The following is a 56,330-nucleotide window of genomic DNA, read 5'->3' on the forward strand; positions in this document are numbered from 1 at the left end:
AGGTGCGGCAATCAGTAGGACTTGGGCAATCCCAGGACCTTCTCGGCGATGTGGCACATGATGAGTTGCGGGCTGACCGGCGCCAGGCGCGGAATCCAGCTTTCACGCAGGTAGCGTTCGACCTGGTACTCCTTGGCGAAGCCCATGCCACCCAGGGTCGCCACCGCGGTCTGGCAGGCCTGGCTGCACGCCTCGGCCGCCAGGTACTTGGCGGCGTTGGCCTCGGCGCCGCAGGGCTGCCCGGCGTCGTAGAGGCTGGCGGCCTTGTAGACCATCAGCTGCGCGGCCTCCAGCGCCATCCAGGCCTGCGCCAGGGGATGTTGGATACCCTGGTTCTGCCCGATCGGGCGACCGAACACGACGCGTTCGCGCGCATAGTCCACCGCCCGCTGCAGGGCCACCTGCCCCAGGCCCACCGCTTCTGCCGCGATCAGGATGCGTTCGGGGTTCAGGCCGTGCAGCAGGTACTCGAAGCCCCTGCCCTCTTCACCGATGCGGTCCTCCTCGGGGACCTCCAGGCCATCGATGAACAGCATGTTGGAATCCACCGACTTGCGGCCCATCTTGTCGATCTCGCGCACCTCGACCCGCTCGCGATCCAGGCGGGTATAGAACAACGACAGCCCCTGGGTCGGCTTGCTCACCTGCTCGCGCGGCGTGGTGCGGGCGATGACCAGCATGCGGTCGGCGACCTGGGCGGTGGAGATCCAGATCTTGCGGCCATCCATGACGTAGCCACCGGGCACCTTGCGGGCGAAGGTCCTGAGGTTGGTGGTATCCAGCCCGGTGTTCGGCTCGGTGACCGCGAAGCAGGCCTTTTCCTCGCCGCGGATCAGCGGCGGCAGGAAGCGCTGTTTCTGTTCGGGGCTGCCGAACACCTGCACCGGGTTGAGCCCGAAGATATTCATGTGCACCGCCGATGCCCCGGAAAGCCCCGCGCCGGAGGCACTGACGGTCTGCATCATCAGCGCCGCCTCGAAGATCCCGAGCCCCGCGCCGCCGTATTGCGGGTCCATGGCGATCCCCAGCCAGCCCTGCTTCGCCAGGGCCCGGTACAGCTCCTGGGGGAAGCGTCCATCGGCGTCCCGCTCCAGCCAGTACTCATCGCCGAATTCGCCACAGATGCGCTGGATCGCATCCTTGATTGCCATCTGGTCTTCGCTGAATTGGAAGTTCATCGGTGTCTCCGCCGTCTCGCGCCAAAGCGCTTGCTGTAATTAATTCACAACCATGAAGAATAATTTATGTATGTGAATTTTTAAGCGCAAGCTTTTTCTCCTGGAAAAGGCGCAGGCGCGACTGCCCCTACCCGCAGGAGGCATTGGTTTTCTTAGGAACGGTCAGCCAGGAATCAGGCGGGGTCGACTTCCGCGACGATCCGCGCAACGCAGGCGAGCAAGGGCGCGGGGAATGCCTGCCAGCGCTGGCGCATGCGCGGCAGGGGGCCGGCTACGGATACCGCATACCACTCCCCGGAGAAGTTGAAGGCACAGGCCAGGGCGGCCAGATCGTCCGAGCTTTCGCCGAGGTTCTCGCTCCAGCCGCGCTCCCGTACGGCGGGCAGCCTGGCCAGATAGTCATCGACCGTACACAAGGTGAGCTCGGTGAAACGCCGCATCTCCAGGCCGCCAAGGATCTCCCGGGCCTCGGCCTCGGGCAGACGCGCCAGGATCGCCTGCCCGATGGAGTTGGCGTGCAACGGGCGCAGCTCCCCCACCTGGGTGGAGTAGCGGATCGGCTGGGAGGACTCGACCACGCAAAGGTAGAGCACCCGGCCGCCTTCCAGCTTGCCCAGGACCACGGTCTCATCGACCTCCCGCTGCAGGAGGTGGAGATGCTCCTCGACGAGGCTGACCAGCGGATCGCCGCTGTCGATCCGCGTCGCCGCCGCCAGCAGCCGCTTGGTGGGGTAGTAGCCACCCCGCTTGCGCACCTCGTAGAGATAGCCGCGCGCATGCAGCGTACGGATCAGTCCGAGGCAGCTGGACATGGGGATGTCCAGCAGGCGCGCGAGTTCGGTCAACGACAGCGCCCGCCGCTCCTGGGCAAAAACCTCGATGAGATCAAGGGTGCGGGCTACCAGTTTGACTTCCATGCGGGCTCTGCGGGTCTGTCGGGAAAAGATGCAGAGAGTAGCGCCTGCCTCGTTCCCACCTCAAGCGATGCCGCCTGCCCGATAGCCGGGGGAGTCGCGATACCCGGCGGCGTCGCGACTGCTTTCCTCTCCGTTCCCTCTACCAGAGCGGCAGCGTGTAGCTGACGATTACCCGCGTCTCATCGACATCATTGCCGAAGTCGCTGCGGAAGCTGCCGTTGCGCACCTTGAAGCCCAGGTTCTTCAGCGGCCCGCCCTGCACCACGTAGCCGATGTCGGTGTCGCGCTCCCATTCCTTGCCGTTGCCCTGGCCGTTCAACAGGTCGATGTTGTCGCCGCGCAGGTAGCGCGTCATGAAGGTCAGCCCGGGCAGGCCGATGGCGGCGAAGTCGTAGTCATAGCGCAGTTGCCAGGAACGCTCGTCCTTGTTGGCGAAGTCGCCGATCTGCACGAAGTTGGTCAGGTAGGGGTCGGTGCCGGCCAGATAGGCGTAGCCGGTGTCGCCGGACATGCGCTGGTAGCCCAGGCCGAAACCGTGGCCGCCCAGGCGGTAGGTGAACAACGCGTTTAGCGCGCGGTTGTCGACGTTGCTGCCACCCTCGTCGGTGGAGCGCGCCCAGCGGATGTCGGACTTCAGCGACTGGTCCCTGGCGATCGGCAGGACGTGCACCAGGCCCAGGTAGTGCTGGCGGTAGAAGTCCTCCAGGTTGCCGTAGTGGTAGCTGGTGCTCAGGTTGTCGTTCCAGCGGTAGGTGCCGCCGGCCAGGTTGAAGCGGTCGCTGGAAGTATGCCGCCCAGGCAGGATGTTGCGCTTGTTGCCGCGGGTGATGCTCATGTCCTCGGCGTTGCTCGAATCGCGCTGCTTGACCTGGCGCAGCTGGCCGAGCTGCACGGCCAGGCCGTCGATCTCGCCGATTTCCGCCAGGCCGCCCTGGAAGGTCTGCGGGTGCAGGCGGGTGTCGTTGTACTGCACCACCGGCAGCCTGGGCGTCAGGGTGCCGACCTTCAGGGTGCTCTTCGAGGCGCGCAGCTTGGCGGTCAGGCCCAGGTCGGAATAGTCGTCGGCGGCGCGCCTGTCGCTGGCCGAATACGGCAGCAGGCCGGAGCCGGAGCGGTCCGGGCTGGAGTCCAGCTTCAGCCCGAGCAGGCCCAGGGCATCGACGCCCACGCCGACGGTGCCGTCGGTGTAGCCGGATTCGTAGCGCAGCAGGAAGCCCTGTGCCCATTCCTCCGAATACGACTGGCTGGCGCCGGACTGGCGGTAGTCGCGGTTGAAGTAGAAGTTGCGCAGTTCCAGGCTGGCCTTGCTGTCGCCGATGAAGTCGGCCTGGGCGAACAATGGCAGGCAGGCAGCGGCCGAGGCCAGCGCCCGTGCGGGAAGATTTTTCATTGTTGTTGTCTCTTCGTTCGGATGAGGTGAGGCGGCGCCCTCCTGCGACGCCGCGTGGGGAATGGCGGTCAGTCGCCGAGCATGCCCTCCAGGCGCTGGCGCACCAGGGCCCGGGCCTGCTCGACGATGCCGCGCAGCAGCTCGGCGCAGCCCGGCTCGTCATCGATCAGGCCCTGGACCATGCCCGCCGACCAGATGCCCAGGTCGGTGTCGCCCTGCTCGTACACGGTGCGCCCGCGCTGGCCGCTGACCAGCGCGGCGATGTCGGCGTAGGTGGCCCCGCCGCGCGCCTCGATCGCCCGCACCTCCTGGCTCACCGCGTTGCGCGCCACCCGCGCGGTGTTGCGCAGGCTGCGCATGATGAGGTCGGTGGAGCGCTCGTCGGCGGCGCGGATGGCCGCCTTCACCTGCGGGTGGATCGGGCATTCGCGGGTGCTGAGGAAGCGCGTGCCCATGTTGATGGCGTCCGCCCCCAGCGCCAGCGCCGCCACCAGCCCGCGGCCGTCGGCGAAGCCGCCGGAGGCGATGATCGGCACCCGCAGGCGGTTGGCCGCCACGGGGATCAGCACCAACCCGGGGATGTCGTCCTCCCCCGGGTGGCCGGCGCACTCGAAGCCGTCGATGGACACCGCGTCCACGCCCAGTTGCTCGGCCTTGAGCGCATGGCGCAGCGAGGTGCACTTGTGGATCACCTTGACGCCGTGGCGGCGCAGCTCGGCGATGTGCTCGCCGGGGTTGTTGCCGGCGGTCTCGACGACGCCGATGCCGGCCTCGACGATCACCGCGCGGTACTCGGCGTAGGGCACCGGCTTCTGCGTCGGCAGCAGCGTCAGGTTGACGCCGAAGGGCCTGTCGGTCAGCTCGCGGCAGCGGGCGATCTCGCCGGCCAGCGCTTGCGGCGTCGGCTGCGTCAGCGCCGACAGCGTGGCCAGGCCACCGGCGTTGGCCACCGCCGCGGCCAGCTCGGCGCGCCCCACCCACTGCATGCCGCCCTGCATGATCGGGTGCTCGACGCCGAAGGTCTCGGTGAAACGGGTCTTGAACACGCTCATGGCTGGCCCCCGCGGCTCAGATCGGGTCCCAGGAGAACACGTCCGGGCTGCGCGCCAGGTCCATGAAGCTGCCGCGCAGCGCCGGCATGCCGTGCTCGGCGATGCTCTGCGGGGTCCAGCCGTGCTCGCTGTGCACGCTGCGCAGCGGGCGGCTCTGGCTCATCAGGAACAGCTCGTGGTTGCGCGCGGCGAACACCTGGCCGTTGACCTCGCGGGCGGCGTCGGAGGCCAGGTACACGGCCAGGGGCGCGTTCTTCTCCGGGGTCATGCGCTGCAGCTTTTCCACCCGCGCCTTCTGCTCCGGGGTCTGGGCCGGGATGGAGTCGGTCATGCGGCTCCAGGCGAAGGGCGCGATGCAGTTGGAGCGCACGTTGTAGCGCTGCATGTCGAGGGCGATGGACTTGGACAGGGCGACGATGCCCAGCTTGGCCGCCGAGTAGTTGGCCTGGCCGAAGTTGCCGATCAGCCCCGAGGTGCTGGTCATGTGCACGAAGGCGCCGCTGCCCTGCTCGCGGAAGCGCTCGGCGGCGGCGCGGCTGACGAAGAAGCTGCCGTTGAGGTGGACGTTGATCACCGACAGCCAGTCCTCGGCGCTCATCTTGTGGAAGATGGCGTCGCGCAGGATGCCGGCGTTGTTGACCACGATGTCGAGCCGGCCGAAGGCGTCCAGGGCGCTGGCGACGATGCGCCGGGCGCTGTCCCAGTCCGCCACGCTGTCGGTGTTGATCGCCCCCTCGCCGCCGCGCTGGCGGATCAGCCCGAGGGTCTCCTCGGCCGGCGAGGCGGAGCCGCCCTCGCCACCCAGGGACACGCCGATGTCGTTGATCAGCACCTTCGCCCCGCTGTCGGCCAGGGCCAGGGCGACTTCGCGGCCGATGCCGCCACCGGCGCCGGTGACGATCGCTACCTTGCCTTCGTTCAGTCGTTCGGTCATCGCACTTTCCTCTCGTATGGATTCGCTGGGCGGCCCGGCAATGGCCGGGCCGCAAGGGGTTCAGCCCGGCAGGCCGAGCAGGCTCTTGGCCAGGATGTTGCGCTGGATCTCGTTGGTGCCGCCGTAGATGGTGGTGGGCCGCGACTGGATGAAGATGCCCGCCGGGTGCAGCTCGGGGTCGTCGGCGAAGGGCTGCAGCAGCGCCGAGTCGGGGCCGGCGATCTCCAGGCCCAGCTCGCTGATGCGCTGGTACAGCTCGGACTGGTGGATCTTCAGCATGGACACGTCCGGCCCCAGGCTCTCGCCGCGCCGCAGGCGCTCGGCGAAGCGCTCGTACAGCGCCTTGTGGCAGTCCAGGTCCATGCTCAGCGCGGCGAAGCGCTGGGCGAACGCCGGGTCGTCCCACAGCCCCTGGTGGCGGGCCAGGCGCACCAGGCGTTCGAGGGCGAAGGTGGCCTGCTTGGGCGAGCCGAGGAAGATGCGCTCGAAGCCCAGCAGCGCCTTGGCCATGCTCCAGCCCTGGTTGACCTCGCCCACCAGGTGGTCGGCCGGCACCCGCACCTCGTTGAAGAACACCTCGCAGAACTCGCCCTGCAGCTCCAGGTTGAGGATCGGCCGCACCTCCACGCCGGGGCTGTCCATGGGCACCAGCAGGAAGCTGATGCCCTGCTGCGGCTTGCCGCCGCGCTCGGTGCGCGCCAGCACGAAGATCCAGTTGGCCTCGCTGCCCATGGTGGTCCAGGTCTTCTGGCCGTTGATCACCCAGTGGCCGTCCCGCAGCACCGCCTCGGTGCGCAGGCTGGCCAGGTCGGAGCCGGCGTTGGGTTCGCTGTAGCCCTGGCACCAGATGTCCTCGCCGCTGAGGATGCGCGGCAGGAAGCGCCGGCGCTGGGCGTCGCTGCCGTAGCGGATGAGCAGCGGGCCGAGCATGGTGATGCCGCTGTCGGGCAGGCGCGCGCAGCCGTAGTTCTCCATTTCCTCGATCATGATCAGCTGCTTGCCGGCGCTCAGGCCCATGCCGCCGTATTCCACCGGCCAGCCGGGGCACAGCCAGCCCTGGCGCGACAGCGCCTGGTACCACTCCCAGGTGTCGTCGCGGCCCAGGCGGTGGGCCGGGTTGCGGATGCGTTGCGGGTAGTTGGCGGCGATCCAGTCGCGCACCACCAGGCGGAATTCGCCATCGCCCAGGGCGTTGTAGTCGGTCATCTCAGTGTCCTTCGAAGTGGGGGGTGCGCTTGGCCAGGAAGGCCGCCTTGCCTTCGGCATGGTCGGCGCTGAGGAACAGCTGGCTCTGCAGCTCGCCCTCGCGCTCCAGCAGCAGGTCCAGGCCCTCGGCCAGCAGGGCCTTGGTCATGGCCAGCGGCAACGGCGCCTGCTGCTCGACCAGGGCCGCGCGCCGCAGCGCCGTCTCCAGGGCCGCGCCGGGGGCGCAGAGCTGGTCCACCAGGCCGATGCGCTGCGCCTCCTGCGCCTCCAGCACATCGCCGAACATCAGCAACTGCCGCGCGCGGCCGTGGCCGATGCGTGCCGGCAGGCTGTGCAGCAGGCCCAGGTCGGCGAGCAGGCCGACCTTGCCGAAGCCGGCGGCGAAGCGCGCCGTGGCGCCGCACACCAGGCTGTCGCAGGCCAGGGCGATGGACAGCCCGGCGCCCACCGCCCAGCCCTCGATGGCGGCCACCAGCGGCTTGCCCATGCGCACCATCTGCCGCACCAGGCGGGCGTTGGCCTGCATCCGCGCGCGGCCGGCGCCGAGGGTTTCCACGCGCATGTCGCCCAGGTCGCCGCCGGCGCAGAACACTTCCGCGCTGCCGGTGAGCACCACGCTGCGCACGGCGGCGTCGCGCTCGGCCTCTTCCAGGGCGCCCAGCAGTTCCATGCGCAGCGCCGGCGACAGGGCGTTGCGCCGCGCCGGGTTGTTGAAGCACAGCAGGCGCACGCTGCCGTGGGTCTCTTGCAGCAGGAGCTCGCTCATCAGGCCACCTCCCCGTGCAGCAGGGCGATGTAGCGCGCCCGGTGGAAGGCCAGCGAACCCTGGGCGTTGAGCAGCACCATGGCGCGGCGCAGGAACAGGCCGATGTCGGCCTCGTCGGTGTAGCCGATGCCGCCGTGCAGCTGGATCGCCTGGCGGGTGACCAGCAGCGCCGCCTCGCTGGCGCGCACCTTGGCGGTGGACACCAGGCGCTGCACCTGGTCGGTTGGCGCACCGGCGTCGATGGCCGCGGCGGCCTCGGCGACCATGGCGCGGGCCAGCTCGATCTGGATCTTCAGGTCGACCATGCGGTGCTGCAGGGCCTGGAAGCTGCCGATGGCGCGGCCGAACTGGCTGCGCACGCCGAGGTACTCGCGGGTGCGCTCGAAGGCGGCGTCCATCGCCCCCACCAGGTAGGCGGCGCAGGCCAGCGCGGCTTCGTCCAGGGCCGGCGGCGGCGCCTGCAGCAGGCGCGCCGGGGTGCAGTCGAAACGCAGGCGCGCCAGGTGGCCGCCGTCCTGGGCCGGCTCGCTGCGCAGCTCCAGGCCCTCGGCGTAGCTCTCCACCAGCGCCAGGCCCTGGTCGCAGGCCACCAGCCAGGCGTCGGCGGCGGCGCCCAGGTGGACGTGGGCGACCTCGCCGCGCAGCGCGCCATCGCGCCATCGCGGCCGCGCGGCGGCGCCCTCGTAGCCGATGCCGGCCGGCAGGATCAGCCGCTCCCCGGCCAGCAGCGCGTCGCGCTCGGCCTGCGGCAGCAGCGGCGCCACCAGGCTGGCCTCGATCAGCGGCTCGGGCAGCAGGCCGCGGCCCAGTTCCTCCAGCAGCGCGGCGTACTCGGCCATGCCCAGGCCGCTGCCGCCCTGCGCCTCGGCCAGGCGCAGGCCCGGCCAGCCCATGGCGCAGACCTCGGCCCAGGCCGCGCGGTCCACCCCCGGCGCCTGGAAGCGCTGGCGGCGCACGCGGTTCAGGTCGCCATCGCGCGGCACCAGGGAGGCGGCGCTGTCGCGAATCAGCCGCAGGCGCTCCTCGCGCTCGCCGGCCATCTCGGTGTTCTCGGTCATCTCGTCATTCTCGTGTCGGTTGAACGGCTCCGGCCTGGGCGGGCCGGTACTTGAAGCTGCCGGTGGCGGTGGCGACCAGCTCGCCCGCCTCGTCGCGGATCTCCGCTGCGCAGAAGCACAGGGTGCGGGTACGCCGCAGCACCCGGCCGACGGCGTTCAGCTCGCCGCGGGTGCTGCCCATGAAGTGCGTGGCCATGTCGATGGTGACCATCGAGCAACCCGGCGAGCAGATGCGGATGGCCCCGGCCATGGCGGCGTCGAGCACGCTCATCAGCACGCCGCCGTGGAAGTGCCCGAGGTAGTTCATCAGCTCCGGGCGGTGCCTCAGGCGGATGCGCGCCACCTCGCCCTCGGCCCAGCGCTCCAGGCCGAGGAACTCCTGGAAGGTGAAGCGGCCGGTGGGAAACACGCTCGCGGGCTCGGCCGGGGCGGCCGCCAGGGTCGGATCGTTCATCGCAGGGGCTCCGTCATGGGTTCAGGCCTTGAGCGGCCGCGGCTCGGCGGCGTCGGCACGCGCCGGGGCGGGCCCGGGCGTGGCGTCGGCATCGCTCGCCGCGCGGTTCGGGTCGTACAGGCGGTCGGGGATGAACAGCGCCGGGATCAGGCCGGTGATCACGTAGGTGATGCCCATCACCAGGAAGCCGGCGCCGATGGAGACGTGCGAGGCCAGCAGGCCGATGGCCGCCGGCGCCACCGCCGCGCCGACGCGGCCGAGGTTGTAGGCGGTGCCCACGGCGGCGCCGCGCACCCGGGTGGAGAAGCTCTCGGTCATGTAGGTGGCCAGCACGCCCACCGGCACGCCGTAGATGAAGCCGAACAGCGCGAGGATCCAGACGATGTTGTCCGGCGTGTGCCAGAACACGATCAGCGGCATGAAGATGGCGCTGCCGATGGCGCCGGCGGCGAAGGTGGCGCGGCGGCCGAAGTAGTCCGAGGCCATCCCGGCGACCACCTTGCCGAGGATCATCGCGGTGTAGGTGCCGACCATGTAGCCGGTCATGGACTTGAAGTTCATGCCCAGCTCGCTTTCCAGGTACGAGGGCATCCAGTTGTTGGTGCCGTAGTAGCCGAACAGCAGGAAGCACGAGGTCAGCGCCCAGAGCAGGAACATGCGGCGCGTGGCCGGCTCGCCCAGCAGGCCGCGCAGGCCGCCGCCGGCGGCGGGTGCGGCGCGCACGCCGGCCGGCTGCTGGCGGCGCTGGGCCCGGGCCGCGAGCCAGGACGGCGACTCCGGCACCCAGGGGCGCAGCGCCAGGCAGACCAGCGCCGGGGCCAGGGCGGTGAAGAACAGCGCGCGCCAGCCGAAGTCGGGGATGATCTGCCCGGCGAGGATGGTCGCCACCAGGTAGCCCACGGTCCAGCCGGCCTGCATGGTCGCCAGGATGGTGGTGCGGTACTTCGAGGTGACGAACTCGGACATCAGGATGTTGCAGGCGACGAACAGCGAGCCCAGGCCCAGGGAGGACAGGAAGCGGATCAGCGCGAACTGCCAGTAGTTGTGGGTGAGCCCCAGCAGCGCGGTGCCGACCGAGAAGATCACGATGGTCCAGGTCACCACCCGCACCCGGCCGAAGCGGTCGCAGCACCAGCCGCCGTAGATGCCGCCGACGGCCATGCCGGCCAGGGTGATGCTGCCCAGCGAGCCGGCCTCGAAGTTGCTCAGGCCGAACTCGGCCTTGAGGCTGTTCAGGCTATAGGCGAGGAACATCAGGTCGACGCCGTCGGCGAGCAGCCCGAGGAAGCAGAAGAAGAAAGCGATGACCAGCGTACGCCGGGAAAACACGGGGCCCTGGGGAGGGCTCAGGGATGCGTTCATTGTTCTTGTTCTCGCAGGTAGGTTGAGGTGGGGTCGCGCCGTGCCGCCCGGGTCAGTTGCCGGCCTCCGGGGTCAGGCGCACGCGGCCGTTGTCCAGCACCACCACATCGCGCTCGACCACGCGGGTGCGGAAGGAGCCGTCGTTCCAGATTTCCGTGCGCAGGGTCTCGCCCGGGAACACCGGCGCCGAGAAGCGCACCTGCAGTTGCCCGAAGCGCTCGGCGCGGTAGTCGGCGAAGCCGCGCAGCAGGGCGTGGAAGGCCACGCCCAGGGTGCACAGGCCATGCAGGATCGGCCTGGGGAAACCGCCCCGCGCCGCGGCCGCCGGGCTGGCGTGGATCGGGTTGTCGTCGCCGTTGAGGCGGTAGTACAGGGCCTGCTCCGGGCGCGTCGGCAGGTCGATGGCCAGGTCCGGCGCGCGCTCGGGCAGGCGGTGCGGCTGGCTCGACGACCGGCCGTCGCCGCCGAAGCCGCCGTCGCCGCGCAGGAAGGTGGTGCCGCGGGCGATGGCCAGCACCGCGCCGCTGGCGGCATCGCTCAGCACCTTCTCGCTGTACAGCAGCGCGCCCTTGCCGGCGCCCTTGTCCACCAGGCCGGTGACGCGGGTGCGGCCGATCACCTCGCCTTCCGGCGGCAGCGGCCTGAGCCATTCCACGCTCTGCTCGCCATGCACCAGGCGCAGGGCGTCGACGCCGGTGTCCGGATTGCCCAGCCAGAAACCGGGGTGGCCCAGCACCACCGCCATGCACGGCAGCGCCTGGATATCGCGGTTGGCATCGACGAAGGCCAGCTGGTGCTCGTCCAGGGGGTCGGCGCCCAGGCCCACGGACAGCGCGTAGAAGGCGCTGTCCTCGCGGCTGTAGCGCTGGCGCACCTCGGGGATGCGGTAGTTCAGCAGGTGCTCAGGATTCAGCGCCATGGGCCACCTCCTGCACTTCCAGCACCGCGTCGGCGGCCCAGGCGCCCTGCCCCTCGGGCATGGCGAACACCGGGTTGAGGTCCACCGAGCGCAGCCGCGGGCCGGCCTGGGCGGCGAACCGCGAGAGCCGCGAGAGCACCTGCGCCAGCGCCTTCACGTCGGTCACCGGGCGGCCGCGGGCACCGAGCAGCAGGGGCGCGCCCCTGATGCCGCGGATCATCGCCTCGGCTTCCGCGGCGTCGAACGGGCAGCGGCGGAACACCACGTCCTTGAGCACCTCGACGAAGATGCCGCCGAGGCCGAACACTGCCACCGGGCCGAACTGCGGGTCGCGCTGGATGCCCATGAAGCACTCCACGCCGCCCTGCAGCTGGCGCGCCACCAGCACGCCATCGATACGCGCCGCGGGCGCGTGTTCGGCGGCGCGGCGCAGCAGCAGGTCGAAGCCCTCGCGCACGGCCGCGGCGCTGTCCACGCCCAGCAGCACGCCGCCGATCTCGGACTTGTGCAGGATGTCCGCCGAGGCGATCTTCAGCACCACCGGGTAGCCGATCGCTTCGGCGAAGGCCACCGCGTCCGCGGCGTTGCCCAGCACCCGCTCCGGCGCCGACTCGATGCCGGCGCCGGCCAGCAGCTGCTTGGCCTCCGCCTCGCCGGGGGTCTGCGCCGGCAGCTCCACGCCGCCGGGCGCCGGCACCTGGCGCAACGGCCGGGCGAAGGCCTCGCCGAGCCGGCCCATGGCCTGGATGGCGTACACCGCGCGGGTGGGGTCCTCGAACAGGGCGAAGCCGGCCTTCTCGTAGGGCGCCAGTTCCTCGCCCTCGCCCATCACCGAGACCACGAACAGGCGCTCCGGGTGGTCCGCCTTGATGCGGGCGAACTGCTCGGCCAGGCGCGGGCCGATGGACGCGGCGGTGCCGGCCTGGGTGAAGAAGGCGATCAGCGAGCGGTAGCCGCCGTCCACCACCATGGATTCGGTGAAGTCGTGCACCAGGCTCAGGTCGTTCAGCGCCTGGGCGGTGCAGTCCACCGGGTTGATCGGCGAGGCGAAGGACAGCCGCTGCTTCAGCCGCGCCTGGGCCGCCTCTGGCATGGGCGGCATGGGCAGGCCGACTTCCTCGGCGGCGTCGCTGACGATGATGCCGGCGCCGCCGCTGACGGTGATCATCCCCAGGCTGTTGTTCACCGGGTAGATGCGCTGGGTGGCGAGGTAGGCGATGTCCATCAGCTCCTCGGTGTTGCGCGCGCGGACCACGGCGTAGTCGGCCAGCACCGCGTCCAGCACCTTGTCGTCGCCGGCCAGCGAGGCGGTGTGCGACATGGCCGCGCGGCCGCCCAGCTCGCTGCGCCCGACCTTGTGCAGGATCACCGGCTTGCCGGCGCGGTGGGCGGCCGCCAGGGCGGCGAGGAAGCTGTCGACGTTGCGGATGGACTCGGCGTAGGCCATGACCACGTCGACCTCCGGCGACTCCACCAGCCAGCCGATGGCGTCGCCCAGGGTGACGTCGGCCTCGTTGCCGGTGGCCACGCAGATCGGCGTGCCCAGCCCGCGCTGCCGCGCCAGCCCCAGCAGGTGCGCGCCATAGGCGCCGGACTGGGTGGCGATGCCGACGCGCCCGGCCAGCGGCGTGCCGCGTTCCAGGCTGGTGGAGAAGAAGGCGTAGTAGCCCAGGTTGGCGTTGAACACGCCCAGGGCGTTGGGCCCCAGCAGGCGCATGTTCGCCGCGCGGGCGGCCTCGACCAGGGCCTCCTGCATCTGCTCGCCCTCGCCGCCCACCTCGCTGAAGCCGGAGGAGAACACGATGGCGCTGCGCGCGCCCTTGCGGCCCAGGGCCCGGATGGTCTCCAGCACCTGCGGCGCCGGCAGCGCGACTATGGCCACGTCGGGCGCCTCGGGCAGCGCCTCGACGCTGGCGAAGGCCGGCAGGCCCTGGATCTCGCTGCGGTTGGGGTTGACCGGGAGGATGCGGCCGGCGAAGCCGTTGCGCAGCATGTAGGCGATGGGCCGGCCGCCGATGCGGTGCGGGTCGCTGGAGGCGCCGACCACGGCCACGGAACGGGGTTGCAGCAGGGGCGTGAGGCTGGCGAAGCGCGAGGCGCCGCCGGGGTGTTGCGCGTGACTCACTGACATGACGTTTCCACCTGAACTGTTGACGGTTGCCGGACCGACCGTCCCGGCGCGAGGGCGAGCGCGTCCACGGCGGGCTGCCGAAGCGGCCACCGCCGGGGCGTCGAACCCGGGTTTCAGAGCACCGACTGGGTGCCGAGCAGGGCCGTGACCTGGCTGGACAGGGTGCCGCCGTTGCCGTGCAGCAGGGCGACGTCGGCCTTGCGCAACTGGCGCTCGCCGGCCTGGCGGCGCAACTGCGTCACCGCCTCGATGATCAGGAACATGCCGTACATGCCCGGATGCACGCAGGACAGCCCGCCGCCATTGGTGTTCACCGCCAGCTCGCCGCCGGGGGCGATGCGCCCGCCCTCGACGAAACGCCCGCCCTCGCCCTTCGGGCAGAAGCCGAGGTCTTCGAGGAACAGCAGGGTGTTGATGGTGAAGGCGTCATAGAGCATCACCAGGTCGATGTCGGCGTGCGTCACCCCGGCCATCTGCATGGCGCGCGGGCCGCTTTCGCTGGCGGCGGTGACGGTGAGGTCGGGCATCGCCACGATGGATCGGTGCCACTGCGCGCCGGCGGCGCCGAGGAAGTACACCGGCGCGTTGGGCAGGTCGCGGGCGCGGTCGGCGCGGACCATCACGCAGGCGCCACCGCCGTCGGTGACCAGGCAGCAGTCGGCCTTGCTCAGCGGGTCGCTGACCATGCGCGCGGCGAGCACGTCCTCGATGCCCAGCGGGCCGCGGGCGAAGGCCTCGGGGTTGAGGTTGGCCCAGCCCCGCGCGGCCACCGCCACTTCCGCCAGTTGCGCGCGGGTGGTGCCGTACTGGTGCATGTGCCGGCTGGCGGCCAGGGCATAGGCGGTGATGGGGTGGCGCGGCCTGTAGGGCGTCTCGTGCCACTGCGGCTCGCTCATCGACACCAGCTTGCCGCCGGCGGTGCGCTGGTTGGAGCCGTAGCAGATCAGCGCCGCGTCGCACAGCCCGGCCTCCAGGGCCAGGGTGGCCTGCAGCAGGTGCAGTTCGAAGCTGGAGCCGCCGATGTTGGTGCCGTCGACGAATTTCGGACGGATGCCCAGGTATTCGCACACCGACAGTGTCGGGAAGGCATGGGAACTGGTGGCGGCGAACACCGCGTCTATGTCCGCCAGCTTCAGCCCGGCGTCGGCGATGGCCTTCACCGAGGCCTGGCCGAGCAGTTCGATGGCGCTGTGGCCGGGGGCCTCGCCGATGCCGGCGCTGCCGATGCCGACGATGGCGGTCTTGCCGCGCAGGACCTGGCTCATGGCTGCACCTCCGCCAGGGGCTGGAACACCACCACGGGTGCGCCTTCCTGTTCGACGATGCGCGCCTTCAGGCGGGTGCCGATGGGCAGTTCGAGGCGCCCCTCGATGCGCGACATCATGCGCACGCCCTCGTCCAGGTCGACCAGGGCGACGTTGTAGTCGCCGCCGCGGGCGCGGTTGACGGTGATCGCATAGAGGGTGCCCAGGCCGCAGGCCGGGACCCATTCCAGGTCCGTCTCGCCGCTGCCGGGCACCAGGTTGCGCGGGTAGAACACGTGCCGCCCGCTGGAACGGCTGCGCTGCAGCATGAAGCGGCCCTCGGCGAGGAAGGCGAGGTACTGGGCCTCGGGGCCCGGAACGACGCACTCGGGGAGATCTGCCACGTAGGTCCTCCTTTGTTCTTGTTCGACCTTTGCTGCAAAGTGCAGCGACGTGGACGCACAGCCGGCGGTTTCAAGGCAGCCGTTGTGCGCTCCGTGAAGCCAGCATATATTCACCCCAGTGAATGTCAATCCCAATAGTGAATATGAAAAACAAAGAAACCGTACCGGAAGCCAATACGAAGAGCTCCAGCACCAAGGACGTAGGGGCCGTGGTGAACGCTATTCAGATCCTCCGCCACCTGGCCCACGCCGAAGCCCCCGAGGGCGTGGCTGCCATCGCCCGCGCCACCGGCATCAGCCCCAGCAGCGCCTTCAACATCCTGCGCACGCTGCACAACGAGCAGTTGGCCTCGTTCGACAACGAGACCAAGACCTACCAGCTGGGCCTGGGCCTGTCGGAACTGGCGGTGAGCTTCATCGGCCGCAGCTACGCCGACCTGATCCAGCCGGAACTGGAGCGCCTGAGCCTCAACCACAACATCCTGGTGGCGCTGTGGCAGGTCACCGACGACGCGCACATCCGCGTGGTCGCCCGCGCCGCGCCGCCCATCGCCCACGTCAACGTCGCGCTCGGCACGCGCCTGCCGGAGCTGGTGGGCGCCGCCGGGCGCTGCATCGCCGGCCTGCGCCAGCTGCCGGCGGACGAGTTGCGCCGGCGCCTGTCGCGGGTGCGCTGGGAAAACCCGCCGAGCTTCGAGCAGTTCCAGGCCGACGCCGCCGAGGCCCTGGCGCGCGGCTGGAGCATGGACCGCGACCACCTGTACCGCGGCGTGAGCATGGTCGCCAGCGCCGTCACCGACCACGACCGCCAGCCGCGCTTCGTCATTTCCGCCATCGGCATCAGCGCCCAGCACCGCCAGGAGGAACTGGAAGGCATCGGCACCAACCTGCACGACACCGCCCGCTTCGTCGGCCGCGCCCTGTTCCCCCAAGGCGGGGGCCGCAAGGCGTAGAACCAGAATGCCATTCAGTATTTGGAAAGGTATTCCCGGTTTTCGTAGGGCGCATGACGCCCATGGCGTTATCCGCCGTTAGCGTCGGCAGCGGCGTTCCGGCCGACGGCGGATAACCGCGAACGGTTATGCGCCCTACGGTCACGCACCACCGTAGGAGACTCCGTCCGCGATGAAGCCGCGCCCCGCGTTCGCGGGGCTGACGCTACTGCCGCACCAGCCGCCGGTTGTCCGGCGCGATCGCCCCGCTGCTGCGGTAGGGGTTGATATCCAGCCCCCCGCGGCGCACGTAGCGCGCATAGACGGTCAGGCGGCTGGGCTGCAGCAGGCGCTGCAGGTCCAGGTAGATGCGTTCCACGCACTGCTCGTGGAAGTCCTGGTGCTGGCGGAAGGAAACCACGTAGGCCAGCAGGCTGGCGGGGTCCAGGGCCGGGCCGGCGTAGTCCACCACCAGGGTGCCCCAGTCCGGCTGGCCGGTGACCGGGCAGTTGGACTTCAGCAGGTGGCTGTAGAGCACCTCGTCCACCCGCCGCGCGTCGTCGCAGCGCAGCAGCTCGGGGCGCGGGTGGTCGTAGCCGTCCACGGCGATGTCGAGGTCGTCGATGCACTGGCCGGGCAGAATGGCCACGCCCTCCTCCGCCACTTCGTCCAGGCTGCGCAGGCGCACGCCCACCGGCGCGCCGGCGGCGGCGGACAGGTCGCGCTCCAGCACCGCCCGCAGCGCCTCGCGGCTGTCGAAGGCGCTCTGGTTCAGCGAGTTGAGGTAGAGCTTGAAGGACTTGGACTCGATGATGTTCGGCGACTGCGCCGGGATGGCGAACTCGCCGATGGCCACCACCGGCTTGCCGGCCGGAGTGAGCCAGGACAGCTCGTAGCAGTTCCAGATGTCCACGCCGCGGTACGGCAGCCTGGCGCCGTCCAGGCCCAGCTCGGCCCACTTGGTGGCGCGGCTGATGGGGAACAGCAGCTCCGGCGCGTAGGTGGAGACGTATTCGCTGGACTTGCCCAGCGGGGAATGTTCGGCGGGGTGCTGCATGGGATGGACCTGCGGGAATCTCGTCGGCGCCCGCCGGGGGTGGCGGGCGGGGCAAGTGTATACAAATGCGCGGTTCCTTTCAGCAGGTGGGGGATGGGGCGGCTATCTGTAGGTGGGTTTGTCGGTTGTCATGGTGCCTTGGGGTGATTCCGCTCCCTCTCCCTGAAGGGAGAGGGGACCGTTCGGCGTATTTTGGTATCCCCGAGTCAGCCGGCAAATAACGAGATTGCCGGCTAAAACCATTCTTCCAATTGGCACGGACAAGCCCCCTCTCCCGCTTGCGGGAGAGGGCTGGGGAGAGGGAACGGAGGTGGGCCTGGCAGCGGACCCACCGGCCAGCTCGCTCCTACGAAAAGAAGGAGTCCCCTCAGAACCACAGGCGGATGCCCGCCACCCAATAGCCCTCCTCGTCCTTCTCGCCCTCGGCGCGGGCGATGTCGCCGTTGCGGCCGTAGCTTTTGCTCCACTGGTAGCCGACATAGGGCGCGAACTCGCGGCGCACCTCGTAGCGCAGGCGCAGGCCCAGCTCCAGCTCGCTGCCGCCGGCGCCCACGCCGGTGGCGCGGTCGTCGGCCAGGGCCAGGTTGTATTCCAGGGAGGGTTGCAGGACCAGGCGCTGGCTCAGCAGCAGTTCGTATTCGCTCTCCAGGCGCAGCGAGGGGTCGCCGCGTTCGCTGAGGAACAGGTTGGCGTCCACCTCGAACCACTGCGGCGCCAGGCCCTGCACGCCCAGCACGGCGTAGCTGCGCGACGGCCCCGGCTGGTCGTCGTGGCGCACGCCGGCCTGCAGGTCCCAGAAGTCGGCGACCAGGCGCTGGTAGAGCAGTTGCACCTCGTTGTCGGTGGTCGGCCCGCCGGCATCCCGCTCGCCCTCTGCCTTCAGGCGCAGCTTCCGGTAGTCGGTGCCGTACCAGCCCTGGGCCTCCCAGGCCAGGCTGGCGGCATTGCCGTGGAAGCGGCTCTCCAGGCGCTGCAGCAGCAGCGAGCCCAGCGGCATGTCGTCCATCTCGGCGCCCTCGACGGGCAAGGCGAGGCCCAGGGCGGCCAGGCAGGCCACCTTCGCGACTGTCTTCATGGCGGCTCCTAGAGGGTGGCGGCGGGCTCGACGATGACCTTGCGCATCATGCCGGCGGCCATGTGGTAGATCAGGTGGCAGTGGAAGGCCCATTCGCCCAGGGCGTCGGCCGGCACGTCCACTTCCAGGGTGCTGCCGGGAGCGACGCTGACCACGTGCTTGAGCGGGTTGAAGCGGCCGTTGCCCTTGTCCAGCTGCATCCACATGCCGTGCAGGTGCATGGGGTGGGCCATCATGGTGTCGTTGACGAAGCGGATGCGCACCCGCTCGCCGTACTTCAGGCGGATCGGTTCGGCCTCGGAGTACTTCCTGCCGTCGATGGACCAGAAGTAGCGCTCCATGTTGCCGGTCAGGCGGAACTCGATGCTGCGGTCCGGCGCGCGGTAGTCGGCGTAGGGGCGCATGGCCCTGAGGTCGGCGTAGACCAGCAGGCGGTCGCCCGGTTCGGCCGGCCGTGGCGCCAGGCCGCTGGCGGGGGCGTAGTCGGAACGCGGCGTGACGGCCAGCGCCGAGTGGTCCATGCCGGCCATGGCGGAATGGTCCATCCCGGCCATGCCCATGCCCGGATGATCCACCCCGCCATGGTCCATGCCCATGTCCGCCATGCTCAGCAGCGGCCGCGGGCGCAGCGCCGGCACCTCGCCCCGCATGCCTTCGCGCGGGGCCAGGGTGGCGCGGGCGTAGCCGCTGCGGTCCATGGCCTCGGCGAACACCGTGTAGGCGCGCGCGTCGGTGGGCTGGACGATGACGTCGTAGGTCTCGGCCACGGCGATGCGCAGTTCGTCCACCGTCACCGGCTGCACGTCGTTGCCGTCGGCCTGCACCACGGTCATCTTCAGGCCGGGGATGCGCACGTCGAAGTAGCTCATCCCCGAGCCGTTGATCAGCCGCAGGCGCACCCGCTCGCCGGGCCTGAACAGGCCGCTCCAGTTCTGCCGTGCATCGCGGCCGTTGACCAGGAAGCGGAAGCCGGAGATGTCGGCGACGTCGGTCGGCGTCATGCGCATGCCGCCCCAGTCCAGGCGGTCCTTCAGGGTGTTCCACCAGCCGTTGGCGCGGCCGTCGGCGATGAAATCGCCCAAGGTGCGCTGGTGCTGGTTGTAGTAGTCGCTCTGCTTCTTCAGGTTGGCGAAGATTTTTTCCGGCTTGCTGTCGTGCCAGTCGGCCAGCAACAGGGTGTATTCGCGGTCGTAGCTGTACGGCTCGCGCCCCTTCGGCTCGATCACCAGCGGGCCGTAGAGTCCCTCGACTTCCTGGAAGTCCGAGTGCGCGTGGTACCAGTAGGTGCCGGCCTGCTTCACCCTGAAGCGGTAGGTGAAGGTCTGCCCCGGCCCGATGCCGGGGAAGCTGATGCCCGGCACGCCGTCCTGGGTGTAGGGCAGGACCAGCCCGTGCCAGTGCAGCGAGGTGTCGCGGTCGAGGGTGTTGGTGACGCGGATCTCCACGTCCTCGCCCTCCCTGAAGCGCAGCTCCGGCGCCGGCGTCCGGCCGTTGACGGTCAGCGCCCGGCGCGTGCCATCGGACAGCTCCAGGCTGCCCTCGCCGATCTTCAGTTCGTATACCCCGGCCTGGGCCAGGCAAGCGCCGCCCAGCAGCGCCGCGCCGAGCAGCGCGCGCAGTCCTTGTGCCTTCATGGCCTCGCTCCGCGGTCAGGGTTCGACGGTCAGGCGGCCGACCATGCCGGCCTGGTAGTGGCCGGGGATGTTGCAGGCGAACTCCAGCTGGGTGGCCCTGGTGAAGGTCCAGGTCAGCTCGGCGGTCTTGCCCGGCTCCACCAGCACGCTGTTGGGGTCGTCGTGCTTCATCATCTTCGAATGGTCCATGCCGGCCATCTGGCCCATGCCGTGGCTCATGCCGGTGGGCGTGAGCATGCCCATCGCCTGCATCTGCTGCATTTCCTTCTGGTGCTCGGCGTGCATGGCGGCGTCGCCCAGGTTGAACTCGTGCAGCAGGCTGCCGGTGTTGTGGATGACGAAGCGCACCGTCTCGCCGGCCTTGACCTGCAGCGACTTGGGCTCGAAGTACATCTCGCCCAGGCTGATCTCGACGCTGCGGGTGGCCTGGGCGGCCGCGGCCGGCTTGCCGAAGTCGTACCCATGGCCGTGGCCGGCGTCGGCCAGGGCCGGCAGGGCGAAGGCGGCGGCGAGGCCGAGGATGGCGGTGTGGAAGAACTGGCGTGTACGCATGCTGCGGACCTCTTGCGGATGATTGCCCCTCATGCTGCAGCCGGCCGCCTGCCGGCTGGCTGTCGGGAAGATTACAGTTGTGTCAGCTTGGCGGCGCCAGCGGCCGCGCTGGATACAATGGGCGGCGTACCCGTCCGCCACGGAGAGCCATCTTGAAACTGCTGATCGTCGAAGACGAACCCCGCATCGGCCAGTACCTGCGCCAGGGCCTGAGCGAGGCCGGCTATGCCGTGGACCTCTGCGGCGACGGCGCCGAGGGCGAGCAGCTGGCGCTATCCGGCGACTACGACCTGGCGATCCTCGACGTCATGCTGCCCGGCCGCGACGGCTGGCAGATACTGCGCGCCGTGCGCCAGGCCGGCCTGGCCCTGCCGGTGCTGTTCCTCACCGCCCGCGACGCCGTGGAGGACCGCGTGCGCGGCCTGGAACAGGGCGCCGACGACTACCTGGTCAAGCCCTTCGCCTTCGTCGAACTGCTGGCCCGCGTGCGCACCCTGCTGCGCCGCGGCGGCCAGCAGCTGCAGGAGACCGTGCTGCAACTGGCCGACCTGGAGCTGGACCTGCTGCGCCGCCGGGTGCAGCGCGGCGGCCGGCGCATCGAGCTGACCGCCAAGGAGTTCGCCCTGCTGGAGCTGCTGCTGCGCCGCCACGGCGAGGTGCTGCCCAAGTCGCTGATCGCCTCCCAGGTCTGGGACATGAACTTCGACAGCGACACCAACGTCATCGAGGTGGCCATCCGCCGCCTGCGCGCCAAGGTCGACGACGACTTCCCGCAGCGCCTGATCCACACCGTGCGCGGCATGGGCTACGTGCTCGAAGAGCGGGCGCCGTGAGCGCCGCCGCGCGGGTTTCGCTGGGCGCCCGCCTGAGCCTGCTGTTCGCCGCCTGCACCGCGGCCATCTCGCTGATCGCCGGGGCCGTGTTCAGCCGCGCCAGCGAGGCGCATTTCATCGAGCTGGACCGCCAGGTGATGGCCGGCCGCCTGCCGTTCTTCCGCGAGCTGCTCGCCCCGGTGCGCGACCCCGCCGGCCTGGCCACGCAACGCGGGGCGCTGGAGCACGAGCTGACCCGCCACCCGGACCTGGGCGTGCGCCTGGAAGGCCCCGACGGCCGGCGCTGGCTGGACGAGCCGCCACGCATGAGCAACGGCATGGAGGGCATGGGCGAAAGGCCGGCCTACCGCGAGATGCGCGTGCCGCTGGACGCCACCGAGCCCGCCGGGCGCCAGCTCACCCTGGTGCTGGACATCACCCACCACCAGCACTTCCTCGGCCACATGCAGCAGCTGATCTGGCTGACCATGGGCCTCTCCGCCCTGGCCACCGCCCTGCTCGGCGCCTGGGCCACCCGCGCCAGCCTGCGCCCGCTGCGGCGCATGCGCGAGGTGGCGGCGCAGGTGTCGGCGCAGTCGCTGACCACCCGCCTGGACGCCAGCCGCCTGCCCGCGGAACTGCGCGGCCTGGCCAGCGAGCTGAATGCCATGCTGGCGCGCCTGGAGGAGGCCTTCCAGCGCCTGTCGGCGTTCTCCGCGGACATCGCCCACGAACTGCGCACCCCGCTCACCGCGCTGCTGACGCAGACCCAGGTGGTGCTGTCGCGCCCGCGCGGCGGCGACGACTACCGCGAGGCGCTGCACGGCAACCTGGAGGAACTGCAGCGGCTGACCGCCATGGTCAACGACATGCTGTTGCTGGCCAAGGCCGACCACGGCCTGCTGGCCCCCGGGCGCGACAGCCTGGACCTGGCCGGGGAAGTGGATGCCCTGCTGGAGTTCTACGCGCCGCTGGCCGAGGACCAGGGCATCCGCCTGGAGCGCGAGGGCCAGGCACGTGTGCGCGGCGACCGCGGCATGCTGCGCCGGGTGCTGGCCAACCTGCTGGACAACGCCCTGCGCTTCACCCCCGCTGGCGGCGCCATCCGCGTGCGCCTGCGGCCCGGCCAGGTCAGCGTGGAGAACCAGGGCCCGGCCATCCCCGCCGAGCAGTTGCCAAGGCTGTTCGACCGCTTCCACCACCGCGAACCGGCCCAGCGCGAGGGCCAGGGCGTGCACGCCGGGCTCGGCCTGGCGATCTGCCGCTCCATCGTCCAGGCCCACGGCGGCGGCATCCGCGCCGAATCGGCAGACGGCTGGACACGCTTCGTCATCGAACTGCCGGAAGCGTAGGGCGTATAACCGTTCGCGGTTATACGCCGCTACACCCAAGATCACAGCCCGCGCCCAGGTCAACCCCGGAGCCGCCCAGGGCCACGGCCAGGCGGCGGATAACGCGGAGCGTTATTCGCCCTACGCCGAGCCCACCTGCAACGTAGTTACCCCACCCATGGCATGGCGGCGTGCTTCAGATCACCAGCCGCCCGCTCGCCACCAGCCGCGCCTGGCCGGCGATGCGCACGCGGTCGCCCTCCAGCCGGCACCACAGCTCGCCGCCGCGGGCCGAGCACTGCAAGGCGCGCATCTGCAGCTTGCTCAGGCGCTGCGACCAGTAGGGAATCAGGCAGCAGTGGGCGGCGCCGGTCACTGGGTCCTCGTTGATGCCGATGGCCGGGGCGAAGAAGCGCGAGACGAAGTCGTGGTCGCCCTCCCCCCGCGCGGTGACGATCACCCCCAGGTACGGCAGCCGGGCCAGGGCGACGAAGTCCGGCTTGCAGGCGCGCACCGCTTCCTCCGACTCCAGCAGCACCATCAGGTGCGCCGTGGTGCTGAGCGCGTCGACCACCGGCAGGCCCAGGGCCTGCTCCAGCTCCACGGTGCTGCCCGCCTCGCGGGGCGGCTGCGCCGGGAAGTCCAGGGCCAGGCGCTGGTCCTCGCGGTACACCCGCAGCGGGCCGGACAGCGAGTTCAGCTCCAGGCGCTCGCCCGGCTCGCCGAACACCTCGAACAGCACGTGGGCGCTGGCCAGGGTGGCGTGGCCGCACAGCGGCACCTCGGCCGTCGGGGTGAACCAGCGGATGCGCCAGCCATCGGCCTCGCGGACCAGGAAGGCGGTCTCGGACAGGTTGTGCTCGGCGGCGATGTTCTGCATCAGCTCGTCGGCCAGCCAGGCATCCAGGCGGTAGACCATCGCCGGGTTGCCGGCGAACGGACGGCGGGTGAAGGCATCGACCTGGTGGAATTCGAGCTGCATGGCGTTCTCCTTTGAGTGGGGTTCCAGCATGCCGCCCCGAACGCTCGGCGCTGCTATACAGTGTGCGACTTTCGCATCGGCACAGTCGCGCCCTCAGGCCCGGCCGATGGCGGCGAAGCTGGCCGCGGTCAGGCCGGCCAGGGTCTCGGCGCTCAGCTCCACCTCCAGGCCGCGGCGCCCGGCGCTGACGTGGATGCTCGGGTACTGCCGGGCGGACTCGTCGATGAAGGTGCGCAGGCGCTTCTTCTGCCCCAGCGGGCTGATGCCGCCGACCAGGTAGCCGGTGGCGCGCTGGGCGGCGCCGGGGTCGGCCATGTCGGCCTTCTTGGCCCCGGCGGCGTGGGCCAGGGCCTTCAGGTCGAGGCTGCCGGCCACCGGCACCACGGCCACCAGCAGCTCGCCCTTCTCGGTGGCGGCGAGCAGCGTCTTGAACACCCGCGCCGGCTCCAGGCCGAGCTTCTCGGCAGCTTCCAGGCCGTAGGACGGCGCCTTGGGGTCGTGTTCGTAGCTCAGCACGCGGTGCTCGGCGCGGGCCTTCTTCAGCAGGTCGATGGCGGGGGTCATGACGGTCCGGGCTCTGTCCGTGAACGATGCCCAAGCATAGCAAGGGCAGGCGGCCGAATCCGCCACCGCCGCCTGCGCGCACGGCCCTTCACCCGGCGCGCGGAATGGCCTAAGGTCGCAGACGACCCGGGCTCTGCCGGATGCAGCACAAGGCCAACGTCATGACCGACAGCCAGAACAAGAAATACATCGTCGCCCTCGACCAGGGCACCACCAGCTCCCGCGCCATCATCTTCGACCGCGACGCCAACGTGGTCAGCGTGGCGCAGCGCGAGTTCGCGCAGATCTACCCCCAGGCCGGCTGGGTCGAGCACGACCCCATGGAAATCTGGGCCACCCAGAGCTCCACCCTGGTCGAGGCCCTGGCCCAGGCCAGCATCGGCTTCGGCGAGGTGGCCGCCATCGGCATCACCAACCAGCGCGAGACCACGGTGGTATGGGACAAGGCCACCGGCCGGCCGATCCACAACGCCATCGTCTGGCAGTGCCGGCGCAGCGCGGGCATCTGCGAGCAGCTGCGCGCCGACGGCCTGGAGCCCTACATCCGCGACACCACCGGGCTGGTCATCGACCCCTACTTCTCCGGCACCAAGCTGAAGTGGATCCTCGACCAGGTCGACGGCGCCCGCGAGCGCGCCCGCCGCGGCGAACTGCTGTTCGGCACCGTGGACAGCTGGCTGGTGTGGAAGCTCACCGAGGGCGAGGTGCACGTCACCGACTACACCAACGCCTCGCGCACCCTGCTGTTCGACATCCACAAGCGCGACTGGGACGACCGCCTGCTGGCCGCCCTGGACATCCCCCGGGCCATGCTGCCGAAGGTCCAGGCTTCCTCCGGGGTGTTCGGCCACGCCAGGGTCGGCGGCCTGGGCGTGCACCGCACGCCCATCGCCGGGATCGCCGGCGACCAGCAGGCCGCGCTGTTCGGCCAGCTCTGCGTGGAGCCCGGCCAGGCGAAGAACACCTACGGCACCGGCTGCTTCCTGCTGATGCACACCGGCGCCAAGGCGGTGAAGTCCACCCACGGCCTGCTCACCACCATCGCCTGCGGGCCCCGCGGCGAGCCGCAGTACGCCCTGGAAGGCGCGGTGTTCAATGGCGGCTCCACGGTGCAGTGGCTGCGCGACGAGCTGAAGGTGATAAACGACGCCCACGACTCCGAGTACTTCGCCAGCAAGGTCAAGGACAGCAACGGCGTCTACCTGGTGCCGGCCTTCACCGGCCTGGGCGCGCCCTACTGGGACCCGTACGCCCGCGGCGCGCTGTTCGGCCTGACCCGCGGGGTCAAGGCCGACCACCTGATCCGCGCCACCCTGGAATCCATCGCCTACCAGACCCGCGACGTGCTCGACGCCATGCAGCAGGACGCCGGCGAGCCGCTGCGCGCCCTGCGCGTGGACGGCGGCGCGGTGGCCAACAACTTCCTCATGCAGTTCCAGGCCGACATCCTCGGCACCCCGGTGGAACGCCCGCAGATGCGCGAGACCACGGCCCTGGGCGCCGCCGTGCTGGCGGGGCTGGCCAGCGGCTTCTGGCGGAGCCTGGACGAGCTGAAGGGCAAGGCGGTGATCGAGCGGGTGTTCCAGCCCCAGTGCGAGGCGGCCGAGCGCGAGCGGCTGTATGCGGGCTGGAAGAAGGCGGTGGAGCGCACCCGGGGGTGGGCGGCGGAGGATTGAAAGCGACGTGGGGCGTACAACCGTTCGTGGTTGTACGCCGATGTGCCCGGGTCCGCAGGTCGGGACCGGAGCGCCCGAGACAGGGGCTCCGGGTTCGAAACCGCGGCGCCCCGGGCCAAGGTCAGGCGGCGGATAACCGCGAACGGTTATTCGCCCTACGCCTCAGGGGCTTCCAGTTGCGCCCACAGCGAGGGGGCGCCGGCGGACTTTTCCACCGCGGCGAGGCGCGCGGCGTGGGCCGCCCGTTCCTCTTCGCTGGCGCGGATCACCCGGGTCAGCGCGCGGCCGGCCGCCAGGCGGCGGATCGGGCTGGCCTGCGGGCGGCCGCTGCCGTCGCCCTCGGCGCCCTGGCCGGCCAGCGACAGGCTGGTCTGGCCACCGGTCATCGCCAGGTAGACGTCGGCGAGGATCTCGGCGTCGAGCAGTGCGCCGTGCAGGTCGCGGCCGGAGTTGTCGACGCCGTAGCGCTTGCACAGGGCGTCGAGGTTGTTGCGCTGCCCCGGGTGGCGCTCGCGGGCCATCATCAGGGTGTCGAGCACCGAGCAGTACTCGGCGACGTCGGCGCGCTCGCTCTGCCCCAGCAGGGCGAACTCGTTGTTGATGAAGCCGATGTCGAACGCCGCGTTGTGGATGATCAACTGGGCGCCGGTGATGAACTCGAAGAACTCGTCGGCCACCTCGCGGAAGCGCGGCTTGTCCTTGACGAACTCGTTGGTGATGCCGTGGACCGCGATGGCGCCTTCGTCGATCTCGCGGTCGGGCTGCAGGTAGACGTGGAAGTGGCGGCCGGTGAGGCGGCGGCCTTCCAGCTCGACGCAGCCGATCTCGATGATCCGGTGGCCATCGGTGACCGGCATGCCGGTGGTTTCGGTATCCAGTACGACGCTGCGCATTTCGTGACCTTGTTGCTTTGACTAGGGAGGCGCCCGCGGGCGCCCGTTGCAATTTCAGCGCGGCAGTTCGGCGACGCCACGGTTGGCGAGCATGTCGGCGCGCTCGTTGCCGGGGTGCCCGGTGTGGCCGCGCACCCACTGCCATTCGACATTATGCCGGTTGACCTGCTCGTCCAGCGCCTGCCACAGGTCGGCATTCTTCACCGGCTGCTTGGCGGCGGTCTTCCAGCCGCGCTTCTTCCAGTTCGGCAGCCATTCCTTGATGCCTTTCATCACGTACTCGGAGTCGGTGACCAGGCGGATCTCGCAGGGCCGCTTGAGCGCCGCCAGGGCCATGATGGCCGCCGTCAGCTCCATGCGGTTGTTGGTGGTCTCCGGCTCGCCGCCCCAGAGTTCGCGCTCGGCGCCCTTGTAGAACAGCACAGCGCCCCAGCCACCGCGGCCGGGGTTGCCCTTGCAGGCGCCGTCGGTATAGATGACGACCTTCTCTTCTTCGCTCATATCACCTTCAGTACGGCCCGCGGCGTCCCGCCCCGGGAAGGTGGCACGAGGGACTGGCGAGGGCCGTCGCTAGATTTCGGAATCCCGCCGGCTGACCTTGGCCACCGGCAGCGGCACCAGTTGGCCGCGGGCCTCGCGGCGGGCCTGGCGCAACGGCCGCAGGCCGACCACCAGCTTGCGCGCCACCAGCAGGTAGAAGCCGGCGCCGGTGCCCTTCAGGCCCTTGTCCCAGCTCTCCAGGCGTTGCAGACGCGCCTGCCAGGCAGCCGAGGCAAGCGGCGGACGATAGCACCCGAAGCGGCGTTTCTCCAGCGCGAAGCCCAGCAGGTTGAGCCAGTCGCACACCCGCCCGGGGGAAATGCAGCGCGCCCGGCCCAGGCCGTCGGAGGCGAAATGGTGCCGCAGGCCCCAGGCGCTGCGCGGGTTGACGCCGATCACCAGCAGGTGCCCGCCGGGCCGCACGCTGCGCGCGGCCTCGCGCAGCAGGCGGTGCGGCGACAGGCAGAAGTCCAGGCCGTGCTGCAGCAGCACCACGTCGGCGGCGTGCTCGCCCAGCGGCCAGGCGCATTCGTCGCAGGCGATCTCCACGCCCGGCAGCGGCGGCCCCAGGCGCACGCCGCGCTGGATGTTGCCGGTGCTCTCCGGCAGCTCGGCGTGCGGGCCGTAGTGCACCAGGTAGCCGCCGAAGTAGCGCTGCAGCTCGTCGCAGAGCAGGCGCTGCTCCTCGGCCAGCATCATCGCGCCCAGCGGCCCGGCGAACCAGTCGCGCGCCTCGGCGATCAGCTCCAGCCAGTCGGCATCGGCCTGGGCGAAGGCTTCTCGTTCCATTCTCACCACCCCCTGAAACAGGTTGGCTGCCGCCGCCGGGAAGGCGGGCGACGCCCTTCGGCGAACACAGGACGGCACATTCGCACTACTATGCGCCAACCTATTCCGCTTAGCGACATCCGGCCATGATACAGATCGACGCGCTGCCCGCCTTTTCCGATAACTACATCTGGCTGTTGCAGGATGTGACCACGCAGACCTGCGCGGTGGTCGACCCGGGCGACGCCGCGCCGGTCGAGGCCTGGCTGGCCGCGCACCCGGGCTGGCGCCTGGCCACCATCCTGGTCACCCACCACCACCAGGACCACGTCGGCGGCGTGGCGCGCCTGAAACAGACCAGCGGCGCCCGCGTGCTGGGCCCGGCCGGCGAGCGCATCCCGGCCATCGACCAGGCGCTGCAGGGCGGCGACCAGGTCCAGGTGCTGGGCCTGGACTTCGAGGTGATCGAGGTGCCCGGCCACACCCTCGGGCACATCGCCTACTACCACGCCGACACCGACGCGCCCCTGCTGTTCTGTGGCGACACCCTGTTCGCCGGCGGCTGCGGCCGCCTGTTCGAGGGCACCCCGGCGCAGATGCACGCCTCCCTGGGCCGCCTCGCCGCGCTGCCGGGCGCCACCGGCGTGTACTGCGCCCACGAGTACACCCTGGGCAACCTGCGCTTCGCCCGCGCGGTGGAGCCCGGCAACGCCGAGCTGGCCGCGCGCTTCGACGAGGTCGCCGCCTGGCGCGAGCAGGGCCGCATCAGCCTGCCCTCGACCATCGCCCTGGAACGGGCCACCAACCCCTTCCTGCGCACCTCGGAAAGCAGCGTGAAAAAAGCCGCCGACGAGCGGAACGGCGGGCCGACAGCCAGCCCCGCAGAGGTTTTTGCGGTCATTCGGCAATGGAAAGATAAATTCTGAGGTCTGGCGAAATCTTGACCACGTCCGGCGCGGTTTCTAGAATCCCCGAAATTTTTACCCTGGACAAAGTCATCCGCCAATGCCGCCAAAGACCAGTAAGACCAGCGATCTAGACGCATTGGCTCGTGCCATACGAGTCTCCGTCCTGCTCGGCGCCGGCGCCCTCGCCGGCTGCCAGACCAGCCAGCACAGCGGCACCGACCAGGACGCCCTGACCTACCGCCCCGCCAGCCGCGCGGTGGACGTACAGTTCAACCCGGCCTACGCCGACAGCGACATCTGGCAGCGCATGCGCCACGGCTTCCAGCTGCAGGCCGACGCCACCGACACCAACCCGCGCATCGAACGCCAGCGCCTGTGGTTCGTCAGCAACCAGGCCTTCATCGAGCAGGCCTCCGAGCGCGGCAGCCCCTACATGCACTACGTGGTGGAGCGCCTGGAAGAGCGGCAGATGCCGCTGGAACTGGCGCTGCTGCCGATGATCGAGAGCGCCTACAACCCCCTCGCCGTGTCCCGCGCCCAGGCGGTGGGCCTGTGGCAGTTCATCCCCACCACCGGCACCCACTTCAACCTGCGCCAGACCAGCTGGTACGACGGCCGCCGCGACATCAAGGCCTCGACCAACGCGGCGCTGACCTACCTGAACCGCCTGCACGACATGTTCAACGGCGACTGGCTGCTGGCCCTGGCCGCCTACAACGCCGGCGAAGGCACCGTCAGCCGCGCCATCGAGCGCAACCAGAAGCTCGGCCTGCCGACCGACTACTGGAACCTGCCGCTGCCCCAGGAAACCCAGGACTACGTGCCCAAGCTGCTGGCCCTGTCGCAGCTGGTGATGTCGCCGGAAGCCTACGGCATCAACCTCAACCCCATCGCCAACGAATCCTACTTCGCCGCAGTGAAGGTCAAGCCCGGCCTGGACCTGTCGCGCGTCGCGGCGCTGGCCGAACTCGACGAGGACGAGCTGTACCTGCTCAACCCGGCCTTCAAGCGCCGTATCACCATGGACGGCCCGCAGCAGCTACTGGTGCCCAAGGAGAAGGTCGAGCGGCTCAAGGCCGGCCTCGCCTCCCTGCAGCCCCAGGACCTGGTGAGCTGGAAGCAGTACAAGGTGCGCCGCGGCGACAGCCTGCGCAGCATCGCGGCCAGGCACGGCATCACCGTGGCCGAGCTCAAGAGCAGCAACCGCCTGAGCTCCAACCGCCTGCGCAACGGCCAGGCGCTGCTGATCCCCGCCAAGGGCAGCCGCATGCCGGAACTGGAGCCCGCGCGCCAGGTGGCCAGGGCCGACGCGCCCAAGGCGCCCAGCCTGGCCAACGCCACCCGCAGCTACAAGGTCAAGCGCGGCGACAACCTCTGGCAGATCGCCCGCGCCACCGGCGTCGGCGTCGACGACCTGAAGCGCTGGAACGGCCTGGACAGCCACGGCGTCAAGCCCGGCCAGGTGCTCAAGCTGCAAGGCGCCACCCAGTTGGCGGCCCGCAGCGGCGCCAGCGGCAAGGCCAGGCAGCAGGCGCAGGAAGCGGCGACCTACTACAAGGTCAAGCAGGGCGATTCCATGTACCTGATCGCCAAGCGCTTCAACGTCGAGATGCAGCACATCAAGCGCTGGAACCCGCGCAGCAGCGCCCACGCGCTTAAGCCCGGGCAGACCCTGACGCTCTACCTCGACACCGCCAGCCGTTGATTCCACGGTGTAACGGCGGATAACCGCGAACGGTTATTCGCCCTACGTCCATGCCTGGCGTAGGGCGCATAACGCCTACGGCGTTATCCGCCGCTTGACCTCGGCCACATCCCCCTCGGCGCCGAGCGCGGAGCCGCCCCCGCCCCGGCAACTTTCCCCCCAAGGCACGGCCTAAGCTTCCGGCCCGAGCTTTTTCCCCGCAATACAAGCTGTTACCGTGACCGCCTGGAATGCCTGTCGAAAAGCCGGCGGCGCCGGCGCTCCGCCAGACTTCCCGGGGCCCGCCCCCTTGCACGGGACGGGCCGCAACCAGTACAAACGATGCCAGCCCGAACGGACCTACGAGCAGACCATGCCCAGACTGTCGACCAGCGCCCCTCGCCCCGCACCCGCTCCCACCACCGGAACGGCGGCGGAGCGCCGTCGATGAAGCTGCGCGCCCTCCTCCTGCTCGGCCTGCTCGGCCTGGGCGCCGGCCTGCAGGCCGCGCCGCAACATGCCATCACCCTCTACGACGAGGCGCCGAAATACCCGGCCGACTACCGCCACTTCGACTTCGTCAACCCCGACGCGCCCAAGGGCGGCACCCTGCGGCTCTCCGACACCGGCGGCTTCGACAGCCTCAACCCGTTCATCCCCAAGGGCAACCCGGCCTCGCAGATCAGCCTGGTCTACGACACCCTGACCTTCCATTCCCTGGACGAGCCCTTCACCGAATACGGCCTGCTCGCCGAGAAGATCGAGAAGGACCCCGGGCAGCGCTTCGTGCGCTTCTACCTGCGCCCGCAGGCACGCTTCCAGGACGGCACGCCGGTCACCGCCGAGGACGTGGTGTTCACCTTCCAGACCCTGGTCAAGCAGGGCGACCCGATGTACCGCAACTACTACGCGGACGTCGACAAGGTGGTGGCCGAGGACAAGCTGCGCGTGCGCTTCGACTTCAAGCGCCCGGGCAACCGCGAGCTGCCGCTGATCCTCGGCCAGCTGCAGATCCTGCCCAAGCACTGGTGGGCCAGCCGCGACTTCGCCAAGACCAGCCTGGAGCCGCCGCTGGGCAGCGGCCCCTACCGCGTCGCCAAGGTCGACCCGGGCCGCTCGATCCGCTACGAGCGGGTCAAGGACTACTGGGCCAGGGACCTGCCGGTGAACCGCGGCTTCAACAACTTCGACGCCGTGGTGGTGGACTCCTACCGCGACCTGACCGTGGCCCTGGAGGCCTTCAAGGCCGGGCAGTTCGACTTCAACGAGGAGCGCATCGCGAAGAACTGGGCCACCGCCTACGACTCGCCGGCGGTGCGCGACGGCCGCATCGTCCGCCAGGAGTTGCACAACGACAACCCCTGGGGCATGCAGGGCTTCGCCTTCAACATCCGCCGCCCGGTGTTCCAGGACGCGCGGGTGCGCGAGGCCATCAGCCTGCTGTTCGACTTCGAGTGGACCAACAAGCAGCTGTTCTTCGGCTCCTACAAGCGTGACCGCAGCTTCTTCGAGAACTCCGAGATGGCCGCCCACGAACTGCCCGACGCCCAGGAGCTGGCGATCCTCGAACCGCTGCGCGGCCAGTTGCCGCCGCAGGTCTTCGAGCGCGTCTACGAGCCGCCGGTCAGCGACGGCAGCGGCATCATCCGCGAGCAGAAGCGCAAGGCCTACAAGCTGCTGCTGGAGGCCGGCTACAGGATCGTCGACGACCGCATGGTCGGCCCCGACGGCAAGCCGCTGAGCTTCGAGTTCATGCTGGTCCAGGCCGACTTCCTGCGCGTGCTGCTGCCCTACAAGCGCAACCTCGCCGAGCTGGGCATCGACATGCAGATCCGCGTGGTGGACATCTCCCAGTACATCAACCGCCTGCGCTCGCGGGACTTCGACATGATGGTCGCCAGCTGGCCGCAGTCCAACTCGCCGGGCAACGAACAGCGCGAGTTCTGGCATTCGGCCAGCTCCGACAACCCCGGCAGCCGCAACTTCATCGGCCTGCGCGACCCAGCCATCGACGCCCTGGTGGACGGCCTGATCAAGGCCGATTCCCGCGAAGCCCTGGTGCGCCACGCCCGCGCCCTGGACCGCGCCCTGCAGTGGGGCCACTACGTGGTGCCCAACTGGTACCTGGACACCTGGCGCCTGGCCTACTGGAACCGCATCGCCCACCCCGCGAAGCTGCCGCCCTACAGCTACGCGCTGATGACCTGGTGGCAGGCCCGCGGCAAGGCCGAGCCGACCCAGGCCGTGACCCAGGCGCCGGAGACCCCCTGATGCTCGCCTACATCCTGCGCCGCCTGCTGCTGATAGTACCGACGCTGTTCGGCATCCTGCTGATCAACTTCATCATCATCCAGGCCGCCCCCGGCGGGCCGGTGGACCAGATGATCGCCAAGCTCGAAGGCGTCAACGCCGCCGCCGGCGGGGCCACCGGGCGCATCGCCGGCTCCGGCGGCGAACTGGCCTCCTCCGGCGGCTCGCACTACCGCGGCGGCCAGGGCCTGGACCCGGAGCTGGTGAAGGAGATCGAGCGCATGTACGGCTTCGACAAGCCGGCGCCCGAGCGCTTCTGGATCATGCTCAGGAACTACGTGCACCTGGACTTCGGCACCAGCTTCTTCCGCGACGCCAAGGTCACCGACCTGATCATCGAGAAGCTGCCGGTGTCCATCTCCCTGGGGCTGTGGAGCACCCTGATCATGTACCTGGTGTCCATCCCCCTGGGCATCGCCAAGGCGGTGCGCAACGGCAGCCAGTTCGACATCTGGACCAGTTCGGCGATCATCATCGGCTACGCCATCCCCGCCTTCCTCTTCGCCATCCTGCTGGTGGTGCTGTTCGCCGGCGGCAGCTACTGGGACTGGTTCCCGTTGCGCGGGCTGACCTCCAACGACTTCGACGAACTGAGCACCTTCGGCAAGGTCAAGGACTACTTCTGGCACCTGGCCCTGCCGATCACCGCCCTGGTCATCGGCAACTTCGCCACCATCACCCTGCTGACCAAGAACAGCTTCCTCGACGAGATCGGCAAGCAATACGTGGTCACCGCCCGCGCCAAGGGCCTGACCGAGCGCCAGGTGCTCTACGGCCACGTGTTCCGCAACGCCATGCTGCTGATCATCGCCGGCCTGCCCTCGGCGCTGCTGGGGGTGTTCTTCACCGGCTCGCTGCTGATCGAGGTGATCTTCTCCCTCGACGGCCTGGGCCTGCTCAGCTTCGAGTCGGCGCTCAACCGCGACTACCCGGTGGTGTTCGGCACCCTGTTCATCTTCACGCTGTTCGGCCTGATCATGAAGCTGGTCAGCGACGTCCTCTACACCCTCGTCGATCCGCGCATCGACTTCGAGAACCGGGAGTAAGCGATGCGCCTGTCCCCGATGAACCAGCGCCGCTGGGCGCGCTTCAAGGCCAACAAGCGCGGTTGGTGGTCGCTGTGGCTGTTCCTCGCGCTGTTCGTGCTCAGCCTGGGCGCCGAGCTGATCGCCAACGACAAGCCGCTGGCGATCCGCTACGACGGCCAGTGGTACTTCCCGGTGTTCAAGCGCTACCCGGAGACCGTGTTCGGCGGCGAGTTCCCCCTGGAAGGCAACTACAAGGCGCCCTACATGCGCCAGCAGCTGGCCGAGAAGGACGCCTGGGTGCTCTGGCCGCCGATCGCCTACAGCTACGACTCCATCAACTACGACCTGCGCGTGCCGGTGCCCTCGGCGCCGAGCCGGGAGAACCTGCTGGGCACCGACGACCAGGCCCGCGACGTGCTGGCCCGGGTGATCTACGGCTTCCGCGTCTCGGTGCTGTTCGCCCTGGTGCTGACTCTGCTCAGCTCGCTGATCGGCGTGCTGGTGGGCGCCCTGCAGGGCTTCTACGGCGGCTGGGTCGACCTGCTCGGCCAGCGCTTCCTGGAAATCTGGTCGGGCCTGCCGGTGCTCTACCTGCTGATCATCCTCGCCAGCTTCGTGCAGCCGAACTTCTGGTGGCTGCTGGGCATCATGCTGCTGTTCTCCTGGATGAGCCTGGTGGACGTGGTGCGCGCCGAGTTCCTCCGCGGCCGCAACCTGGAGTACGTGCGCGCGGCCCGCGCCCTGGGCATGAAGAACGGCAAGATCATGTTCCGCCACATCCTGCCCAACGCGATGATCTCCACCCTGACCTTCATGCCGTTCATCCTGACCGGCGCCATCGCCACCCTGACCTCCCTGGACTTCCTCGGCTTCGGCCTGCCCGCCGGCTCGCCGTCGCTCGGCGAGCTGGTCGCCCAGGGCAAGTCCAACCTGCAGGCGCCGTGGCTGGGCATCAGCGCCTTCGTGGTGCTGGCGCTGATGCTCAGCCTGCTGGTGTTCATCGGCGAGGCCGCCCGCGATGCCTTCGACCCGAGGAAGTGAGATGAGCCACGACAACCTGGTCGAAGTCCGCGACCTTTCCGTCGACTTCGCCTGCGGCGAGGAATGCGTCCATGCCGTGGACAAGGTCAGCTTCGACATCCGCCGCGGCGAGACCCTCGCCCTGGTCGGCGAAAGCGGCTCGGGCAAGTCGGTGACCGCCAACTCCATCCTGCGCCTGCTGCCCTACCCCACCGCCAGCCACCCCAGCGGCAGCGTGCGCTACGCCGGGCTGGACCTGCTCAAGGCGCCGGAACGCAAGCTGCGCGGCATCCGCGGCAACCGCATCGCCATGGTCTTCCAGGAGCCCATGACCTCGCTCAACCCGCTGCACACCGTGGAGAAGCAGATCGGCGAAGTGCTCGCCCTGCACAAGGGCCTGCAGGGCCAGGCGGCGCGCACGCGCATCCTCGAACTGCTCGACTTGGTCGGTATCCCCGACCCGGCCACGCGCCTGAAGGCCTACCCCCACGAGCTTTCCGGCGGCCAGCGGCAGCGGGTGATGATCGCCATGGCCCTGGCCAACGAGCCGGAGCTGCTGATCGCCGACGAGCCGACCACGGCGCTGGACGTCACCGTGCAGCTGAAGATCCTCGACCTGCTGGGCGAACTGCAGGCGCGCCTGGGCATGGCGCTGCTGCTGATCACCCACGACCTCAACCTGGTGCGGCGCATCGCCCACCGCGTGTGCGTGATGCAGCAGGGCAGGATCGTCGAGCAGGCCGACTGCGAACAATTGTTCCAGGCCCCGCAGCACCCCTACACCCGCGAGCTGCTCGGCGCCGAGCCCAGCGGCGCGCCGGCGGCCAACCCGCCGGGCGCGGAGCTGCTGAGCGTGCAGGACCTGCGCGTGTGGTTCCCGATCAAGAAGGGCGTGTTCCGCCGCACCGTGGACCACATCAAGGCGGTGGACGGCATCGACTTCAGCCTGCCGCGCGGGCACACCCTGGGCATCGTCGGCGAAAGCGGCTCGGGCAAGTCCACCCTGGGCCTGGCCATCCTGCGGCTGATCGACAGCCGCGGCGCCATCCGCTTCGAGGGCAACGCCCTGGACACCCTGAACCAGGCCGAGGTACGCCCGCTGCGCCGCGAGATGCAGGTGGTCTTCCAGGACCCGTACGGCAGCCTCAGCCCGCGCCTGTCGGTGGGCCAGATCGTCGGCGAGGGCCTGGAGATCCACGGCATCTGCGACGAACGCGAGCAGCAGCAGCAGCGGATCATCGACGCGCTGCTGGAGGTCGGCCTGGACCCGGAGACGCGCCACCGCTACCCCCACGAATTCTCCGGCGGCCAGCGCCAGCGCATCGCCATCGCCCGCGCCCTGGTGCTCAAGCCGGCGCTGATCCTGCTGGACGAGCCGACCTCGGCGCTGGACCGCTCGGTGCAGCGCCAGGTGGTCGACCTGCTGCGCCAGCTGCAGGCCAAGTACAACCTCAGCTACCTGTTCATCAGCCACGACCTGGCGGTGGTCAAGGCGCTCAGCCACCAGCTGATGGTCATCCGCCAGGGCAAGGTGGTGGAACAGGGCCCGGCCGAGGCGATCTTCGCCGCGCCGAAGCACCCCTACACCCAACAGCTGCTGGAAGCCGCGTTCATGGTCCCGGCGGCCACCAGCCAGGCATGACCCGCACGGGAGGCGGAGCACCATGGGCTTTCTCACCGGCAAGCGCGCGCTGATCGTCGGCGTCGCCAGCAAACTCTCCATCGCCTCGGGCATCGCCGCGGCGATGCACCGCGAAGGCGCCGAGCTGGCCTTCACCTACCAGAACGACAAGCTCAGGGGCCGCGTCGAGGAATTCGCCGCCGGCTGGGGCTCCGGCCCCGGGCTGTGCTTCCCCTGCGACCTGGCCAGCGACGCCGACATCGAGGCGGTGTTCCGCGAGCTGGGCAGGCACTGGGACGGCCTGGACATCATCGTCCACTCGGTGGGCTTCGCCCCGGGCGACCAGCTCGACGGCGACTTCACCGCCGTCACCAGCCGCGACGGCTTCCGCATCGCCCACGACATCAGCGCCTACAGCTTCGTGGCCCTGGCCAAGGCCGGCCGCGGGATGATGCAGGGCCGCAACGGCGCCCTGCTCACCCTCTCCTACCTGGGCGCCGAGCGCACCCTGCCCAACTACAACGTGATGGGCATGGCCAAGGCCAGCCTGGAGGCCGGCGTGCGCTACCTGGCCGCCAGCCTCGGCCCGGAAGGCACGCGGGTCAACGCGGTCTCCGCCGGGCCGATCCGCACCCTGGCGGCCTCCGGCATCAGGAGCTTCCGCCGCATGCTCGCCGCCAGCGAACGGCAGACGCCGCTGCGGCGCAACGTGACCATCGAGGAAGTCGGCAACGCCGCGGCCTTCCTCTGCTCCGACCTGGCCAGCGGCATCAGCGGCGAAATCCTCTACGTCGACGGCGGCTTCAACACCACGGCGATGGGGCCGCTGGAAGAGGACTGAGCAGGCGGGCGGGAATCCCACGCCTCACAGCAAACCGTAGGAGCGGGCCCTGCCCGCGATTCGCGCGCAGGGCGCGCTCCTACATGGCAACCACATGGCGTCGAGCTATCGCGGACAAAGTCCGCTCCGGGGGAGGAATACCGTGTCTCCCGGCAACCTGTAGGAGCGGGCCCTGCCCGCGATTTCGCGCGCAGGGCGCGCTCCTACATGGGAATGGCGCGGGTGTGGCAGCGTAGGAGCGGATCTTATCCGCGAATCGCGCGCAGGGCGCGCTCCTACAGGGGACCTCGTGGCTGCTCCCAACCACCGCACAAGGAAAAACGCCGCACCCGGTCACCCGGCTGCGGCGTTTTCATCGGATCGCGGCGCGCGTGGCGCGCGGATCAATCCTCGCGGTAGCGGCGCAGGCGCAGGGCCTTGCCGGCGACGCGGGTGTCCTTGAGCTTGCCCAGCAGGCGCTCCAGGCCGTCTTCCGGCAGCTCGATCAGGCTGAAGGTCTCGCGGATCTGGATGCGGCCGATGGCCTCGCGGGACAGGCCGCCCTCGTTGAGGATGGCGCCCAGCAGGTTCTTCGCCGCCACGCCGTCGCGCGCGCCCAGGGCGGTGCGGCAGCGGGCCTTGCCTTCGGCCGGGGCGGCCATCGGGCGGCGCTCGCCGGAACGTTCGCCACGATCGCTGCGCTCACCGCGCTCGCTACGTTCGTAACGGTCGCTGCGCTCGCGCGGGGCGGCCGGGGTCAGCGGCTGCTCGCGGCGCACCGACTCCAGGTCCAGGGCCTTGCCTTCGGTGAGCTTGGCCAGCAGCACCGCGGCGAGGGTCTCGACGTCGGTGCCCAGGCGGCGGCACAGCTCGTCGCGCACGGCGCCACGGTTGGCGACCGCGGTTTCCAGCAGCGGCTGCAGGCTGGAGGCCAGGCGCGCCAGGCGCGCTTCCAGCACGGTGTCGGCGTCGGGCAGGCGCACTTCGCCGACCTTCTGCCCGGTGACGCGCTCGATCACCTGCAGCATGCGCCGCTCGCGCGGGGTCACCAGCAGCAGCGCGCGGCCTTCGCGGCCGGCGCGGCCGGTACGGCCGATACGGTGCACGTAGGACTCGGGGTCGTACGGCATGTCGATGTTCAGCACGTGGGTGATGCGCGACACGTCCAGGCCGCGGGCGGCCACGTCGGTGGCGATGACGATGTCCAGCGAGCCGTCTTTCAGCGACTCGATGACGCGCTCGCGCTGGGCCTGCGGCATGTCGCCGTTGAGCGCGGCGGCGCGGTAGCCCTGGCGCTCGAGCAGCTCGGCGATGTCCAGGGTGGCCTGCTTGGTGCGTACGAAGCCGATCAGCGCGTCGAACTGCTCGACTTCCAGCAGGCGCAGGATGGAGGCGGGCTTCTGGTCGGCATGGACCATCAGGTGCGCCTGCTCGATGCGCGCCACGGTCTGGGTCTTGGCGGCGATGCGGACGTGCTTGGGTTCCTTCAGGTGGCGCTCGGCGATGCTGCGGATCGAGGCCGGCAGAGTCGCGGAGAACAGCACGGTCTGGCGGCTGGACGGCATGGCCTCGAAGATCACTTCCAGGTCGTCCATGAAGCCGAGCTTGAGCATCTCGTCGGCCTCGTCCAGCACCAGGCGCTCGACGGTGGCCAGCAGGTTCTCGTCGCGGCGCAGGTGGTCGCACAGGCGCCCGGGGGTGGCCACCAGGACCTGGGCGCCCTGGCGCAGGGCCTTGAGCTGCGGGCCCATGGGCGCGCCACCGTAGACGGCTACCACGCCGACGCCGGGCATCTGCTTGGAGTAGGTTTCGCAGGCGGTGGCCACCTGCAGGGCCAGTTCGCGGGTCGGCACCAGGATCAGCACCTGGGGCTCGCGGCGGGCCGGCTCGATCTGCGACAGCAGCGGCAGGGCGAAGGCGGCGGTCTTGCCGGTGCCGGTCTGGGCCTGGCCGATCATGTCGTGGCCTTCGAGGATCACCGGGATCGACTGGGCCTGGATGGGCGAAGGCTCTTCGTAGCCGACCGCGGCGATGGCCGCCAGAATATTGGGATGAATGCCGAGCGCGGCGAAGCCGCCGGTTTCCTGGGTCATGGGTTTTGCCTCTAAATACATCCGCAAAGACCCAATGGCCGAGCTGCGCATGCCCTGTACGACAGTAGAAGTCACCCAGGCAGCTGGAAGCGGGGATTTGCGAACTGAACTGTTGGAAGAATACGTCAAGGAAGTCCGCGGAAGCGGACGCACAGCCAGAGCGTGCAGGCTCTGAAAGATGCGGTCCCGAACGGGGCCGTAACAGGCCGGCGCGCATCATACCGGAAAAACGCCGTCGATGTGTGGCTTTTCCGCCGCCGCTGGCCGAACGGTCAAGACTTGCACAATCGGCCACCCGCCGTCTATACCGAGCAGGGCCCACCTGCCAGGAGCACGCGCCGTGAACCCTACCAGCGAACCCCGCGTCACCGTCACGCGCCGTGGTCATCTCCTGCTGCTGGGCCTGAACCGGCCGGAAAAGCGCAACGCCTTCGACCAGCGCATGCTCGACGAGCTGATGCTGGCCCTGGGCGGGTACGAACGCGACGACGACCTGCGCTGCGCGCTGATCGTCGCCCACGGCGAACACTTCAGCGCCGGCCTCGACCTGGCCGACGTCAGCCAGCGCCTGCACGACGGCTGGCAACTGCCGGCCGGCGCGGTCGACCCCTGGGGCACCCTGGGCGGGCCGCGGCTGAGCAAGCCGCTGCTGGTCGCCGTGCAGGGCTACTGCTACACCATCGGCATCGAGCTGATGCTGGCGGCGGACATCTGCCTGTGCGCCAGCAACGCCCGCTTCGCCCAGATGGAGGTGCGCCGCGGCCTGCTGCCGCTGGGCGGCGCCACCCTGCGCCTGCCGCAGGTCGCCGGCTGGGGCAACGCCATGCGCTGGCTGCTCAGCGGCGACGAGTTCGACGCCCACGAGGCCTGGCGCCTGGGCCTGGTGCAGGAAATCCACCCGCCCGAGGAGCTGCTGCCCGAGGCCCTGAAGCTGGCCGCGCGCATCGCCCGTCGCGCCCCGCTGGCCGTGCGCGCCACCCTGGCCTCGGCGCGCCGCGCCCAGGAACAGGGCCCGGCGCTGGCCATCCGCGAGTTGCCGCAGCAACTCAAGGCCCTGCTCGCCAGCGAGGACGCCCGGGAAGGCCTGCAGTCGCTGCTGGAAAAGCGCGAAGGCCACTTCTCCGGCAACTAGCCGTGGCGCCCCGTCGCACCGCTTGGCACGCCTTCGAAGCCCCGGGTAAAGCGCTATATCGAAAGGACTAGATTGAAGTCAAAAGGCCAGCAATTCTGCTGAAGTTTCAGTCCAATCAACGGGATGCCTATAACAAACGACTATATACAAGATGCAATTTCGCCCCCTCCCGCAAGTACTGAAACTGTGCCGGCAATCAGTGGAAGTACTCTTGCCGACGGCGGACCGAGGCTTCTCCTGAACACCAGAGCCCTTCAGGGAGGAGCCCCAGATGTCTAGTCCCATTCGTGTATTCGCGTTGTCTCTCCTGGTCGTTGCCATGTCGCTGCAGGGTTGCAGCAGCAAGGGCGGCCATCACAGCAGTGTCGCCAGTTCCGGAAGCGGCTCCGACCAGGGCGCCGGCAACGGCGGCTCGGGTAGCGGCGGCGACGGCAACGGTTCCGGCGGTACCGGCAGCGGTGGCGACGGCGGCACCGGCGGTAATGGAGGAACCGGTGGCAACAACGGTGGCGACGGCGGTAACAACGGCGGAAGCACCGGCGGCACCAACCCCAGCACCACCAGCACCATCCTCAGCAACACCGGCGAAGCGGTCAGCTCGCTGGGCGACACCGTCAACGGCGTCGGCAGCGTGGTCAAGGGCGTGGGCCTGCCGGTGGTCGGCAGCGGCGTGACCGAAGGCGCCGGCAGCGTCATCCAGGACGTCGGCCAGGGCGTGAACAGCCTGGGCAGCGGCATCACCAACGGCGTCGGCCAGCTCGGCAGCAACCCCAACGCCCTGGGCACCACGGTGGCCGGCGCCACCGGCACGGTGAGCAGCGTCGGCAATGCGGTCAGCGACCTGGGCGGCACCGTCGCCGCGGTAGGCGCCAACACTCCGCTGAAACCGGTGACCACTGCCCTGGGCGGCGTGGTCGACGGCGTCGGCGGGCAGATCAGCATGCTCGGCGACTCCCTCAGCGGCGCCGTCACCACCGGCCCGCTCAGCCCGCTGACCAAGCAGCTCAGCGGCACCACCGCGGGCCTGGTCGGCCAGGTCGAGGGCGTGACCCAGCAGGTCGGCGCGGCCACTGGCCTGGGCGCCCCGGTGAACAACCTGGTGACCACGGTCGGCGGCCTGGTGGGCCAGGTCGGCACCCAGCTCGGCAGCACCACGCCGGTCCTCGCGCCGGTCGGCAGCGTCGTGACCAACGTCGGCGAGGCCGTGAGCGCGACGGGCGGGCTGGTCAAGGCACCGGCCGGCAGCAGCCCCAGCAACCCGATCGGCGGGCTGCTCTCCGGCGTCACCGGCGTACTGGGCGGCGCCACTGGCGGCAGCAACCCGGTCGGCGGCCTGCTCTCCGGCGTCACCGGCACCCTGGGCGGCGCCACCGGCAGCAGCAACCCGGTTGGCGGCCTGCTTTCCGGCGTCACCGGCACCCTGGGCGGCGCCACCGGCAGCAGCAACCCGGTTGGCGGCCTGCTTTCCGGCGTCACCGGCGCCCTGGGCGGCACCACTGGCGGCAGCAACCCGGTCGGCGGCCTGCTCTCCGGCGTCACCGGCACCCTGGGCGGCGTCACCAGTGGCCTCACCAGCGGAGTCGCGACAGGCGTCGGCAGCAACGGCCTGGCCAGCAACAACGGCCTGCTCGGCGGCACCCTGGGCACCGTGGGTGGCCTGCTCGGCGGCGTGACCGGCAGCCTGGGCGGCAAGTCCGGAAACTGACGGCAAGCCCGCCAAAGCGAACGGCGAAGGGTCGGCAACGGCCCTTCGCCCTTTCATTTAACGGCTTCAGGGAGAAGCCATGCGCAAGCTAGCCGTAGTAACGCTGTTGTTAGCCAGCCCCCTAGCCTGGGCCGACCGCCCCATCCAACTGCCCGGTTCCGACATCGAACAAAGCCTGCCCAGGCCCAACCTGCCCGGCGGCGACGTGCGCCCGCAGGCGCCGCGGGTCAGCACCCCGGCGGCCGCGCAGCCGCAGCAACTGCTGGAACGGCGCATCCGCCTGCGGCGCATCGAGGTCGCCGGCGGCGGCCACTACCCCATCGCCACCTGGAAGCCCCTGCTGGAACCGCTGACCCGCCGCGAGATCAGGATCGGCGAGCTGGTGGCGGCGGCCAAGGCCATCACCCGGCGCTACCAGGACGACGGCTTCGTCATTTCCTTCGCCTACGTGCCCAACCAGGACTTCAACGGCGGCGTCGGGCGCATCATGCTGGTCGAGGGCCACCTGAGCGAGGTGCGCAGCGCCGGCGACCTCGGTGTGCACCAGGCCCGCGTGGCGCGCTGGATCGAGCGCCTGAAGGCGGAGCGGCCGCTGACCCGCGCCAGCTTCGAGCGCTTCAGCGTGCTGATGAGCCGGGTGCCCGGCCTGCAGATGAACATGGTCCTCAACCCGCCGACCACCACCGACGGCGGCGCCGTGCTGGAGATGCTCGGCAAGCACGAGGTCGTCACCACCGGCGTCGACTTCGACTCGCGCCACGGCAACCCGCGCGGGCTGTTCAACGCCACCCTGGCCTCGCTGCTGGGCCGGGGCGAGCAGCTGCAGTTCAGCTACCTCTACCCGCCCGGCGACGACAGGGAGTACTACCGCGCCTGGAACTACAGCCAGTTGCTGGGCGACAACGGCCTGCAGCTGATGGCCGGCTACAGCCACTACAACGCCAGCCTCGAGGACCGCGTGGCGGTCGGCCCGCTGCAATATGCGCGCAAGCGCGAGAACGAACGGCTCAGCGCCGGCCTGGGCATCCCCGTGCTGCTGCGCCGCGACCTGACCTGGGACGTCAACCTGCGCGCCTACACGGTGGACGACAGCAGCCGCTACGACCTGGTGGCGCCGGCCACCCCCTACAGCGTGAAGCTGCGCAACAAGTTGCGCGTGGTGGGCGTCGATACCCTGGTCCAGCAGTTCGGCGAGAAGCAGGTGCGCGCCGGCAGCCTGGCCCTCTACAAGGGCCTGAACGCCTTCGACGCGCAGAGCACGGCGCCGGCGCGCAAGGACTTCACCCGCGTGCTCGGCTTCGGCGCCCAGCAGAACCAGTTCGGCGAGCGGCTGCAGGGCGTGGCCAACGCCAGCTTCCAGTGGGCCCACGACAGCCTGCCGGACTCCGAGCAGGTCACCTACGGCGGCGCCAACTTCGGCCGCGGCTACCCGGACGACCAGGCCACCGGCGACAAGGGCTGGGGCGCCTCCTACGAGGTGAACTACGCCTTCCTCTGGCAGAACAGGTGGATGAACCAGTTGCAGCCCTACTTCGTCATCGACGGCGCGCGCACCTGGTACAACGCCGATGGCCTGCCCGGCGCCAGGCTCGGCTCCGGCGCCATCGGGGTGCGCTTCTCCAACCGCAGGCAGTACGTGCTGGGGGTGGAAGTGGCCAAGCCGTTCGCCGACCGCGCCATCGACAACGACGAGCGCAGCCCGCGGCTCAACCTGACGCTCAGCTACCAGATCCCCTGAGCCGGCGCCCCGCCGCTACTGCGCGGGGCGCAGCGCGTCGATGTAGGTGCCCAGGTCGTAGCCCAGGTCGCCCTGCAGGGCCCTGGCGCGTTTCTTCAGCCCGCGCGGCTCCAGGCTCTGCTCGACGTCGGCGGGAACGAAGACGATCACGTTGCCTTCCGGCACCGGGCATTCCAGGTAGTGGCGGTGGAAGCGCCCGCGCAGCAGGGCCGCGCCCAGGGGCCGGCCGTCGTCGGTACTCCACTGGTTGATGATCAGCCAGCCGCCGGGGCGCAGCTTGTCGCGGCAGGCGCCGAGGAAGTCCCAGCCCAGGTGCGCCGGGGCGGGGCCGGTGTCGGTGTAGAGGTCGAGGAAGATCAGGTCGGCCGGCTCGCAGTCGCCCAGCTCCTCCACCGCGTCGCCGATGCGCAGCCGCAGGCGCGGCTCGTCCACCAGGCCCAGGTGCTCGCGGGCCAGGCGCGGGATCGACGGGCGCAGCTCGACGGCCTCCGCCTCGTCCAGCGCCAGGTGCTTCAGGCAGGCCTGGGTCAGGCTGCCGGCGCCGAAGCCGAGGAACAGCGCGCGGCGCGGCGCCGGGTGGCACAGCGCGCCCAGCAGCATGGCACGGGAATAGTCGTACTCCAGCCAGGCCGGGTCGCCGATGCGCACGCAGCTCTGCTCCACCTCCTCGCCGAACTCCAGGTAGCGGTAGCCGCCCTGCTCCACCACGCGGATCACCCCGTAGGCATCGCGCTCCTCGGCTATCAGCAGGTCCTCGCTCATGCCCGGCGCCCCCGGCCATGGCCACGGGCGCCGGCGCTGGGCCGGCGATACGGACGGGGATTCGAAGTCGGGCTCTGGTACACGCGGGGTTCTCCGCAGGGCAAGGACGGCGACGGCCGCGGGCTCATGGAAAGCGAAGGATACCAGCCCGGCCCCGCTGAAGGAGGCCCCGCCCGGTGTTACCATGGGCCGATACCCGCCATTGCCCCGCGAGCCCCCGATGAGCCAGACCTGGAGCCCCGACAGCTGGAGAAGCCGCCCCATCCAGCAGCAACCCGCCTACCCCGACGCCGCGCGCCTGCAGCAGGTCGAGCAGACCCTCGCCAGCTACCCGCCGCTGGTGTTCGCCGGCGAGGCCCGCGAGTTGCGCCGGCAGTTCGCCGAGGTCACCGCCGGGCGCGCCTTCCTGCTGCAGGGCGGCGACTGCGCCGAGAGCTTCGCCGAGTTCTCCGCGGCGAAGATCCGCGACACCTTCAAGGTGCTGCTGCAGATGGCGGTGGTCATGACCTTCGCCGCCGGCTGCCCGGTGGTGAAGGTCGGGCGCATGGCCGGGCAGTTCGCCAAGCCGCGCTCCTCCGGCGAGGAAACCGTGGGCGAGATGACCCTGCCGGCCTACCGCGGCGACATCGTCAACGGCATCGGCTTCGACGAGGCCAACCGCGTGCCGGACCCGCAGCGCCTGCTGCAGGCCTACCACCAGTCCACCGCCACCCTCAACCTGCTGCGCGCCTTCGCCCAGGGCGGCTTCGCCGACCTGCACGAGGTGCACCAGTGGAACCTCGACTTCATCGCCAACTCGGCCCTGGCGGAGAAGTACAGCCAGCTCGCCGGGCGCATCGACGAGACCCTCGCCTTCATGCGCGCCTGCGGCCTGGACGGCGCGCCGCAACTGCGCGAGGTGAGCTTCTTCACCGCCCACGAGGCGCTGCTGCTGAACTACGAGGAAGCCTTCATCCGCCGCGACAGCCTCACCGGCGGCTGGTACGACTGCTCGGCGCACATGCTCTGGATCGGCGACCGCACCCGCCAGCTGGACGGCGCCCACGTCGAGCTGCTGCGCGGGGTGGGCAACCCCATCGGCGTGAAGGTCGGGCCGAGCATGGGCGACGAGGAACTGCTGCGCCTGATCGACATCCTCAACCCGGACAACGACCCCGGCCGCCTCAACCTGATCGTGCGCATGGGCGCCGACAAGGTCGGCGACGGCCTGCCGCGGCTGCTCCGTACCGTGCAGCGCGAAGGCCGCCAGGTACTGTGGAGCTGCGACCCGATGCACGGCAACACCATCAAGGCCTCCAGCGGCTACAAGACCCGCGACTTCGCGCGCATCCTCGCCGAGGTGCGGCAGTTCTTCGAGGTGCACAGGGCCGAGGGCACCCACCCCGGCGGCATCCACATCGAGATGACCGGGCAGAACGTCACCGAGTGCATCGGCGGCGCGCGGCCGATCACCGAGGCCGGGCTCAGCGACCGCTACCACACCCACTGCGACCCGCGGCTCAACGCCGACCAGTCGCTGGAGCTGGCCTTCCTCATCGCCGAGACGCTGAAGCAGGCGCGGCGCTGAAGCCGACGAACGGCGGGGCCGGGCTCAGACGCGCAGGTCCATGCCCTCGCTGAGGAAGCGCGGGGCGATGTAGCGGTCGTAGTGGGCCTCGGAAAGCAGGAAGAACTCGCGGTCGATGGCGTCGCGCAGCTCCGGCAGCGGCCGCTCGCGGAACTCCGGCAGCAGCGCCACGCCGTAGGCCTCGATGCTCTGGATCAGCCGCGAGCCGCGGGCGATCAGCTGGTAGGCCCAGCAGTACGGCGACTGCTCGGGGACGAAGCGGATCTGCCGCTGCTCCAGCTGGGCGCGCAGGCGCGGCGCATCGAACACCTCGAGCTTGGCCACCATCACCTGCACCAGCAGCACCTCCAGGCGCTTCCACACCGCGCGCTTCTCCTCCTCGCCGTACAGGTTCCAGTTCACCACCTCGTGGTGGAAGCGCTTGCAGCCCCGGCACACGAGGTCGCCGTAGACGGTGGAGCAGAGGCCGACACAGGGGGTCTTGATGCGCTGGGAGGACATGGCGGAACGGCTTCGGGACAACGGGGGACGGGCGTCATCTTAGCCCTTTGTCTAGGCAAGATCACCCTCCGCATCGGCGCAATGGCGCTTACTTTCAGCAATGAATTCCAGTAGAATCGGCCCGCCTTTCACAAGGCGCAATGCCCGTTCGAAGCTGTTTTCAAAGCGTCACGAAGCACAGATTCCGGCAGCCGCGCGGACCGGGCGCCCCCCTCAGGCGCCCAGTCCCTCACGTCCCAGGCCCTCCGGCGTAAAACTTTGAAAACAGCTTCTGTCTGGAGGCTGCCGGTGCCGTCGTAGGTCCGTGGATTACCGTCCACCATGCCTGACGAATGGATCGGCGAGGTCTCCTGGATACGCGTCCCACGGGACCACTGATGAGGGAAATACTGTGCTTGAAGCCTACCGCAAACACGTAGAAGAGCGTGCCGCCCAGGGTGTCGTGCCCCAGCCGCTGAACGCCGAGCAGACCGCTGGTCTGGTCGAACTCCTGAAGAACCCGCCGGCCGGCGAAGAAGAATTCCTCCTCGACCTGATCACCAACCGCGTCCCGCCGGGCGTGGACGAGGCCGCCTACGTCAAGGCCGGCTTCCTCTCCGCCGTCGCCAAGGGCGAAGCCACTTCCCCGCTGATCAGCAAGGCCCGCGCCGTCGAGCTGCTGGGCACCATGCAGGGCGGCTACAACATCGCCACCCTGGTGGAACTGCTGGACAGCGCCGAGCTGGCCGAAGTCGCCGCCGAGCAGCTCAAGCACACCCTGCTGATGTTCGACGCCTTCCACGACGTTTCCGAGCGCGCCAAGAAGGGCAACGCCGCGGCCAAGGCCGTGCTGCAGTCCTGGGCCGACGGCGAATGGTTCCAGGCCCGTCCGGCGGTCGCCGAGAAGATCACCCTGACCGTGTTCAAGGTGCCCGGCGAAACCAACACCGACGACCTGTCCCCGGCGCCCGACGCCTGGTCGCGTCCGGACATCCCGCTGCACGCCCTGGCCATGCTGAAGATGGCCCGCGACGGCATCGAACCGGTACAGCCCGGCGCCATCGGCCCGCTGAAGCAGATCGAAGCGGTCAAGGCCAAGGGCTTCCCGGTCGCCTACGTCGGCGACGTGGTCGGCACCGGCTCCTCCCGCAAGTCCGCCACCAACTCGGTGCTGTGGTTCTTCGGCGACGACATCCCCTACGTGCCGAACAAGCGCGCAGGCGGTTTCTGCTTCGGCACCAAGATCGCCCCGATCTTCTACAACACCATGGAAGACGCCGGCGCCCTGCCGATCGAGTTCGACTGCACCAACCTGGCCATGGGCGACGTCATCGACGTGTACCCATACGAAGGCAAGGTCGTGCGCCATGACAGCGGCGAAGTGGTCACCACCTTCGAGCTGAAGACCCCCGTGCTGCTGGACGAAGTCCGCGCCGGCGGCCGCATCCCGCTGATCGTCGGCCGTGGCCTGACCGAGAAGGCCCGCGCCGAACTGGGCCTGGCCCCGTCCACCCTGTTCAAGAAGCCCGAAGCCCCCGCCGACAGCGGCAAGGGCTACACCCTGGCGCAGAAGATGGTCGGTCGCGCCTGCGGCCTGCCGGAAGGCAAGGGCGTGCGTCCGGGCACCTACTGCGAACCGAAGATGACCACCGTCGGTTCCCAGGACACCACCGGCCCGATGACCCGCGACGAGCTGAAGGACCTGGCCTGCCTGGGCTTCTCCGCCGACCTGGTGATGCAGTCCTTCTGCCACACCGCGGCCTATCCCAAGCCCATCGACGTCAAGACCCACCACACCCTGCCCGACTTCATCATGACCCGTGGCGGCGTGTCCCTGCGTCCGGGCGACGGCATCATCCACAGCTGGCTGAACCGCATGCTGCTGCCCGACACCGTCGGCACCGGCGGCGACTCGCACACCCGCTTCCCGATCGGCATCAGCTTCCCGGCCGGCTCGGGCCTGGTGGCCTTCGCCGCTGCCACCGGCGTGATGCCGCTGGACATGCCCGAATCGGTACTGGTGCGCTTCAAGGGCAAGCTGCAACCGGGCATCACCCTGCGTGACCTGGTCCATGCGATCCCCTACTACGCCATCCAGGCCGGCCTGCTGACCGTCGAGAAGAAAGGCAAGAAGAACATCTTCTCCGGCCGCATCCTCGAGATCGAAGGCCTGAACGACCTGACCGTCGAGCAAGCCTTCGAGCTGTCCGACGCCTCGGCCGAACGTTCCGCCGCCGGTTGCACCATCAAGCTGCCGGAAGAGGCCATCGCCGAATACCTGAAGTCCAACATCACCCTGCTGCGCTGGATGATCGGCGAAGGCTACGGCGACGCCCGCACCCTGGAGCGCCGCGCCCAGGCGATGGAAGCCTGGCTGGCCAACCCGCAACTGCTGGAAGCCGACAAGGACGCCGAATACGCCGCGGTCATCGAGATCGACCTGGCCGACGTCAAGGAGCCGGTACTCTGCGCCCCGAACGACCCGGACGACGCCCGCCTGCTGTCCAGCGTGCAAGGCCGCAAGATCGACGAGGTGTTCATCGGTTCCTGCATGACCAACATCGGTCACTTCCGCGCCGCCGGCAAGCTGCTGGACAAGGTCAAGGGTGGCATTCCGACCCGCCTGTGGCTGGCCCCGCCGACCAAGATGGACGCCCACCAGCTGACCGAGGAAGGCTACTACGGCATCTACGGCAAGGCCGGTGCGCGCATGGAAATGCCGGGCTGCTCGCTGTGCATGGGTAACCAGGCTCGCGTACAGACCGGTTCCACCGTGGTCTCGACCTCCACCCGCAACTTCCCGAACCGCCTGGGCGACTCCACCGACGTGTTCCTGGCGTCGGCCGAGCTGGCCGCCGTGGCTTCGATCATCGGCAAGCTGCCGACCGTCGAGGAATACATGGTCTACGCGAAGGACATCGACAGCATGTCTGCCGATATCTACCGCTACCTGAGCTTCGACCAGATCGCCGAGTTCAAGGAAGCCGCTGCGAACGCCAAGATTCCGGTCGTTCAAGCCTAAGCCTTTCGGCGTGAGGAAAGCCCTGGCCGGTACGGTGGGGCTTTGAAGAGAATGCCGTTTCTTCCCCTGGGAGAAACGGCATTTTCGTTTGGGATGGGGTATGGCTTTGCTTGCGGGGCTTGGTGTAGCGCTCCGATCTCCCCCTCGTCATTCCCGCGAACGCGGGAACCCAGTGGCTTGGGGGCTTGGTGTAGCGCGCCGCTCCGAGTGCTCGGATGTTTCTTGTTTCGCCCCCTCGGGCGAGTCCCTTTTGTCAGTCGGTGGAAGGCCACCCCCGCAAAAAGGAACCAAAAAGGCTTGCCCCGCATACGGGCCCGATAAAGCCGGGCTACCCTCACGAACTCCCCCGCCACGGAGGCCCGCCCCGACAGCACGTCCCTGTACTGATCGGGGCTCTAGCGACATCCATGTCGCATGACCTCCTGAGCGCCGGTTTCGCTCGGCCTTCTGAAGGGGCGTTCCGGTGCGCGCGGATGTTTCTCTGGAAACCCGTAGGGCGCATAACGCCTACGGCGTTATCCGCCATCGTCGTCGGGCATCGGTGTTTGGGCCAACGGCGGATAACCGCGAACGGTTATTCGCCCTACGAGTTTGCCGGCTGACGCTGCGTTATCCGCTTGCTCGGGACAGCCCCCTCTCCCTTCAGGGAGAGGGCTGGGGAGAGGGAACGGACTTCGCTCACGCACCTCTGCCAACCCTGACGCCGCCCCCCCTCCCTAACCCTCCCCCGCAAGCGGGAGAGGGGACCGTCCGGCGTGATGCGAAACCGCGAAGCTCCCGGGCTCCCCGTAGGGCGCATAACGCCTACGGCGTTATCCGCCAAATCGCGGACAGAGTCCGCGATTGGACTCACCGGCCACGCCGGACGTCCCGGTGGCACGAATTCCCCTTGCACCCCGGCGCCACCCGCTGCACCCTGTGCAGCCAGCGAAGCACCGACCCGCACCATGACCGACACCCCCGATCCCACCCGTTGCCCCCTCTGCGGTCAGCGCAACAGCTGCAGCCAGGCCGACCCGGACGCCGACGGCACGCTCTGCTGGTGCTTCCAGACGCGCATCGACCCCGCCGCCCTGGCCCGCGTCCCGCCGCAGCAGCTCGACCGCGCCTGCCTCTGCCCGCGTTGCGCGCAGGGCCTGCCGCCCGCCGACGAGCCCGCCTGATGCGCCTGGACCGCCTGCTCGCCAACCTGCCCCGCTTCAGCCGCCAGGACGCGCGCCTGCTGCTGGCCGCCGGGCGCCTGAAGGTGGACGGCGCGGTGGTCCGCGACGGCCGCCACGAAGTGCGCGAATTCAGCCGCGTGGAACTGGACGACGAGGTGCTGCAGGCCGGCCGCCCGGCGCGCTACTTCATGCTGCACAAGCCCGCCGGCTGCGTCAGCGCCACCCGTGACGCCGAGCACCGCACCGTGCTCGACCTGCTGGACGAGCCGGACAAGCACGAGCTGCACATCGGCGGGCGGCTGGACTACAACAGCACCGGCCTGCTGCTGATCACCAACGACGGCCAGTGGTCGCGGCGCATGACCCTGCCCGGGCGCAAGCTGCCCAAGGTCTACTACATCGAGACCGAGCAGCCGATCGAGGCGCACTACGCCGAGGTCTTCGCTCGCGGCCTGTACTTCCGCTACGAGGACCTCACCACCCTCCCCGCGCAACTGGAGATCCTCGCCCCGCGGGCGGCGCGCCTGACCTTGCACGAAGGCCGCTACCACCAGGTCAAGCGCATGTTCGGGCACTTCCAGAACAAGGTCACCCGCCTGCACCGCGAGCGCATGGGCGGCCTGGCCCTGGACGCGCAGCTGGCGCCGGGACAGTACCGCGCCCTGAGCGCCGCCGAACTGGCCGCGCTGGGCTGAGCGCCTGCCGTCCGGCATCGCGAATTGCAGGGGCGGCACGGCCGCGACTAAGCTGCGAGGACGCCCGCGCATCGAAGGAATACGATGAAGATCCTGTCTTTCGCCCTGCTGCTGTTCAGCCTGGTCGCCCTGCCCGCCGTGGCCACTTCCAGCCATGGCTCGCCGCTCAACGACCTGCAGGCGGCGCTGAAGAAGCTCAAGCCCGGGCAGTTCCTCTGGTACCCGGAGATCTCCCCGCAGGGCCCGGTCACGGTGGTGGTCAGCCTCACCGAGCAGCGCGCCTACGTGTACCGCAATGGCATCGCCATCGGCCTGGCCACGGTCAGCACCGGCAAGCGCGGCAAGGAAACCCCCACCGGCGTGTTCACCATCCTGCAGAAAAAGGTCGAATACCATTCCGACCTCTACAACAGCGCGCCCATGCCCTACATGCAGCGCCTGACCTGGGACGGCATCGCCCTGCACGCCGGCAACCTGCCCGGCTACCCGGCCTCCCACGGCTGCATCCGCCTGCCCATGGCCTTCGCCAAGAAGCTCTACGAGGTCACCGGCTTCAGCAACACCACGGTGATCATCTCCGACGCCAAGAGCTCGCCGGTGGAGGTCTACCACCCCGGCCTGCTCGCCCCGCAGGTGACCGAAGGCAAGCCCAGCGGCCCGGCCAGCCCGGCGGTGGAACCCTACTGGAGCGACCCGGGCGAAGCCGCCGGGCCGATCTCGGTGCTGATCAGCCGCGCCGACCGCCGCGCCTACGTGTACCGCGGCGGCACCCAGATCGGCAGCGCCCCGGTGGCCCTCGACAACCCCGGCGCGCGCACGGGCGTGGCGGCTTTCTCGCTGCTGGAACGGCCCACCCCGGAACAGCTCGCCAGCACCTCGCCGAACCTGCGCTGGAGCGCCGTGCAGGTGAGCAACCCGCAGGCCGGCCTGACGCCCGCCGAACAGCTCGGCCAGTTCAGCATGGACGCGCACTTCCTGCGCTCGCTGCTGCTGGCCATGGACGTCGGCAGCACCCTGGTCATCACCGACCTGCCGTCCAGCCGCGAGACGCGCAGCAACCCGGACTTCACGGTGATCACCACCAACGACCGACAGGCGGTACCGGCATCGATCAAAAAATAGGCGAGAATCCCCTCAATTTCGCGCACTTGCATGCGCAATCGAAAACAGACCTTAGGAAGTGACAAAGGGGGAACGGCGCCATGCCGTCCATATCCACCGTCTGGGGGAAACTCCGGCCGCTGCTCGCCGTGGGCGCGCTCTACGCGCTCGGCAGCAGCCTCGCCCAAGCGGCGCTGCCCAGCGCCGAGGAACTCCACCGCCTGGCTCCGGCCACCAACCTGCAGGCCCTGCGCCTGGCGCTCAGCGCCTACCAGTGCGCCAACGCCGCGCAACTGGGCGGGCGTGACGAACTGCTGACCGTCATCGACTACTCCAAGGCCTCGCGCGACAAGCGCCTGTGGGTGTTCGACCTCAAGCGGCGCAAGCTGCTGTTCGAGGAATGGGTGGCCCACGGCAAGAACAGCGGCGACGACCTCGCCACCTCCTTCTCCAACCGCCCCAACAGCTACCAGTCGTCCATCGGACTGTACCAGACCGGCCAGACCTACCGCGGCAAGCACGGCCGCTCGCTGCGCCTGCTGGGCCTGGAGCCGGGCTTCAACGATAACAGCGAAGAGCGCGCCATCGTCATGCACGCGGCCGCCTACGCCGACCCCAGGGTGGTCCCCGGCCTCGGCCGCCTGGGCCGCAGCCAGGGCTGCCCGGCGGTGCGCCCGCAGGTGGCGCAGAAGCTGATCGACACCCTGGGCAAAGGCAGCTACGTGTTCGCCTACTACCCGCAGCAGGAATGGCTGAGCAACTCGCAGTTCCTCGCCGGCGCCAGCTGCAGCCTGGCCAAGGCGCAGAACCTGGGGCGCAGCGCGACCCTGGCCAAGCGCTGAGCCCGCAACGCGCCGAAACGCTCTTGGTATCTTCGTAGGAGCGAGCTTGCTCGCGAACCGCAAGGCACCGCGTTTGTTCGCGAGCAAGCTCGCTCCTACGAGAAGCCGTGCCTACCTGCCCCTGGGCAATAGCTGGTGCGGTTCGCGGATGAGATCCGCTCCTACGCTGCCCCACCCGCGCCATCCCCTTGTAGGAGCGCGCCCTGCGTGCGATTTCGCGGGCAGGGCCCGCTCCTACAGGTTGCCGGGAAACACGGTATTCCTCCCTCGTAGGACCTTGTCCGCGATAGCCGGACGTCCCGGCGCGGTTCGCGGATGAGATCCGCTCCTACGCTGCCCTACCCACGCCATCCCCCTGTAGGAGCGCGCCCTGCGCGCGATTTCGCGGGCAAGGCCCGCTCCAGGTTGCCGGGAAACACGGTATTCCTCCCTCGTAGGAGCGGACCTTGTCCGCGATAGCCGGAAGTTCCGGCGCGATTCGCGGATGAGATCCGCTCCTACGCTGCCCCACCCGCGCCATCCCATGTAGGAGCGCGCCCTGCGCGCGAAATAGCGGGCAGGGCCCGTTCCTGCAGGGCCTCCGCCGGGAAAAACGAACGGGGGCCGAAGCCCCCGTTTTTCTACCTGACGCGCATTGCGCTCACTGCGCCGTCGCGTCCCGGCTGCCCGGGTTGACGATCACCGTGGTGGTGATGCCCGCCGCCAGCAGCACGCCGTCCGGCACTTCGTCGATGTGGATGCGCACCGGCACGCGCTGGGCCAGGCGCACCCAGTTGAAGGTCGGGTTGACGTCGGCGACCAGCTCGCGGCTTTCCGGGTTGTCGCGGTCGTAGATGGCGCGGGCGATGCTTTCCACGTGCCCCTTCAGGCGCTGGCCGCTCATCAGCTGCAGCTCGGCCGGGTCGCCCACGGCGATGTGCGGCAGCTTGGTTTCCTCGAAGTAGCCGTAGACCCAGTAGGAGTCCTGGTCGACCACCGCCATCTTCGCCTCGCCGGCGCGGGCGTAGTCGCCGCGGTGCACGTTGAGGTTGGTCACGTAGCCGTCCACCGAGGCGCGCACCCGGGTGCGCTCCAGGTTCAGCTTGGCGGCGTCCAGCGCGGCCAGGGCCTGCTGGTAGTCGGCCTCGGCGGCGGCGGCGGTGTTGCTGGCGTCGTCCAGGCTCTCGCGGGACACCACCTCGTTGTCCATCGCCGCGCGGCGCCTGGCGTTGAGCTGGCGCATCTTCAGGGTGGCCAGGCGCGAGGCGACCTGGGCCTCGGCCTGCTTCACGGCGATGCGGTAGTGGTCGGGGTCGATCTGCATCAGCAGGTCGCCCTTCTTCACCTGCTGGTTGTCGCGCACCGGCACCTCGACCACCACCCCGGACACGTCCGGGGCGACGTTGATGATGTCGGCGCGCACGCGGCCGTCGCGGGTCCAGGGGGTGTCCATGTAGTTCACCCAGAGGGTGCGGCCGATGAACACGGCGACCACCAGGATGATCAGGGTCGCCAGCAGGCTGAAGACGGATTTCAAGGTCATGGGTACTGGCTCGTTATCGGTAGACGGTCAGGGACAGGCCGCCGAACAGGCAGGCGAACAGGCACACGCGGAACAGCGCCGGGTGCCAGGTGAAGCGGTACAGGCCGATGGAGGCGAAGACGCGGTCCAGGCCCCAGCAGATCACCGCCGCGACCACGAAGAGCGCGGTGAGGGTCGGCATGTAGACGCCGTGGAAGGCGATTTCCCGCGGCAGGTCGTCAAGCAGCATGGCTGGCGGTTCCTTGGCTGGCATCACGCAGCGGCGACTGCGGGTCGAGCAGCGTGGTGCGGATGAAGTGCAGGTAGCTGACCACCCGGCGCAGGGGCGAACTCTCGAAGTCCGGCGCGCACGGCTCCTCGGTGGCCTTGGTGGTGAGTATGGCGTGCTCCACGGCGGCCAGGGCGCGCTCGCGGTTGGCCTCGCCCGGCTGCATGAACAGGCGGATCAGCGCCCGGCCCATGCTGCGGATGGCCTGGCGCCAGGGCATGGCCTCGGCGTAGCAGGGCTCGTCCGGCAGGCGCTCCTGCTCGTTGCGCAGCTCGATGACGGCGTGGCCCACCTCCAGCACCAGGAACATCCAGCGCAGCAGGCCGCGCTGCACGTCCGGGCGGCGGGCGGCGACGCCATAGGCCTGGTTCATCAGGTCGCGGGTACCGCTCTCGAAGGTGGCTTCCAGGCCCGCGCCCCTGCCGCTGATGGCCTGCACCACGCGCATGCGCAGGTCCTTCTCCAGGCGCCGCCACAGCCAGGCGCTGGTGGGCGGCAGCAGCACCGCCACCATCAGCGCGGCGCAGCTCTGCGACAGCACCAGGGCGATGTACTCGTTGAGCATGCGCCCGGCGTCGTAGACGGTCATGTTGGCCGGGATGGCGCCGAAGCTGAAGAACACCAGCAGGCCCAGGCCGTAGCCGCCGTAGGCCGGCTTCACCGAGAGGAAGGCGCCCAGGGCGAACACCGGGGCCAGGGCCGCGCACAGCAGCGGGAAGCCGTCCAGGTGGGGGAACACGAAGAAGGTCTCGGCGAAGCCGAAGATGGCCGCGAAGAAGGTGCCCACGGCCATCTGCATGGCCAGCCTGGCCGGGTCCGGCACGGCCGAGACCAGCGCCGCCACCGCCGCGGCGTTGAGCACGAAGGTGCTGCCGCTGGGCCAGGCGGTCTCGATCCAGAACAGGCCGAACACCAGGATCATGAGGGTGGTGCGCGCCCCGGCGACCAGCGAGCCGACCAGGTTGGCCTTGGGCGAGAAGCCGAACTTCCAGTTCTCCCGCTCGTGGCGGTGGTCGGC

49 protein-coding genes (1 of these 49 cut by a window edge) are annotated in these 56,330 nt (G+C 69.7%); 20 read left to right on the top strand and 29 right to left on the bottom strand.

What is annotated here, in order from left to right; translation table 11 throughout:
- Nucleotides 1-11: 11 nt before the first annotated feature.
- From CHC02_RS13675 to CHC02_RS13740, 14 genes are all read right to left on the bottom strand, one after another.
- Nucleotides 12-1,178 carry an acyl-CoA dehydrogenase family protein gene (locus CHC02_RS13675; RefSeq protein ID WP_089391997.1) on the bottom strand — a complete coding sequence of 389 codons (1,167 nt, stop codon included), beginning with the start codon at nucleotides 1,176-1,178 and terminating at the stop codon, nucleotides 12-14.
- Nucleotides 1,179-1,351: 173 nt separating this feature from the next.
- Nucleotides 1,352-2,095 carry an IclR family transcriptional regulator gene (locus tag CHC02_RS13680; protein WP_089391998.1) on the bottom strand — a complete coding sequence of 248 codons (744 nt, stop codon included), beginning with the start codon at nucleotides 2,093-2,095 and terminating at the stop codon, nucleotides 1,352-1,354.
- Between the two features lie 139 nt (nucleotides 2,096-2,234).
- On the bottom strand, nucleotides 2,235-3,485 hold the full coding sequence (locus CHC02_RS13685; protein ID WP_089391999.1) for an OprD family porin: 1,251 nt from the start codon (nucleotides 3,483-3,485) through the stop codon (nucleotides 2,235-2,237).
- Between the two features lie 68 nt (nucleotides 3,486-3,553).
- Nucleotides 3,554-4,537, bottom strand: coding sequence for an NADH:ubiquinone reductase (locus tag CHC02_RS13690; protein ID WP_089392000.1), 984 nt, complete (start codon nucleotides 4,535-4,537; stop codon nucleotides 3,554-3,556).
- A gap of 16 nt (nucleotides 4,538-4,553) precedes the next feature.
- Nucleotides 4,554-5,471 (bottom strand): SDR family NAD(P)-dependent oxidoreductase, encoded by a 918-nt coding sequence (locus CHC02_RS13695; RefSeq protein ID WP_089392001.1) that lies wholly within the window; start codon nucleotides 5,469-5,471, stop codon nucleotides 4,554-4,556.
- Nucleotides 5,472-5,531: 60 nt separating this feature from the next.
- Entirely contained in the window at nucleotides 5,532-6,677 is a 1,146-nt protein-coding gene (locus CHC02_RS13700) for an acyl-CoA dehydrogenase family protein (protein WP_089392002.1), read from the bottom strand.
- A gap of 1 nt (nucleotide 6,678) precedes the next feature.
- Entirely contained in the window at nucleotides 6,679-7,443 is a 765-nt protein-coding gene (locus tag CHC02_RS13705) for an enoyl-CoA hydratase/isomerase family protein (protein ID WP_089392003.1), read from the bottom strand.
- A complete protein-coding gene (locus tag CHC02_RS13710) occupies nucleotides 7,443-8,501 on the bottom strand; it encodes an acyl-CoA dehydrogenase family protein (protein ID WP_089392004.1) in 1,059 nt (352 codons plus the stop codon). The genes CHC02_RS13705 and CHC02_RS13710 overlap by 1 nt, the downstream gene beginning before the upstream one ends.
- Nucleotides 8,502-8,505: 4 nt before the next feature.
- Nucleotides 8,506-8,955, bottom strand: a complete 450-nt coding sequence (locus tag CHC02_RS13715) for a PaaI family thioesterase (RefSeq protein WP_089392005.1) — start codon at nucleotides 8,953-8,955, stop codon at nucleotides 8,506-8,508.
- A gap of 21 nt (nucleotides 8,956-8,976) precedes the next feature.
- Nucleotides 8,977-10,317, bottom strand: a complete 1,341-nt coding sequence (locus CHC02_RS13720; RefSeq protein WP_089392006.1) for an MFS transporter — start codon at nucleotides 10,315-10,317, stop codon at nucleotides 8,977-8,979.
- Between the two features lie 52 nt (nucleotides 10,318-10,369).
- Entirely contained in the window at nucleotides 10,370-11,236 is an 867-nt protein-coding gene (locus CHC02_RS13725) for a MaoC/PaaZ C-terminal domain-containing protein (RefSeq protein ID WP_089392007.1), read from the bottom strand.
- The gene (locus CHC02_RS13730) at nucleotides 11,220-13,367 is read right to left on the bottom strand and encodes an acetate--CoA ligase family protein (RefSeq protein ID WP_089392008.1); all 2,148 of its coding nucleotides are present in this window, start codon (nucleotides 13,365-13,367) and stop codon (nucleotides 11,220-11,222) included. The genes CHC02_RS13725 and CHC02_RS13730 overlap by 17 nt, the downstream gene beginning before the upstream one ends.
- A 113-nt stretch (nucleotides 13,368-13,480) precedes the next feature.
- Entirely contained in the window at nucleotides 13,481-14,632 is a 1,152-nt protein-coding gene (locus CHC02_RS13735) for a thiolase (RefSeq protein WP_089392009.1), read from the bottom strand.
- Nucleotides 14,629-15,015 carry a Zn-ribbon domain-containing OB-fold protein gene (locus tag CHC02_RS13740; protein ID WP_089392010.1) on the bottom strand — a complete coding sequence of 129 codons (387 nt, stop codon included), beginning with the start codon at nucleotides 15,013-15,015 and terminating at the stop codon, nucleotides 14,629-14,631. The genes CHC02_RS13735 and CHC02_RS13740 overlap by 4 nt, the downstream gene beginning before the upstream one ends.
- 143 nt (nucleotides 15,016-15,158) lie before the next feature.
- On the opposite strand from CHC02_RS13740, the gene CHC02_RS13745 reads away from it, so the two are divergent.
- Complete coding sequence (locus CHC02_RS13745; RefSeq protein ID WP_089392011.1) at nucleotides 15,159-15,968, top strand: IclR family transcriptional regulator; 810 nt, start codon at nucleotides 15,159-15,161, stop codon at nucleotides 15,966-15,968.
- A 205-nt stretch (nucleotides 15,969-16,173) separates the two neighbouring features.
- Here the strand turns inward: CHC02_RS13745 and queF are convergent, their stop codons facing one another.
- The 4 genes from queF to copI all read right to left on the bottom strand — a co-directional run bounded on the left by queF (nucleotide 16,174) and on the right by copI (nucleotide 20,265).
- Complete coding sequence (gene queF, locus CHC02_RS13750; RefSeq protein ID WP_089392012.1) at nucleotides 16,174-17,004, bottom strand: NADPH-dependent 7-cyano-7-deazaguanine reductase QueF; 831 nt, start codon at nucleotides 17,002-17,004, stop codon at nucleotides 16,174-16,176.
- A 367-nt stretch (nucleotides 17,005-17,371) separates the two neighbouring features.
- Nucleotides 17,372-18,079 carry a copper resistance protein B gene (locus CHC02_RS13755; RefSeq protein WP_089392013.1) on the bottom strand — a complete coding sequence of 236 codons (708 nt, stop codon included), beginning with the start codon at nucleotides 18,077-18,079 and terminating at the stop codon, nucleotides 17,372-17,374.
- Nucleotides 18,080-18,087: 8 nt separating this feature from the next.
- Nucleotides 18,088-19,713 (bottom strand): copper resistance system multicopper oxidase, encoded by a 1,626-nt coding sequence (locus CHC02_RS13760; protein ID WP_089392014.1) that lies wholly within the window; start codon nucleotides 19,711-19,713, stop codon nucleotides 18,088-18,090.
- 15 nt (nucleotides 19,714-19,728) lie between these two features.
- Nucleotides 19,729-20,265: a copper-resistant cuproprotein CopI gene (copI, locus tag CHC02_RS13765; RefSeq protein ID WP_089392015.1), complete on the bottom strand. Its 537-nt coding sequence runs from the start codon at nucleotides 20,263-20,265 to the stop codon at nucleotides 19,729-19,731.
- Nucleotides 20,266-20,417: 152 nt separating this feature from the next.
- Between copI and CHC02_RS13770 the strand changes: the two genes are divergently transcribed.
- Nucleotides 20,418-21,098, top strand: coding sequence for a heavy metal response regulator transcription factor (locus CHC02_RS13770; protein ID WP_089392016.1), 681 nt, complete (start codon nucleotides 20,418-20,420; stop codon nucleotides 21,096-21,098).
- A complete protein-coding gene (locus tag CHC02_RS13775; protein ID WP_089392017.1) occupies nucleotides 21,095-22,429 on the top strand; it encodes a heavy metal sensor histidine kinase in 1,335 nt (444 codons plus the stop codon). The genes CHC02_RS13770 and CHC02_RS13775 overlap by 4 nt, the downstream gene beginning before the upstream one ends.
- 175 nt (nucleotides 22,430-22,604) lie before the next feature.
- On the opposite strand, the gene CHC02_RS13780 is transcribed toward CHC02_RS13775, so the two are convergent.
- Both CHC02_RS13780 and ybaK read right to left on the bottom strand, forming a co-directional pair.
- Nucleotides 22,605-23,390, bottom strand: a complete 786-nt coding sequence (locus CHC02_RS13780) for a PhzF family phenazine biosynthesis protein (RefSeq protein ID WP_089392018.1) — start codon at nucleotides 23,388-23,390, stop codon at nucleotides 22,605-22,607.
- A gap of 93 nt (nucleotides 23,391-23,483) precedes the next feature.
- Nucleotides 23,484-23,954, bottom strand: coding sequence for a Cys-tRNA(Pro) deacylase (gene ybaK, locus CHC02_RS13785; protein ID WP_089392019.1), 471 nt, complete (start codon nucleotides 23,952-23,954; stop codon nucleotides 23,484-23,486).
- Nucleotides 23,955-24,115: 161 nt separating this feature from the next.
- Here ybaK and glpK point away from each other — a divergent pair, with 161 nt between their 5' ends.
- A complete protein-coding gene (glpK, locus tag CHC02_RS13790; RefSeq protein ID WP_089392061.1) occupies nucleotides 24,116-25,630 on the top strand; it encodes a glycerol kinase GlpK in 1,515 nt (504 codons plus the stop codon).
- Nucleotides 25,631-25,785: 155 nt separating this feature from the next.
- On the opposite strand, the gene dnaQ is transcribed toward glpK, so the two are convergent.
- The 3 genes from dnaQ to CHC02_RS13805 form a co-directional block, all read right to left on the bottom strand.
- Nucleotides 25,786-26,523, bottom strand: coding sequence for a DNA polymerase III subunit epsilon (gene dnaQ / locus CHC02_RS13795; protein WP_089392020.1), 738 nt, complete (start codon nucleotides 26,521-26,523; stop codon nucleotides 25,786-25,788).
- A gap of 54 nt (nucleotides 26,524-26,577) precedes the next feature.
- Nucleotides 26,578-27,024, bottom strand: coding sequence for a ribonuclease HI (gene rnhA / locus CHC02_RS13800; RefSeq protein ID WP_089392021.1), 447 nt, complete (start codon nucleotides 27,022-27,024; stop codon nucleotides 26,578-26,580).
- Nucleotides 27,025-27,093: 69 nt separating this feature from the next.
- Nucleotides 27,094-27,852, bottom strand: coding sequence for a class I SAM-dependent methyltransferase (locus tag CHC02_RS13805; RefSeq protein ID WP_089392022.1), 759 nt, complete (start codon nucleotides 27,850-27,852; stop codon nucleotides 27,094-27,096).
- Nucleotides 27,853-27,977: 125 nt separating this feature from the next.
- On the opposite strand from CHC02_RS13805, the gene gloB reads away from it, so the two are divergent.
- The 7 genes from gloB (at nucleotide 27,978) to fabI (ending at nucleotide 37,243) form a co-directional block, all read left to right on the top strand.
- Nucleotides 27,978-28,757 (top strand): hydroxyacylglutathione hydrolase, encoded by a 780-nt coding sequence (gene gloB, locus CHC02_RS13810; RefSeq protein WP_089392023.1) that lies wholly within the window; start codon nucleotides 27,978-27,980, stop codon nucleotides 28,755-28,757.
- 79 nt (nucleotides 28,758-28,836) lie between these two features.
- Nucleotides 28,837-30,444 (top strand): LysM peptidoglycan-binding domain-containing protein, encoded by a 1,608-nt coding sequence (locus CHC02_RS13815; RefSeq protein ID WP_089392024.1) that lies wholly within the window; start codon nucleotides 28,837-28,839, stop codon nucleotides 30,442-30,444.
- A gap of 426 nt (nucleotides 30,445-30,870) precedes the next feature.
- Entirely contained in the window at nucleotides 30,871-32,694 is a 1,824-nt protein-coding gene (locus CHC02_RS13820) for an extracellular solute-binding protein (protein WP_089392025.1), read from the top strand.
- A complete protein-coding gene (locus CHC02_RS13825) occupies nucleotides 32,694-33,779 on the top strand; it encodes a microcin C ABC transporter permease YejB (protein WP_089392026.1) in 1,086 nt (361 codons plus the stop codon). The genes CHC02_RS13820 and CHC02_RS13825 overlap by 1 nt, the downstream gene beginning before the upstream one ends.
- Before the next feature lie 3 nt (nucleotides 33,780-33,782).
- Nucleotides 33,783-34,802 carry an ABC transporter permease gene (locus CHC02_RS13830; protein WP_089392027.1) on the top strand — a complete coding sequence of 340 codons (1,020 nt, stop codon included), beginning with the start codon at nucleotides 33,783-33,785 and terminating at the stop codon, nucleotides 34,800-34,802.
- 1 nt (nucleotide 34,803) lies between these two features.
- Nucleotides 34,804-36,423 (top strand): ABC transporter ATP-binding protein, encoded by a 1,620-nt coding sequence (locus CHC02_RS13835; RefSeq protein ID WP_089392028.1) that lies wholly within the window; start codon nucleotides 34,804-34,806, stop codon nucleotides 36,421-36,423.
- A gap of 22 nt (nucleotides 36,424-36,445) precedes the next feature.
- The gene (gene fabI / locus CHC02_RS13840) at nucleotides 36,446-37,243 is read left to right on the top strand and encodes an enoyl-ACP reductase FabI (protein WP_089392029.1); all 798 of its coding nucleotides are present in this window, start codon (nucleotides 36,446-36,448) and stop codon (nucleotides 37,241-37,243) included.
- 383 nt (nucleotides 37,244-37,626) lie between these two features.
- Here fabI and CHC02_RS13845 read toward each other — a convergent pair whose 3' ends face one another.
- Nucleotides 37,627-39,315: a DEAD/DEAH box helicase gene (locus tag CHC02_RS13845; RefSeq protein WP_089392030.1), complete on the bottom strand. Its 1,689-nt coding sequence runs from the start codon at nucleotides 39,313-39,315 to the stop codon at nucleotides 37,627-37,629.
- 340 nt (nucleotides 39,316-39,655) lie between these two features.
- Between CHC02_RS13845 and CHC02_RS13850 the strand changes: the two genes are divergently transcribed.
- From CHC02_RS13850 to CHC02_RS13860, 3 genes are all read left to right on the top strand, one after another.
- Nucleotides 39,656-40,447 (top strand): crotonase/enoyl-CoA hydratase family protein, encoded by a 792-nt coding sequence (locus CHC02_RS13850; RefSeq protein WP_089392031.1) that lies wholly within the window; start codon nucleotides 39,656-39,658, stop codon nucleotides 40,445-40,447.
- Between the two features lie 271 nt (nucleotides 40,448-40,718).
- Nucleotides 40,719-42,152: a collagen-like triple helix repeat-containing protein gene (locus tag CHC02_RS13855; RefSeq protein ID WP_089392032.1), complete on the top strand. Its 1,434-nt coding sequence runs from the start codon at nucleotides 40,719-40,721 to the stop codon at nucleotides 42,150-42,152.
- A 79-nt stretch (nucleotides 42,153-42,231) separates the two neighbouring features.
- Nucleotides 42,232-43,890, top strand: coding sequence for a ShlB/FhaC/HecB family hemolysin secretion/activation protein (locus CHC02_RS13860; RefSeq protein WP_089392033.1), 1,659 nt, complete (start codon nucleotides 42,232-42,234; stop codon nucleotides 43,888-43,890).
- A 15-nt stretch (nucleotides 43,891-43,905) separates the two neighbouring features.
- Here the strand turns inward: CHC02_RS13860 and CHC02_RS13865 are convergent, their stop codons facing one another.
- Nucleotides 43,906-44,652 carry a spermidine synthase gene (locus CHC02_RS13865; protein WP_089392034.1) on the bottom strand — a complete coding sequence of 249 codons (747 nt, stop codon included), beginning with the start codon at nucleotides 44,650-44,652 and terminating at the stop codon, nucleotides 43,906-43,908.
- 220 nt (nucleotides 44,653-44,872) lie between these two features.
- Here CHC02_RS13865 and CHC02_RS13870 point away from each other — a divergent pair, with 220 nt between their 5' ends.
- On the top strand, nucleotides 44,873-46,219 hold the full coding sequence (locus CHC02_RS13870) for a class II 3-deoxy-7-phosphoheptulonate synthase (protein WP_089392035.1): 1,347 nt from the start codon (nucleotides 44,873-44,875) through the stop codon (nucleotides 46,217-46,219).
- 24 nt (nucleotides 46,220-46,243) lie between these two features.
- Here CHC02_RS13870 and CHC02_RS13875 read toward each other — a convergent pair whose 3' ends face one another.
- A complete protein-coding gene (locus tag CHC02_RS13875) occupies nucleotides 46,244-46,720 on the bottom strand; it encodes a DUF1289 domain-containing protein (protein WP_089392036.1) in 477 nt (158 codons plus the stop codon).
- A 391-nt stretch (nucleotides 46,721-47,111) separates the two neighbouring features.
- Here CHC02_RS13875 and acnB point away from each other — a divergent pair, with 391 nt between their 5' ends.
- The 5 genes from acnB (at nucleotide 47,112) to CHC02_RS13905 (ending at nucleotide 53,522) form a co-directional block, all read left to right on the top strand.
- Nucleotides 47,112-49,721: a bifunctional aconitate hydratase 2/2-methylisocitrate dehydratase gene (acnB, locus tag CHC02_RS13885; RefSeq protein WP_089392037.1), complete on the top strand. Its 2,610-nt coding sequence runs from the start codon at nucleotides 47,112-47,114 to the stop codon at nucleotides 49,719-49,721.
- Between the two features lie 947 nt (nucleotides 49,722-50,668).
- Entirely contained in the window at nucleotides 50,669-50,884 is a 216-nt protein-coding gene (locus CHC02_RS13890) for a cysteine-rich CWC family protein (RefSeq protein WP_089392038.1), read from the top strand.
- Nucleotides 50,884-51,579 (top strand): pseudouridine synthase, encoded by a 696-nt coding sequence (locus CHC02_RS13895; RefSeq protein WP_089392039.1) that lies wholly within the window; start codon nucleotides 50,884-50,886, stop codon nucleotides 51,577-51,579. The genes CHC02_RS13890 and CHC02_RS13895 overlap by 1 nt, the downstream gene beginning before the upstream one ends.
- A gap of 84 nt (nucleotides 51,580-51,663) precedes the next feature.
- The gene (locus CHC02_RS13900) at nucleotides 51,664-52,701 is read left to right on the top strand and encodes a L,D-transpeptidase (protein ID WP_089392040.1); all 1,038 of its coding nucleotides are present in this window, start codon (nucleotides 51,664-51,666) and stop codon (nucleotides 52,699-52,701) included.
- 80 nt (nucleotides 52,702-52,781) lie between these two features.
- Nucleotides 52,782-53,522 (top strand): murein L,D-transpeptidase catalytic domain family protein, encoded by a 741-nt coding sequence (locus CHC02_RS13905; RefSeq protein WP_089392041.1) that lies wholly within the window; start codon nucleotides 52,782-52,784, stop codon nucleotides 53,520-53,522.
- A gap of 640 nt (nucleotides 53,523-54,162) precedes the next feature.
- On the opposite strand, the gene CHC02_RS13910 is transcribed toward CHC02_RS13905, so the two are convergent.
- The 3 genes in view from CHC02_RS13910 to CHC02_RS13920 are tightly spaced (at most 13 nt apart) and all read right to left on the bottom strand, a layout consistent with a single transcriptional unit that may run on beyond the window.
- Nucleotides 54,163-55,044, bottom strand: coding sequence for an efflux RND transporter periplasmic adaptor subunit (locus CHC02_RS13910; RefSeq protein ID WP_089392042.1), 882 nt, complete (start codon nucleotides 55,042-55,044; stop codon nucleotides 54,163-54,165).
- 13 nt (nucleotides 55,045-55,057) lie between these two features.
- Nucleotides 55,058-55,258 (bottom strand): DUF1656 domain-containing protein, encoded by a 201-nt coding sequence (locus CHC02_RS13915; protein WP_089392062.1) that lies wholly within the window; start codon nucleotides 55,256-55,258, stop codon nucleotides 55,058-55,060.
- Nucleotides 55,259-55,262: 4 nt separating this feature from the next.
- Nucleotides 55,263-56,330, bottom strand: partial view of an FUSC family protein gene (locus CHC02_RS13920; RefSeq protein ID WP_089392043.1) — the final stretch only. 1,113 nt of this gene lie beyond the right edge of the window; the window shows 1,068 of its 2,181 coding nt (coding positions 1,114-2,181); the start codon falls outside the window, past its right edge; the stop codon is at nucleotides 55,263-55,265.

Source organism: Pseudomonas delhiensis, assembly GCF_900187975.1.
In the GTDB taxonomy this organism is placed as follows: domain Bacteria; phylum Pseudomonadota; class Gammaproteobacteria; order Pseudomonadales; family Pseudomonadaceae; genus Pseudomonas; species Pseudomonas delhiensis.

Bases quoted from the DNA above. Each gene is read 5' to 3' on its own strand.
- CHC02_RS13675 (WP_089391997.1), bottom strand. From the start codon at position 1,178: ATGAACTTCCAATTCAGCGAAGACCAGATGGCAATCAAGGATGCGATC.
- CHC02_RS13680 (WP_089391998.1), bottom strand. From the start codon at position 2,095: ATGGAAGTCAAACTGGTAGCCCGCACCCTTGATCTCATCGAGGTTTTT.
- CHC02_RS13685 (WP_089391999.1), bottom strand. From the start codon at position 3,485: ATGAAAAATCTTCCCGCACGGGCGCTGGCCTCGGCCGCTGCCTGCCTG.
- CHC02_RS13690 (WP_089392000.1), bottom strand. From the start codon at position 4,537: ATGAGCGTGTTCAAGACCCGTTTCACCGAGACCTTCGGCGTCGAGCAC.
- CHC02_RS13695 (WP_089392001.1), bottom strand. From the start codon at position 5,471: ATGACCGAACGACTGAACGAAGGCAAGGTAGCGATCGTCACCGGCGCC.
- CHC02_RS13700 (WP_089392002.1), bottom strand. From the start codon at position 6,677: ATGACCGACTACAACGCCCTGGGCGATGGCGAATTCCGCCTGGTGGTG.
- CHC02_RS13705 (WP_089392003.1), bottom strand. From the start codon at position 7,443: ATGAGCGAGCTCCTGCTGCAAGAGACCCACGGCAGCGTGCGCCTGCTG.
- CHC02_RS13710 (WP_089392004.1), bottom strand. From the start codon at position 8,501: ATGACCGAGAACACCGAGATGGCCGGCGAGCGCGAGGAGCGCCTGCGG.
- CHC02_RS13715 (WP_089392005.1), bottom strand. From the start codon at position 8,955: ATGAACGATCCGACCCTGGCGGCCGCCCCGGCCGAGCCCGCGAGCGTG.
- CHC02_RS13720 (WP_089392006.1), bottom strand. From the start codon at position 10,317: ATGAACGCATCCCTGAGCCCTCCCCAGGGCCCCGTGTTTTCCCGGCGT.
- CHC02_RS13725 (WP_089392007.1), bottom strand. From the start codon at position 11,236: ATGGCGCTGAATCCTGAGCACCTGCTGAACTACCGCATCCCCGAGGTG.
- CHC02_RS13730 (WP_089392008.1), bottom strand. From the start codon at position 13,367: ATGTCAGTGAGTCACGCGCAACACCCCGGCGGCGCCTCGCGCTTCGCC.
- CHC02_RS13735 (WP_089392009.1), bottom strand. From the start codon at position 14,632: ATGAGCCAGGTCCTGCGCGGCAAGACCGCCATCGTCGGCATCGGCAGC.
- CHC02_RS13745 (WP_089392011.1), top strand. From the start codon at position 15,159: ATGAAAAACAAAGAAACCGTACCGGAAGCCAATACGAAGAGCTCCAGC.
- queF (WP_089392012.1), bottom strand. From the start codon at position 17,004: ATGCAGCACCCCGCCGAACATTCCCCGCTGGGCAAGTCCAGCGAATAC.
- CHC02_RS13755 (WP_089392013.1), bottom strand. From the start codon at position 18,079: ATGAAGACAGTCGCGAAGGTGGCCTGCCTGGCCGCCCTGGGCCTCGCC.
- CHC02_RS13760 (WP_089392014.1), bottom strand. From the start codon at position 19,713: ATGAAGGCACAAGGACTGCGCGCGCTGCTCGGCGCGGCGCTGCTGGGC.
- copI (WP_089392015.1), bottom strand. From the start codon at position 20,265: ATGCGTACACGCCAGTTCTTCCACACCGCCATCCTCGGCCTCGCCGCC.
- CHC02_RS13780 (WP_089392018.1), bottom strand. From the start codon at position 23,390: ATGCAGCTCGAATTCCACCAGGTCGATGCCTTCACCCGCCGTCCGTTC.
- ybaK (WP_089392019.1), bottom strand. From the start codon at position 23,954: ATGACCCCCGCCATCGACCTGCTGAAGAAGGCCCGCGCCGAGCACCGC.
- glpK (WP_089392061.1), top strand. From the start codon at position 24,116: ATGACCGACAGCCAGAACAAGAAATACATCGTCGCCCTCGACCAGGGC.
- dnaQ (WP_089392020.1), bottom strand. From the start codon at position 26,523: ATGCGCAGCGTCGTACTGGATACCGAAACCACCGGCATGCCGGTCACC.
- rnhA (WP_089392021.1), bottom strand. From the start codon at position 27,024: ATGAGCGAAGAAGAGAAGGTCGTCATCTATACCGACGGCGCCTGCAAG.
- CHC02_RS13805 (WP_089392022.1), bottom strand. From the start codon at position 27,852: ATGGAACGAGAAGCCTTCGCCCAGGCCGATGCCGACTGGCTGGAGCTG.
- gloB (WP_089392023.1), top strand. From the start codon at position 27,978: ATGATACAGATCGACGCGCTGCCCGCCTTTTCCGATAACTACATCTGG.
- CHC02_RS13815 (WP_089392024.1), top strand. From the start codon at position 28,837: ATGCCGCCAAAGACCAGTAAGACCAGCGATCTAGACGCATTGGCTCGT.
- CHC02_RS13820 (WP_089392025.1), top strand. From the start codon at position 30,871: ATGAAGCTGCGCGCCCTCCTCCTGCTCGGCCTGCTCGGCCTGGGCGCC.
- CHC02_RS13825 (WP_089392026.1), top strand. From the start codon at position 32,694: ATGCTCGCCTACATCCTGCGCCGCCTGCTGCTGATAGTACCGACGCTG.
- CHC02_RS13830 (WP_089392027.1), top strand. From the start codon at position 33,783: ATGCGCCTGTCCCCGATGAACCAGCGCCGCTGGGCGCGCTTCAAGGCC.
- CHC02_RS13835 (WP_089392028.1), top strand. From the start codon at position 34,804: ATGAGCCACGACAACCTGGTCGAAGTCCGCGACCTTTCCGTCGACTTC.
- fabI (WP_089392029.1), top strand. From the start codon at position 36,446: ATGGGCTTTCTCACCGGCAAGCGCGCGCTGATCGTCGGCGTCGCCAGC.
- CHC02_RS13845 (WP_089392030.1), bottom strand. From the start codon at position 39,315: ATGACCCAGGAAACCGGCGGCTTCGCCGCGCTCGGCATTCATCCCAAT.
- CHC02_RS13855 (WP_089392032.1), top strand. From the start codon at position 40,719: ATGTCTAGTCCCATTCGTGTATTCGCGTTGTCTCTCCTGGTCGTTGCC.
- CHC02_RS13860 (WP_089392033.1), top strand. From the start codon at position 42,232: ATGCGCAAGCTAGCCGTAGTAACGCTGTTGTTAGCCAGCCCCCTAGCC.
- CHC02_RS13865 (WP_089392034.1), bottom strand. From the start codon at position 44,652: ATGAGCGAGGACCTGCTGATAGCCGAGGAGCGCGATGCCTACGGGGTG.
- CHC02_RS13870 (WP_089392035.1), top strand. From the start codon at position 44,873: ATGAGCCAGACCTGGAGCCCCGACAGCTGGAGAAGCCGCCCCATCCAG.
- CHC02_RS13875 (WP_089392036.1), bottom strand. From the start codon at position 46,720: ATGTCCTCCCAGCGCATCAAGACCCCCTGTGTCGGCCTCTGCTCCACC.
- CHC02_RS13890 (WP_089392038.1), top strand. From the start codon at position 50,669: ATGACCGACACCCCCGATCCCACCCGTTGCCCCCTCTGCGGTCAGCGC.
- CHC02_RS13895 (WP_089392039.1), top strand. From the start codon at position 50,884: ATGCGCCTGGACCGCCTGCTCGCCAACCTGCCCCGCTTCAGCCGCCAG.
- CHC02_RS13900 (WP_089392040.1), top strand. From the start codon at position 51,664: ATGAAGATCCTGTCTTTCGCCCTGCTGCTGTTCAGCCTGGTCGCCCTG.
- CHC02_RS13905 (WP_089392041.1), top strand. From the start codon at position 52,782: ATGCCGTCCATATCCACCGTCTGGGGGAAACTCCGGCCGCTGCTCGCC.
- CHC02_RS13910 (WP_089392042.1), bottom strand. From the start codon at position 55,044: ATGACCTTGAAATCCGTCTTCAGCCTGCTGGCGACCCTGATCATCCTG.